Annotated in this window: 54 protein-coding genes (1 of these 54 running past the window's edge); 4 read left to right on the top strand and 50 right to left on the bottom strand. The window is 37.1% G+C overall.

What is annotated here, in order from left to right; genetic code table 11:
- Positions 1–80 precede the first annotated feature (80 nt).
- The 18 genes from G587_RS23820 to G587_RS0120060 form a co-directional block, all read right to left on the bottom strand.
- Positions 81–2,915, bottom strand: coding sequence for an FAD-dependent oxidoreductase (locus tag G587_RS23820; protein WP_081679548.1), 2,835 nt, complete (start codon positions 2,913–2,915; stop codon positions 81–83).
- A 123-nt stretch (positions 2,916–3,038) separates the two neighbouring features.
- Positions 3,039–6,107 (bottom strand): glycoside hydrolase family 2 TIM barrel-domain containing protein, encoded by a 3,069-nt coding sequence (locus G587_RS0120140; protein ID WP_026493712.1) that lies wholly within the window; start codon positions 6,105–6,107, stop codon positions 3,039–3,041.
- A gap of 69 nt (positions 6,108–6,176) precedes the next feature.
- On the bottom strand, positions 6,177–7,007 hold the full coding sequence (locus G587_RS0120135) for a carbohydrate ABC transporter permease (RefSeq protein ID WP_026493711.1): 831 nt from the start codon (positions 7,005–7,007) through the stop codon (positions 6,177–6,179).
- Positions 7,000–7,899, bottom strand: a complete 900-nt coding sequence (locus G587_RS0120130; RefSeq protein WP_026493710.1) for a carbohydrate ABC transporter permease — start codon at positions 7,897–7,899, stop codon at positions 7,000–7,002. The genes G587_RS0120135 and G587_RS0120130 overlap by 8 nt, the downstream gene beginning before the upstream one ends.
- 194 nt (positions 7,900–8,093) lie before the next feature.
- The gene (locus G587_RS0120125) at positions 8,094–9,542 is read right to left on the bottom strand and encodes an ABC transporter substrate-binding protein (protein ID WP_026493709.1); all 1,449 of its coding nucleotides are present in this window, start codon (positions 9,540–9,542) and stop codon (positions 8,094–8,096) included.
- Positions 9,543–9,792: 250 nt separating this feature from the next.
- Positions 9,793–10,734, bottom strand: a complete 942-nt coding sequence (locus tag G587_RS0120120; RefSeq protein WP_026493708.1) for a helix-turn-helix domain-containing protein — start codon at positions 10,732–10,734, stop codon at positions 9,793–9,795.
- Positions 10,706–12,949, bottom strand: coding sequence for a CotH kinase family protein (locus G587_RS0120115; RefSeq protein ID WP_026493707.1), 2,244 nt, complete (start codon positions 12,947–12,949; stop codon positions 10,706–10,708). Before G587_RS0120115 ends, G587_RS0120120 begins: the two co-directional genes overlap by 29 nt.
- A 38-nt stretch (positions 12,950–12,987) precedes the next feature.
- Complete coding sequence (locus G587_RS0120110; protein ID WP_026493706.1) at positions 12,988–13,992, bottom strand: glycosyltransferase family 2 protein; 1,005 nt, start codon at positions 13,990–13,992, stop codon at positions 12,988–12,990.
- A gap of 26 nt (positions 13,993–14,018) precedes the next feature.
- Entirely contained in the window at positions 14,019–14,690 is a 672-nt protein-coding gene (locus G587_RS0120105; RefSeq protein WP_026493705.1) for a DUF4956 domain-containing protein, read from the bottom strand.
- 19 nt (positions 14,691–14,709) lie between these two features.
- A complete protein-coding gene (locus G587_RS0120100; protein ID WP_026493704.1) occupies positions 14,710–15,405 on the bottom strand; it encodes a polyphosphate polymerase domain-containing protein in 696 nt (231 codons plus the stop codon).
- A 19-nt stretch (positions 15,406–15,424) separates the two neighbouring features.
- Positions 15,425–16,852 (bottom strand): sugar transferase, encoded by a 1,428-nt coding sequence (locus G587_RS0120095; protein ID WP_026493703.1) that lies wholly within the window; start codon positions 16,850–16,852, stop codon positions 15,425–15,427.
- 97 nt (positions 16,853–16,949) lie between these two features.
- Positions 16,950–17,393, bottom strand: a complete 444-nt coding sequence (locus tag G587_RS24865) for a glycosyltransferase (protein ID WP_081679546.1) — start codon at positions 17,391–17,393, stop codon at positions 16,950–16,952.
- A gap of 136 nt (positions 17,394–17,529) precedes the next feature.
- Positions 17,530–17,991: a PssD/Cps14F family polysaccharide biosynthesis glycosyltransferase gene (pssD, locus tag G587_RS0120085; RefSeq protein WP_242830119.1), complete on the bottom strand. Its 462-nt coding sequence runs from the start codon at positions 17,989–17,991 to the stop codon at positions 17,530–17,532.
- A gap of 35 nt (positions 17,992–18,026) precedes the next feature.
- Positions 18,027–18,494: a S24/S26 family peptidase gene (locus tag G587_RS23810; RefSeq protein WP_051201195.1), complete on the bottom strand. Its 468-nt coding sequence runs from the start codon at positions 18,492–18,494 to the stop codon at positions 18,027–18,029.
- Complete coding sequence (locus G587_RS0120075) at positions 18,491–18,760, bottom strand: PqqD family protein (protein WP_026493701.1); 270 nt, start codon at positions 18,758–18,760, stop codon at positions 18,491–18,493. Before G587_RS0120075 ends, G587_RS23810 begins: the two co-directional genes overlap by 4 nt.
- A gap of 63 nt (positions 18,761–18,823) precedes the next feature.
- Positions 18,824–19,060, bottom strand: a complete 237-nt coding sequence (locus tag G587_RS0120070) for a hypothetical protein (RefSeq protein ID WP_026493700.1) — start codon at positions 19,058–19,060, stop codon at positions 18,824–18,826.
- A gap of 87 nt (positions 19,061–19,147) precedes the next feature.
- Complete coding sequence (locus G587_RS0120065; RefSeq protein WP_155829638.1) at positions 19,148–19,984, bottom strand: hypothetical protein; 837 nt, start codon at positions 19,982–19,984, stop codon at positions 19,148–19,150.
- A gap of 167 nt (positions 19,985–20,151) precedes the next feature.
- Positions 20,152–21,843 (bottom strand): ABC transporter ATP-binding protein, encoded by a 1,692-nt coding sequence (locus tag G587_RS0120060; RefSeq protein WP_026493698.1) that lies wholly within the window; start codon positions 21,841–21,843, stop codon positions 20,152–20,154.
- 109 nt (positions 21,844–21,952) lie between these two features.
- On the opposite strand from G587_RS0120060, the gene G587_RS0120055 reads away from it, so the two are divergent.
- Together G587_RS0120055 and G587_RS0120050 are read left to right on the top strand one after the other, a co-directional pair.
- Positions 21,953–22,636, top strand: a complete 684-nt coding sequence (locus G587_RS0120055) for a response regulator transcription factor (RefSeq protein WP_026493697.1) — start codon at positions 21,953–21,955, stop codon at positions 22,634–22,636.
- A 14-nt stretch (positions 22,637–22,650) separates the two neighbouring features.
- On the top strand, positions 22,651–23,460 hold the full coding sequence (locus tag G587_RS0120050; protein WP_026493696.1) for a sensor histidine kinase: 810 nt from the start codon (positions 22,651–22,653) through the stop codon (positions 23,458–23,460).
- On the opposite strand, the gene G587_RS0120045 is transcribed toward G587_RS0120050, so the two are convergent.
- Both G587_RS0120045 and G587_RS0120040 read right to left on the bottom strand, forming a co-directional pair.
- Positions 23,457–24,470 (bottom strand): glycosyltransferase family 2 protein, encoded by a 1,014-nt coding sequence (locus G587_RS0120045; protein ID WP_081679545.1) that lies wholly within the window; start codon positions 24,468–24,470, stop codon positions 23,457–23,459. The genes G587_RS0120050 and G587_RS0120045 overlap by 4 nt on opposite strands.
- Before the next feature lie 14 nt (positions 24,471–24,484).
- The gene (locus G587_RS0120040; protein WP_026493694.1) at positions 24,485–25,729 is read right to left on the bottom strand and encodes a nucleotidyltransferase domain-containing protein; all 1,245 of its coding nucleotides are present in this window, start codon (positions 25,727–25,729) and stop codon (positions 24,485–24,487) included.
- Between the two features lie 136 nt (positions 25,730–25,865).
- Between G587_RS0120040 and G587_RS0120035 the strand changes: the two genes are divergently transcribed.
- Entirely contained in the window at positions 25,866–26,138 is a 273-nt protein-coding gene (locus tag G587_RS0120035) for a PqqD family protein (protein WP_026493693.1), read from the top strand.
- Positions 26,139–26,152: 14 nt separating this feature from the next.
- Positions 26,153–27,118, top strand: coding sequence for a glycosyltransferase (locus G587_RS0120030; RefSeq protein ID WP_035787408.1), 966 nt, complete (start codon positions 26,153–26,155; stop codon positions 27,116–27,118).
- Positions 27,119–27,196: 78 nt separating this feature from the next.
- Here G587_RS0120030 and G587_RS0120025 read toward each other — a convergent pair whose 3' ends face one another.
- From G587_RS0120025 to G587_RS23765, 30 genes are all read right to left on the bottom strand, one after another.
- Entirely contained in the window at positions 27,197–27,799 is a 603-nt protein-coding gene (locus G587_RS0120025; RefSeq protein WP_081679543.1) for a sugar-transfer associated ATP-grasp domain-containing protein, read from the bottom strand.
- A gap of 15 nt (positions 27,800–27,814) precedes the next feature.
- Positions 27,815–27,958, bottom strand: coding sequence for a hypothetical protein (locus tag G587_RS25730; RefSeq protein WP_155829637.1), 144 nt, complete (start codon positions 27,956–27,958; stop codon positions 27,815–27,817).
- A 33-nt stretch (positions 27,959–27,991) separates the two neighbouring features.
- Complete coding sequence (locus tag G587_RS26040) at positions 27,992–28,180, bottom strand: hypothetical protein (RefSeq protein WP_207637488.1); 189 nt, start codon at positions 28,178–28,180, stop codon at positions 27,992–27,994.
- A gap of 236 nt (positions 28,181–28,416) precedes the next feature.
- Positions 28,417–29,670, bottom strand: coding sequence for a nucleotidyltransferase domain-containing protein (locus tag G587_RS0120010; protein WP_155829636.1), 1,254 nt, complete (start codon positions 29,668–29,670; stop codon positions 28,417–28,419).
- Positions 29,671–29,787: 117 nt separating this feature from the next.
- Positions 29,788–30,702, bottom strand: a complete 915-nt coding sequence (locus G587_RS0120005; RefSeq protein WP_026493689.1) for a hypothetical protein — start codon at positions 30,700–30,702, stop codon at positions 29,788–29,790.
- 77 nt (positions 30,703–30,779) lie between these two features.
- Complete coding sequence (locus G587_RS25725) at positions 30,780–30,938, bottom strand: hypothetical protein (protein WP_155829635.1); 159 nt, start codon at positions 30,936–30,938, stop codon at positions 30,780–30,782.
- A 73-nt stretch (positions 30,939–31,011) separates the two neighbouring features.
- Entirely contained in the window at positions 31,012–32,970 is a 1,959-nt protein-coding gene (locus tag G587_RS0119995; RefSeq protein WP_026493688.1) for an asparagine synthase-related protein, read from the bottom strand.
- Positions 32,971–33,041: 71 nt separating this feature from the next.
- Positions 33,042–35,402 (bottom strand): transglutaminase domain-containing protein, encoded by a 2,361-nt coding sequence (locus G587_RS24855; protein WP_081679542.1) that lies wholly within the window; start codon positions 35,400–35,402, stop codon positions 33,042–33,044.
- An 89-nt stretch (positions 35,403–35,491) separates the two neighbouring features.
- The gene (locus tag G587_RS0119985) at positions 35,492–35,920 is read right to left on the bottom strand and encodes a lasso peptide biosynthesis B2 protein (protein ID WP_026493687.1); all 429 of its coding nucleotides are present in this window, start codon (positions 35,918–35,920) and stop codon (positions 35,492–35,494) included.
- 28 nt (positions 35,921–35,948) lie between these two features.
- Positions 35,949–37,043: a glycoside hydrolase family 5 protein gene (locus G587_RS0119980; RefSeq protein ID WP_196812635.1), complete on the bottom strand. Its 1,095-nt coding sequence runs from the start codon at positions 37,041–37,043 to the stop codon at positions 35,949–35,951.
- Between the two features lie 39 nt (positions 37,044–37,082).
- Positions 37,083–37,706 carry a hypothetical protein gene (locus tag G587_RS0119975; RefSeq protein ID WP_026493685.1) on the bottom strand — a complete coding sequence of 208 codons (624 nt, stop codon included), beginning with the start codon at positions 37,704–37,706 and terminating at the stop codon, positions 37,083–37,085.
- A 22-nt stretch (positions 37,707–37,728) separates the two neighbouring features.
- Complete coding sequence (locus G587_RS0119970; RefSeq protein ID WP_026493684.1) at positions 37,729–38,709, bottom strand: polysaccharide pyruvyl transferase family protein; 981 nt, start codon at positions 38,707–38,709, stop codon at positions 37,729–37,731.
- A gap of 10 nt (positions 38,710–38,719) precedes the next feature.
- Positions 38,720–39,574 (bottom strand): glycosyltransferase family 8 protein, encoded by an 855-nt coding sequence (locus G587_RS0119965; RefSeq protein WP_026493683.1) that lies wholly within the window; start codon positions 39,572–39,574, stop codon positions 38,720–38,722.
- 13 nt (positions 39,575–39,587) lie between these two features.
- Positions 39,588–41,090 (bottom strand): hypothetical protein, encoded by a 1,503-nt coding sequence (locus G587_RS0119960; protein ID WP_026493682.1) that lies wholly within the window; start codon positions 41,088–41,090, stop codon positions 39,588–39,590.
- Positions 41,087–42,298: a hypothetical protein gene (locus tag G587_RS0119955; RefSeq protein WP_026493681.1), complete on the bottom strand. Its 1,212-nt coding sequence runs from the start codon at positions 42,296–42,298 to the stop codon at positions 41,087–41,089. Before G587_RS0119955 ends, G587_RS0119960 begins: the two co-directional genes overlap by 4 nt.
- An 8-nt stretch (positions 42,299–42,306) precedes the next feature.
- A complete protein-coding gene (locus G587_RS0119950) occupies positions 42,307–43,851 on the bottom strand; it encodes a glycoside hydrolase family 5 protein (protein WP_026493680.1) in 1,545 nt (514 codons plus the stop codon).
- A gap of 23 nt (positions 43,852–43,874) precedes the next feature.
- The gene (locus tag G587_RS24850) at positions 43,875–44,849 is read right to left on the bottom strand and encodes a glycosyltransferase family 2 protein (protein ID WP_051201193.1); all 975 of its coding nucleotides are present in this window, start codon (positions 44,847–44,849) and stop codon (positions 43,875–43,877) included.
- The gene (locus G587_RS0119940) at positions 44,839–45,531 is read right to left on the bottom strand and encodes a YveK family protein (protein WP_026493679.1); all 693 of its coding nucleotides are present in this window, start codon (positions 45,529–45,531) and stop codon (positions 44,839–44,841) included. The genes G587_RS24850 and G587_RS0119940 overlap by 11 nt, the downstream gene beginning before the upstream one ends.
- Positions 45,528–46,727 carry a hypothetical protein gene (locus G587_RS0119935; RefSeq protein WP_026493678.1) on the bottom strand — a complete coding sequence of 400 codons (1,200 nt, stop codon included), beginning with the start codon at positions 46,725–46,727 and terminating at the stop codon, positions 45,528–45,530. Before G587_RS0119935 ends, G587_RS0119940 begins: the two co-directional genes overlap by 4 nt.
- 4 nt (positions 46,728–46,731) lie before the next feature.
- Positions 46,732–47,460 carry a CpsD/CapB family tyrosine-protein kinase gene (locus G587_RS24845; protein WP_051201192.1) on the bottom strand — a complete coding sequence of 243 codons (729 nt, stop codon included), beginning with the start codon at positions 47,458–47,460 and terminating at the stop codon, positions 46,732–46,734.
- A gap of 156 nt (positions 47,461–47,616) precedes the next feature.
- Positions 47,617–48,561, bottom strand: a complete 945-nt coding sequence (locus G587_RS0119925) for a glycosyltransferase family 2 protein (RefSeq protein WP_026493677.1) — start codon at positions 48,559–48,561, stop codon at positions 47,617–47,619.
- 31 nt (positions 48,562–48,592) lie between these two features.
- Entirely contained in the window at positions 48,593–49,603 is a 1,011-nt protein-coding gene (locus tag G587_RS24840; protein WP_051201191.1) for a glycosyltransferase family 2 protein, read from the bottom strand.
- Between the two features lie 8 nt (positions 49,604–49,611).
- Positions 49,612–50,562: a glycosyltransferase family 2 protein gene (locus G587_RS24835; RefSeq protein WP_051201190.1), complete on the bottom strand. Its 951-nt coding sequence runs from the start codon at positions 50,560–50,562 to the stop codon at positions 49,612–49,614.
- Positions 50,563–50,564: 2 nt separating this feature from the next.
- Positions 50,565–51,557, bottom strand: a complete 993-nt coding sequence (locus G587_RS0119910; protein ID WP_026493676.1) for a glycosyltransferase family 2 protein — start codon at positions 51,555–51,557, stop codon at positions 50,565–50,567.
- Positions 51,558–51,576: 19 nt separating this feature from the next.
- Positions 51,577–52,701 carry a Coenzyme F420 hydrogenase/dehydrogenase, beta subunit C-terminal domain gene (locus G587_RS23780; RefSeq protein ID WP_081679540.1) on the bottom strand — a complete coding sequence of 375 codons (1,125 nt, stop codon included), beginning with the start codon at positions 52,699–52,701 and terminating at the stop codon, positions 51,577–51,579.
- A 29-nt stretch (positions 52,702–52,730) separates the two neighbouring features.
- Positions 52,731–53,882, bottom strand: coding sequence for a polysaccharide pyruvyl transferase family protein (locus G587_RS0119900; protein ID WP_026493675.1), 1,152 nt, complete (start codon positions 53,880–53,882; stop codon positions 52,731–52,733).
- A gap of 27 nt (positions 53,883–53,909) precedes the next feature.
- Complete coding sequence (locus G587_RS0119895; RefSeq protein ID WP_026493674.1) at positions 53,910–55,454, bottom strand: lipopolysaccharide biosynthesis protein; 1,545 nt, start codon at positions 55,452–55,454, stop codon at positions 53,910–53,912.
- A gap of 41 nt (positions 55,455–55,495) precedes the next feature.
- Complete coding sequence (locus G587_RS23775; RefSeq protein WP_051201187.1) at positions 55,496–56,464, bottom strand: glycosyltransferase family 2 protein; 969 nt, start codon at positions 56,462–56,464, stop codon at positions 55,496–55,498.
- Between the two features lie 22 nt (positions 56,465–56,486).
- Positions 56,487–57,476, bottom strand: coding sequence for a glycosyltransferase family 2 protein (locus tag G587_RS24830; RefSeq protein WP_026493673.1), 990 nt, complete (start codon positions 57,474–57,476; stop codon positions 56,487–56,489).
- Positions 57,477–57,481: 5 nt separating this feature from the next.
- Positions 57,482–57,671, bottom strand: partial view of a glycosyltransferase family 2 protein gene (locus G587_RS23765; protein WP_196812633.1) — the end only. It continues 809 nt past the right edge of the window; the window shows 190 of its 999 coding nt (coding positions 810–999); its start codon lies off the right edge, out of view; the stop codon is at positions 57,482–57,484.

The following is a 57,671-nucleotide window of genomic DNA, read 5'->3' as shown; positions in this document are numbered from 1 at the left end:
ATATCGTCCTCTGCCCGGTGTTTATAAAACCACCAGTCCAGATTCTGACACACTTTGTCCCATTCATTCAATTAATCAGATTACTTCTTTCCGGATGTCTTCTTACCGGATGCCTTTTTACCGGATTTTTTCTTGTCGGATGACTTCTTTCCCGACACCTTCTTAATCAGTATCTTACCTGCACGCTTTACAGCATAAGGACCTACCTTCTTAAACTTGTCCTCTGCGCGTACCATGACACTCGCTTCAGGAATATCCCTGCTAAGATGGATGGCGTCAAACTCACACTTGGTTGTGCAAAGTCCGCAGCCGATACACTTGTGCTCATCAACGGTTGTTGCACCGCAGCCAAGGCATCTGTTCGCCTCCTTCTTAACCTGCTCCTCAGTAAGTGTAAGTCTTAAGTCCTCAAATGTATCCTTTGCTATGCCTGCCTTTTTGCCAGGAATCTGACGAGGTGCATTGTCAAAGCTCTCAATCCTTATATCATCCTTGTCCAGTTCAATAAACTCTCTTCTGTCTCTTGCAAGATCGAGTCTGTTTCCGGGATGAACATATCTGTTTATTGAAACAGCTGCCTCACGTCCACCGGCAATCGCATCTATAGCGAATCTGGGACCTGTGAAAACATCTCCGCCTGCAAAGATATCGGGCTCTGCAGTCTGAAGTGTAAGAGGATCAGCAATTACGCCTCCGTTAGGACGAAGCTCAACCTTTGTTCCCTTAAGAAGGTCTCCCCAAGCGATCGACTGACCAATTGATAAAAGGACGTTCTCACACTTGATAGTGATGGTATCCTTCTCATCATACTTGGGATTAAATCTGCCATCGGCATCCTTTACTGAGGTACACTTCTTGAATACTATTCCAGTAACCCTGCCATTCTCAGTGAGGATTTCCTTCGGTCCCCATCCGTTTAATACTTCGATGCCTTCTTCCTTTGCTTCTGCAACTTCATCCTTCGCAGCAGGCATCTCCTTTTCGCTCTCAAGACAAAGCATGGTAACCTTGGAGGAGCCGGCTCTTACAGCACTTCTTGCAACGTCGATAGCAACATTTCCGCCGCCGACTACTACTGTATCGCCATTAACCTTCTCATTGCGGTCAAGATTCACCTTTCTAAGGAAGTCCACACCTGTCTGGACTCCTTCAGCATTTTCACCGGGCACACCTGCATAGCGTCCGCCCTGACATCCGATTGCAAGGAAAAATGCTCTGTAGCCCTGCTTTCTGAGTTCTTCTATAGTTACGTCTTTTCCTACTTCAACACCGCACTTAAACTCAACGCCCATCTGCTTCATGACATCGATTTCAGCCTCGATGATATTCTTTTCAAGTCTGTAGCTGGGAATACCATTCATGAGCATTCCGCCAGGGCGATTTTCCTTCTCAAATATTGTTACAGGATAGCCGTCTCTTCTAAGGAAGTATGCAGCAGAAAGTCCTGAAGGACCACCACCTATGATAGCAACCTTATACTTATCGGACCACATTCCTCCATCATGCTTTTCGCAAAGAGGTACGTATCTTTTATCCTTGCTAAGATCAAGAGATGCAATGAATTTCTTGATCTCGTCAATTGCAAGAGGCTCATCAATTGTTCCTCTTGTACATGCATCCTCACAGCGTCTGTTACATACAGCACCACAGATCATGGGAAGTGGATTATCCTGCTTTATGAGCTTTAGAGCATCCTCGTATCTGCCCTCAGCAGCCATTTTAATATAGCCCTGAACTGAAAGGTGTACGGGGCAGGCAGTCTTACAGGGTGCAGTACCTGTTTCGTAGCAGTTTATCTTATTATCATCACGGAAGTTGTAGTTCCACTTATCAGGTCCCCATCTCTTTGCATCGGGAAGCTCAACCTTGGGATACTGAACCTCACTGCCGTCCTTCCTGCAAAGCTTCTGTCCTAGCTTGGCAGCACCTGCAGGACATACCTCAACGCATTTTCCGCAGGCTACGCACTTACTCTTATCTACATGTGCTCTATAGGCTGAAGCTGAAAGGTTAGGTGTGTTATAGAGCTGTGATGTACGAAGCGCATTACATACACCGGGAGCGCAGTTACAGATAGCTACAATTTTACCCTCGCCGTCTATGTTGGTGATCTGGTGAACATAGCCATGACGCTCTGCTCTCTCCAGAATCTCATACACTTCCTCTTTTGTTATGTAATGACCGATTCCGCGGCTGTCCATGTACTCAGCCATATCGCCCATTCCAATGCAGTACTCACCACGGATCTCACCTGAACCCTCGCCTCGCATTGTCTGCTGCTTTCTGCATGAACACTCTGATACGCCAAATTTGTCATACATATCAATCCAACGAGACAGATGCTCAACAGGCACTGACTGATTTTCAATGCTGATAGCCTTCTCAACGGGAATGACATGCATTCCAACTCCTGCTCCTCCGGGAGGAACCATCTGAGTTATTCCGCCAAGCGGAAGCTGTGTCATAAGGTTAAAAAAGGTTGCAAGCTGCGGAAACTCATCCGTAAGCTTATCCTGCATCATCATAAACTCAGCAGAACCGGGCACGTAAATCGGCAGCTCATACTGCTTATGTCTGTCCGGAGTCTTTGCGCGGTTCATCTCAAGAACGCCCATCCATACGAGCTTATCTACAATTACTTTGGCCTCCTCAACGCTCATGTTGTTCATCTTAGCAAGCTCTTCGATGCTGTAGGGCACTCTTGTCTTTTTGAATTTTGTAAGGAATCTTGCCTGCTCCTTTGTAAGGATCATATCAAGCATCCAGTACTCAGGATCTCTGTTATTGATCTTTCTCCTTATCTTCTTTGCGTATCTGTCTGTAATCATCGTCGCAAGCTTAAGTACCAGCTTTTCTTTTTCGGGATCCTCTGCCACATAATTCGGATCCTGCCAATAATCATTTTCATTGATCATCGGATCGCCGATTTTCCAGTCTTTCATGTTCATTCTCATAAAAAATACTCCAAACTTTTCTATTATATTTTTCTGAATTAATAAACATAAACCTCTCTAAAAAGAGGGGTTTATGTCTGCTAATCATATGCCTTTAAACCAGAATGTAAAGCTCAAATTCTTTCCCTCCGGAAGTCTGTATTCCGGATGAGGTCTTGCTCCCCAGCTGTCGTCACCTGCTATACCCATCTGCTGCATAGCCGCTCTTACAACTGTGTAGTGAACATTAGGTAGTTCGTAATCGTGCATCGCATTCTCAACCTCATGAGGTGTGAACGGCAGTGCACTAAAGCAAATATTATCACCGAAGAACTTCATTCCTCGTCCTCTAAGATCAGTAACCTTAGCCCATCTTACATCACATTTATTACCGCATTCCTGAGGAACAAGGTATTTTGCCATATTATCAGCAACCTTATTGGAATAAATTCCAATCTTTCCACCGCGCTTTCTGTCTTCGTAGGTTTCTTCCGCCCCAAGTCCATACCAGGTAAGGTTGTCATAGTCAGCATTAAGCTTAAATAACATACCAAACTCAGGCATATCAGGAAGTCCCTTCACAGCTATATAATTCATATCGGTTCTGATAGTTCCATCACCAAATACTTCGTATGTCACTGTGCATTCTGACTCCGGCGTAGTAGGAAGATAATAAGTATATTTAATCTTTACAGTATCCTTTCCTTCTGTAACCTCAGGGAATACCATGTCATGATCAGGCTTACCCTTGATAGAAGGATACATACTTGCAATCTTCCACTGAGCATATCTCTGCTGCATCATGCTTCCGTTGTCATTATCGTTAGGCGCTCTCCAGAAGTTAGGAGCAGGAGCCTTCTCGATCATTTCTCTTCCGGCATACACGTATGAGCAAAGTCCCGCACCCATAACTGAGAACAGCGCGGAGAACTCATCGCCATAAACACCAATATTATTTTTACCATGTACAACATTTAACTTGCTGCTGCACTTGTAAGCCTTTGATATCTTCTTAAGAACAGTCTGTCCAAAGGCAACCTCGTAGCCGCTCTTTGCCCAGAGAGTGTTCTCCTTTAAGCTGAAGGATACAGTAAGCACAAATTCAAGTGTACCTGATGTGAGATTGTAACCACTCTCATATTCCATCATGGCTTCTGTTATCACCTTAGGAATATTGAAGGACTTATTGGACAGCGGCTTAACCGCGATATCCATCTTTGTCTCACATATTTCTATTCCGTTAGCTAAAAGTGTAACCGTAGCATCAAAGGAATCTGTATTAACAAACAAGTTTTTATTAATAACCTTGAACTTGCTCTTTTCAAATGCAACAGAAATATTCTGGTAATTGAACTTAACCTCCTGCATCTTGGGAGAAGGTGTTCTGTCGCCGTAGGCTATTCCGTTACCACTGAAGTTATAGTCAGTAGGTCTGTCTCCGAAATCTCCGCCATAGGCTTCAAAATACTTACCATATCTGTCCTTCTTCAGGATGCTCTGGTCGATATAATCCCAGATAAATCCGCCCTGATATCTGGGCTCAGTATCCGTAAGATCAGTATAAAGATGCATTCCGCCGCATGAATTACCCATTGCATGTGTGTATTCGCAGCAGATAAAAGGCTTCTTTTTATCCTTCTTAAGGTGCTCCTTTATCATCTCAACTGAAGGATACATCTGGCTTTCCATATCGGAAGTATCATTGTATCTTCTGTCGTGGAAAAGCCCCTCATAGTGAACAAGTCTTGTGCTGTCGTGCTCTTTAAAACGTTTACTCATAGCATAGGGAACAGTTCCGCCAAAGGCCTCATTACCAACTGACCAGATAAGGATTGAAGGATGATTCTTATTTCTGTGGTAGCAGGAATCTATCCTGTCAAGAAGCATGGGCTGCCATTCTTCCTTATCCTTGGGAAGCACGAAGTCCTCGGTCTCAATTCCTCTCTCGAAGGGCTCCCAGGTTCCGTGAGTCTCAAGATTATTCTCAGCAATCATGTATAAACCATATATGTCGCAGAGCTCATAAAGTGTGCTGTCATCGGGATAATGACTTGTTCTGATGGCATTTATATTGTGCCTCTTCATGGTCACAATATCCTGAATAACCTCTTCCCTGCTGGGTACACGGCCGTTTGCATGGCTGAACTCATGACGGTTAACGCCCTTAAATACAATTCTCTTACCATTGAGGTGCATGATGCCGTCTTTCATCTCGAATTTACGAAGTCCCACATACTGGCGGATAACCTCGTAAACAGCGCCTCTGGCATCAGTTATTGTCAGATAAAGCTCGTAAAGATTAGGCTCCTCTGCACTCCAAAGATATATTTTCTCAAAGTTACAGCTTCCTGTTGTCTTGCCGGATGCTGACAGCGGAATCTTGCCCTCTAATACCTTCTCTCCCTTGTACAGGAGCTTTAATTCCATCATACCGCTTCCTGAAGTAACTGCACTGATCTCAAGATGTGCTGACTTGTAGTCATCAATCAGTCCTGTCTCAATCCTGATATCAGATACATGTACCTTTGGCACTGCAAGAAGATATACACTTCTGAAAATTCCGGAGAATCTGAAGAAGTCCTGATCCTCACACCAGCTGCTTGAGGTCCACTTAAACACTCTTACAGCAAGCTTATTCTCACCCTTTACAAGTGCATCTGTGAGGTCAAACTCAGCAGGATCAAAGCTGTCTTCACTGTAGCCTATGTATTTTCCATTGAGCCAGAGCGCAAATCCGCTCTCAACTCCCTGGAAGGATATATAGATTTTCTCCCCCTTAAAATCCTTAGGAAGCGTGAAAAGCTTCACATAATCAGCTACCGGGTTGAATCTCTCCGGAATCTCTCCCGGTCTTAAATCCTCTGATCCATCCCACGGATACTGTATATTTACATACTGCGGCTTATCATAGCCTTCCATCTGAATATGAGCAGGAACATTTATCCTGTCCCAGGTGGAGGTATCATATTCCTTTTCCCAGAAATTCAAAGGAGCAGCATTTACATTTTTCGCATAATGAAAATGCCAGATTCCATCAAGGCTAAGCCTATAGCTTGTCTCCCCCGTCATAAGCTCCGCCATTGACTTAAAAGCCACATGATCAGAATGTGCCGGAAGTCTGTTTTCCATGAAAATCTCAGGGTTCTTTACTATTTCATAGTTAAACTCTTTCATAAAAATATTTCCCTCTTTTTTAAGATAAAAAGCGCAGAAAAGATAACTCTCTTCTGCGCCATAAAGGTTTTACTTAACTGATCCTGTAATACCTTCTGTGAATTGCTTCTGCAGAACAAAGAATACTATCATTGTAGGAAGTGAACAGAACAATACGCCCATCATAAGCATACCGTAATCAATTGTATAACCTCCTGCAAGGTTAGCTATAAGCATAGGCATGGTCTGAGCTCTGTTATCTGTCATTACTACTCTGGGCCACAGATATGCATTCCATGAATTCATGAAGGTAATAACAGCTGCTGCTGCATAAGTTGACTTCATAACCGGCATATACATGCGGAAGAAAATAGCAAACTCTGAAAGGCCGTCAATTCTTGCAGCTTCCATGATATCCACAGGGAAGTTTCTGGAATTCTGTCTGAACATCATGATCATAAACGGTGTGGAGATTGCCGGAAGTGCGAAGCCCCATACTGTATTAAGGAGCTTGAACTTACTCATCATGGTGAACAACGGAATCATTGTAGCAACTCCGGGGATCATCATAGCCATAAGGAGTATTGCAAAGAGAATATCCTTAGCCTTGTCATGATAAAGCTCAAAACCATATCCTGCAAGTGAGCAGATAAAAATACATAAAAGTGTCTGTACTGTTGCATAGAGCATTGAGTTACCAAAGGATTCCCAAAGGTTTGAACTCTTCACCAGGTTGTTGAAGTTAGTAGCGATATAGTTACCGAACCATATCTTACCTCTTGATACCTCAACACTGGGGTTTGTAGCCGCTGTAACCATCCAAAACAGAGGGAACACGGAAAAGATTGATACAATTATCAAAAATATGTATGTAGGAATCAGTCTTCGCTGAATCGCGCTTCTATTCTTTTTCTCAGTCACGTGTATCACCTACTTTCAAATTGATTGCAGCTAAGATAGCAACAAGTATAAGTACGAAGAATGACATTGCGGATGCATAACCGAAGTTAGCAACACCCTGTCCAAATGAGTTATTGTAAATGTAATGAGACATTGTAATTGTGGTATTTGCAGGTCCACCGTTTGTGAGGTTGACTGACTCATCGAAGAGCTGCAATGTACCGTTGATTGACATGATGAATGTCATAATGATTACCGGCTTAAGAAGCGGAACTGTCATGTACCAGAATGTTTTCCATGCATTAGCTCCGTCGATCTTTGCTGCCTCATACACTGAATATTCGATATTTTGTAGTCCGGCAAGATAGAATACCATGTTGTATCCTGTCCAGCGCCATATCAGCGCTATGATGATTACGAATCTCGCCGTATTGGTCTGGCCCAGCCAGTTAATGTTTTCATGAATGATACCAAGGTTTGTAAGAATAATATTTACAAGACCCTGTGTAGCAAATATAGATCTGAAAATAAGTGCGTATGATACAAGAGATACTGCACAAGGAAGGAATACACATGTACGGAAAAGTCCGCGGAACTTAAGATCCTTATTGTTAAGAAGCTGTGCTAAAAGGATCGCAAGTATAAGCATGATCGGTACCTGAATAATCAGATACAGGAATGTGTTTCCTACAGATTTCATGAACATTTTGTCCTGGAACATTCTTATATAGTTGTAGTTCCATGGATCAGCCCATTTAAAGTTCTTACCCGTTCCTGTCTTAAAAGAAGTTATAAGTGCCTGTACCATAGGGTAGAAACTCATCACTATGATCATCGCGGATGCAAGAACAAGGAAGAGCCAACCGGCTGCTCTCTGTTTAGCTAAGAGGCTCATTTTCTTTTTCTTTTCCATTTTTGTTCTCCTCTAAAAAACTTTCGTTTACTTCATTTTTAAGAATACGGGGAACCGGAAGCCGATTCCCCGTATAAAAATCCTTCTCTAATAACCCTAATTTAAAAATCCCAATATCATAAGGTAGTTCTGCTCTCGCTATCGCTCGCCAGAACAACAATTCTAACTAGGCTCGAAAGAACCTCGCCAAGTTATCACTGTCCCATCTCAAACTTAACCTGATCCTCAGCGTTCTGAAGCTCTGTGTCGAGGTCAGATCCGTTGATTACGTTTGTGATAGCTGCCTGGATGTATGTACGAGCGTTGTAGTGATAATCACTCTGCTCTACTACAGGAACGTTAGCACCCATTGCAACGATGTCAGCATAGATTGACTGACCGTTGAAGAAGTCTACGCCTTCCTGATATACATCAGACTTAGAAGCTGAGATGCAAGTTCCGATAACACCACCGTTACGAAGAGCGTCATCATATGTAGCAATAGCGCCGTCTCCACCGCCGAATGTGTAAGCGAGGAAGCTCTTAGCAAGCTCAGGCTTTGTGCAGTTAGCTGTGATGTAAAGTGAAGAACCACCGTTTGCTGCGTAACCCTCTTTACCGGAAAGTGTAGGAATAGTTGTGATCTGCCACTTTCCACTTGCCTCAGCGTTCTGCTCCATTGTAGGAATAATCCAGTTACCGTTGAATACGCCTGCTACCTGATCGCCAATGATTGAAGTATCTGTGTACTCTGACCAGTCATTGCAAAGGTAGATAACGCCGTCCTGTGCGCCTGTGATGATAACCTGAAGGATCTTCTTAAGGTCTTCATTGCCTACGAAGTAAGGCTGTCCATCTTTCCACTGTGAAAGGCCTTCAGCCTGCATCATCATGTAAGGAAGATCGTCTCCGTTGTGGTCCATGGAAAGAAGATACTTACCTGTCTTCTCCTTAACTTCACGGCCGATCTCAAGCCATCTGTCCCATGTGATTCCTGTTACATCGTCAATTGTGTAGCCACACTCTTCAAGGATATCTGTACGATATGCGAAGATTGATGTGCCGTTGTCTACAGGTGCGCCGTAGTGCTTGCCATCGATTGTTGAGTAAGAAATCTTCTCAGCACCGAGGTTGCTCCAGTCAATACCTGCATCCTCAAGATCGATCCATGCATCCGGATAGTTTGTAACGTAGTTCTGAATGTAGTGATCCTGGAAAAGAACGATGTCAGGGAGCTGTGAGTAATCACCAGAGTTAGCTGCAAGTGTTACAGCGTTCTCAACGTCTGATGAAGCTGACTGCTCGATGATGTTGAGCTTGAAGTCAGGATCAACTGTCTGATAAGCCTTCTCAGCAGCCTGAAGTGCAGGGATGTTGAAGTTCTTATCCCAAGCATAAACTGAAAGCTCATGCTCACCCTCAGAAGAAACATCAGCTGTAGGTGCCTCTGTCTCCTCAGCAGCTGCATCTGTAGACTCCTCTGTTGTCTCAGCAGCATCTGTGCTCTCTGTTGTCTCAGCAGCATCTGTGCTCTCTGTTGTCTCTGTAGCTTCTGTTGTCTCGTTTGTTGTAGTAGCTGTATCTGCTCCGCTTCCGCCGCAGCCTGCGATCATTGAAAGTGTCATAGCAGATGCAAGTACCATTGATAATGCTTTTCTTTTCATTATTAATGTCCTCCCTAATGAAAATAAATTATTATTCGTACCTGATTCATTTCTTAAGATTATGTCAGATGAGTTTTAGGCATTTTGACTGAAATAATCTCTTTTCGAATCAAATCTATGTATATTATACCAATGGTCATAAAAAATAATGCACATTTTAAAGACTAAAATGTGCATTATCGACCAATTATGAATAATTTTTGAACAGAATATTAATAAACTTAAATGATTAAGTTGGCTTATTTAAGCCTTACCAGCCCTTTAAGGCGTGAATATTGTAGTCAAGGAGCTTATTGGCATAATTATCCTTATTTTTCTTCCATTGATACGGCGAAGTACCCAGGTATTTTTTAAAATTCCTATTAAAAGTCGACACATTGCCGAAACCACATTCCACCGCAACGATTTCCATAGAATGATCTGTCTTCTTCATAGTGTCGCAGGCCTTCTGAACCCTGACCAGATTGAGGTAATCCATGGGAGCCATATTGATTATCTCAGCGAACGTACGTCTAAAGTGTGTTTCACTCATATTGCAGGCATTGGCAAGATCAAGAGCCCTTATCTCATCGGCGTATTTCTCCTCGATGTACTCAATGGCAGGCTTAATGGTCATCATGTCGCCACTACTCTCCATCTCGGTTATAACAGGCTTTTCTGCGTCCATGGGCTTATGTTTTCTCATCATAAGGAACACCAGGGCCTTTATCAGATTCTGCGTAGTCTCTTTGTAATAAGACCTCTTATCCCTCATTTCCTCCATGATACGCTTTATTAATTCAGCCATCTCCTGATCCTCATCAGCATACAGAAGATCCGCCCTTTTATTTATAATCTGGATGGCTTCACGCTGCTTTGGAGTGTTGTCAGGATAAATCTGCTGAACTACTATTTCCGGATCAAAAAAGAAATACTCCCAGAAATTCTCTTCCTTACTTGTAGTGGTGTGAGGATAATTAGGTGGGATAAGCGAGAACATATTTGTCACATACTGGCAGTTTCTCTCATCCAGAACTATTTCGCCATTGCCATATCTGCAATATCCAACCTCAAAAAGATTATGGAAGTGCAGGGCATTCTCCCCTTCCCCATATATTCTGATCCATTTCTCACCAAGAAGAGCCAGACAGCTCTGTCCCTGAGGAATCTCATAAAATCTAAATTCAATTGTCGGTCTCTTTTTTCTTCCCATGTTGTTCTCTGTACTGCTTTATATATTCCTTAAGCATCTCAGGCCTTTTCCTGGCAAAGGCCTTCATATCTTCAACATTTTTTTCCCAGTTTTCATAAGTGTATGTGTCATTGTAAGAATAGTTATATTTTATCATATTACGTAATTTTGTTAACCATCCATCAGTAATATGCCATCTGGAAAAATGTGCTTCCATTTCAGGTGCATATAACGCCCTCATGGTTTCAATCTGTGATACGACATTTTCAGAGGAAAACGTTGTATCAAGACACGCTTCGAGTCTGTTAAAGAATTTCTCTTCGAAGCTTTTGTTTTTTATAAGGCTGTAGAATAATTCACGATTTTCATCGTGATAATGTGAGATACCATTTAAAATCTCTTCACCATAGTTCTCGTTAAAAACATATTCAATAGAATTAAAGTCTGTATACGAAAAAGCTCTATCTAAGTCGTATAATACAAATCTCCACTTATTATCACCATATTCCGAGTCAGATTGATCCGCTCTCCAAATACGATAATTATTCCCCGGCCAATCATAATTACCAAAATATATCTGACAAATGCAATAATCTATCAGATTATCAATATCTACCTTAGAGCTGACATATTTATAACAATCTTCATCTGCCAGATCATTTTTTATAACATAATCAACCAGATCATAGTATTCATTGATATCCTCTTCTGTTCCTGCTTCTACTCGTTTCTCACCAACAGCACCATTGTTTAGCTCTATCAGCTTTAAATTTTCACTTATTATCCCATAATGCCTGTAAAAATAATTCGCATCACAAACTTCTCTGATATTATGTATCCCCCAATATTCTCCATTGATAAAAAGTACAGAGGGTTGAGAAGCCAAAAACGACGCATTCATCTCTCCAGCAATAATTGATATAGCAAGAGAATCGCAAAACATAGTTTTATTAAAATCAGAACCGCTTGCCCTTAAAGTAACAGCGTCGCATTTATCTGCACCTTTATAAAAATCAGAAATAGGCAATACCTCAAAAATATCTCCCTCAAATCCATCTTCATCGGATATAAGCTTAAGACTTTTTGCAGCATTACTTCTCGAAGCTGCACCTGTTACTTTAACCTTTACATCATCGTCAGCGCAGATATCACCGTCTTTATCAAATATTTGAACATGTCCCTTTATTTTCTTATTGCCATAATAATTTGCGGGAGAAGAAAAGTCACTGGTTACACCTTTATTATACTTTTTCCATAACTGATAAGTATTTCCCGGAACATATATTCCATACTTATCGCCAAACATATCCTCCTGATTTACTGAAAGTGAGACTATATTAAAAGTTGTTTGTGGTGAAATAAAATAAGATTTGGTTACAATTTCATCAGATAGTGCGCCATTTTTCATCGTCCTGGCTCTTACAACGGTGCATTTATAATTATATGTGTTTTCCCACTTATACTTCATTATATAGTCATTTGTAGTAATGACATCGCTCAACTTATTAGGCTCATCACTTCTTTCTTTGATAACAATAGGAGCCTTATATATATATGAATTTTCAGTAGGTTCTGATCCGTCTAACGTATAGAGTATTACTGAATCATAGTCATCTGCATAAAGACTTAGTTCAAATTTATCATTATATATGCCTGATTCATGCGAAAAAGATGGAGCTTCCAGAGAAGCATCCATTTTAGAAATAGAGTAGATTGTTCTTGCCCTGTTAGCAGCTCCTGGTGAACTCTTCGAAAAAACCGCCAATTTCTGCGGGTCTCTTGCAAGTCGCCCAACAGATAACCCAATCGGTACATTAAAGTCAGTATCCCATTCATCAATTAAATTATTACAATCATCATAAAGAGATATTTTATCATTAGCATCTATCAGGAAATTAGAATGCAATTCTCCATTCGATGTAACTTTATCTTTCCCAGATGTCCAAACAATAAGATATTCTCCAGCCCCAAGTTTATAATTCGGAAATTCCCATTTTGTCATTCCATCTTCACCGATGTAAAGACATTTACCATAAAGATTTACGGATTTCTGTCCATAGTTGTATATTTCCATCCATCCACTACTATCGCCATCTGCATCCTTTTGTAACCCCAAATTGGTATACATTATTTCATTAATGAGCAGAGTATCTTCCGTATCATTTCCATCATATTTTTTTACGTTCTTATATTCCGTTTCAATACATAAAATCAAAAAAAAGATTAACAGTATCATAAATGATACTGCTAATATTTTATAAAAAAAATGGTGTTTCAATTGCTCTCCCGATTCTTTTTAAACTTCAATTTTTTCTTTATGTTTCTAGCTGATGCATAAAAATCAAAACTCATTATAAATAATTGTAATCTGAACTTATCTTGATTTTTTGCATACGGTAATAAATATACTGCAAAGTCATGATATATCATATACAACCTTTGAATCTCATTCACACACTCTTCATCAGCCAATACATCATTGCAGCGCATCAATTTGTTTGCTCCATCCCTAAAATTGAACAGAGCCAAATCATAGTACTTTTTTTGCAGTAAATATTTTAAAATCTCAGCATTCCCTTCAGGATGATAAAGAAATCGCCTATCATAACTGCTCCTTGTAATACTATGCTCTGACATTACCTGATTGTAAACCACCTTATCAGTCACATAAATTTTCTCACATCGTTCCATTATTTTAGGAAAAACAAATTGATCTTCACTTTTTATAACTTCATCCGGAAATCTTATTCCATCCCATACATTCTTTTTATATAATTTTGCCCAATTAACGATAATAATATATGTTTCATAAATCAGTTGAAGAAATTCACATGCTTCACGATTAGAGATCATTTTATTACTATATTTCTCAGGAATTTCTATGTTTCGTTTTAAACTGATATCATCATTATATTCCGCATAATTCCCTATTACCAAGTCAGTGTCATGTTTTTGTGCCAAAGACAACAAGGTATAAAGTGCATCTTCGGGAAGAAAGTCATCATCATCTATAAAAAAAATATAGTCCCCTTTTGCATTATCAAGCCCCATATTTCTTGCTATACTGATTCCTTCATTCTTTTTATGAATAACTCTGACATTTTCATTCGTCGCTGCATATCTGTCACATATTTGCGGAGAACTATCACTACTTCCATCATCAATTATGATAAGTTCAAGGTTTACATCTTTTTGTGATAGTACACTATCAATGCATCGACTTAAGCATTTTTCTCTGTTATAAACGGTAAGTATTACCGAAATTAGATTATCCTTCACCAAATCCCCTCAGTTTCAATGACTAATCAGCCTGCTACTTCTCCATTATAAGTAACAATATTTATAGCATTTATTCCACCAATAGCCATAATATCATTTGTAATATTTTTTTCTTTTCCCTTTTTAAAGGATACTTCATATGTTAAGTCAACAGCAGAAGTATTTGTATTTTTCATTTTTAGATTCACTTTGGCACAATGCTTTTCCACAATATCAGAAATCTTTTCTTCATCCGCTTGCGCCAAAGCATGTATTATCACAAGGTAGGTTGTATCATCCATAACTCCCTTGCTCATAAAAAACAGTATGATTGCAATTATAATACTCCCCAGGAAAGCAATAGAATATATCCCAGAACCGCAAGCGATACCAACAGCTATTGACCAGAAAATGAAAGCACTGTCCTTTGCGTCCTTTACTGCAGTCCTGAATCTGATAATTGAAAGCGCACCGACCATACCAAGTGACAGTGCCAGATTACTACCAATAATCATCATTACCATCGTTGTTATAACTGTAACAAGTAATAATGTAACATTGAAATTTTTGCTATACAAAACACCTGTATATGTTTTTCTATACACAAAGTGAATAAAAAAAGCCAAAAATACAGATATACATAGTCCAATGACAATCTCTTCTATCGAAATATTTGTATTATTCTCAAGCAGATAATATAAAAGTTCTCTCTTATTCATAAATTATTTTGTCTCTTTCTCAGCCAACAAGTCCTCTTGCCATACAATATTTGCTTATTGAAGAATTAAGAGCTCTCCCTGTACATATAACATCCCTAATATAATCAGGTAACACCCTATTAAATTTGATTTCCAGAATCATAACCGGATCTCTGAAAACAGGAATGAGCCCAAGTGTTTTATCAAACATATTGTCAGAATATGCACAGCGAATGTTTTTATCAAAGGTCACTCTTACGCCAAGTCCGTTATCGACAAAAGCCTCCCTTTCATAATCTACTATAACTTTTGGCGAATAAAGATGATTAATCATATAGTTTTTTACTCTTATAGCAGGCTTTTCACTATATTTATCTAAAAAAGACGCATCTGTGCCGATCATTTTTAACGCTTCATCTCTACTGATTGTCAGAGATTCCTTACTCATAGATGTATTAAATCGATTTTTGACTTCCAGCTTCACCTTATCGGTATCTAAATCATAAATTCGTAATCTAACTTTTTTTCTATTCTCAATACCAGCCAATTTTGTGTAATAGTCAGTATTATCGACAGAATCAAAATATAGACTTCTTATGTAGTATTCCCCATTTTCTTTGGCATATAAATCAGGTTCCATTATCGTTTGCAATAACTGCTTCAGATAATAGTATTCTGCATAATTGATGTAATACTTATGCTCATGCCTTTTTACTATCTGTATATCATCTTTCATTGGTAATCCCCGGTAACTGTTACTTAGCTCCCTTAGATGCAAATACAGCGCCAATAGTCATTAGCAAAATCTTAAAATCAAGAGCAAGGCTCCAGTTATCAATAGCTTCAAGATCAAGCTTAACAACCTCGTCAAAGTCATCTATATCGCTTCGTCCGCTCACCTGCCACATACCTGTAAGACCGGGAGTCATGCTGATGCGACGCCTGTAGTACTCATTGTACTGTTCAAATTCCTTCTCCGTCGGAGGTCTTGTTCCCACAAGGCTCATATCGCCCTTAAGGATGTTCCAGAACTGAGGGAATTCATCAAGACTTGTCTTTCTGATGAATTTACCCACCTTTGTAACTCTGGGATCATTCTCCATCTTGAACATAAGTCCCTTCATCTCGTTATTAACCTGAAGGTCCTTAAGTCTCTCCTCAGCATCCATATACATGGAACGGAATTTGTAGATTTTAAATCTTCTACCGTTTTTACCGATTCTGACCTGTGAGAAGAACACAGGGCCATGATCCTCAAGCCATATTGCAGGTGCAACTAAAACAGTAATAATTGCTGTCAGAATAAGCCCTACTATTGCACCGCAGATATCAATTGCACGCTTTATGAACATCTTCTTATAGCTGTAATCAGGACCACTGTAGGTAATTACATTATGGTTACAGAACTTACCGGTATTGCCAGATGCGCCAAACTCAGGAATATCAAGACTGTAGTGGGTTGTTACACCCATTTCCTTAAAGCCCTCGACCATAGGCTTAATGTAATCCCTTGGAAGGTTAGGAGCACATATAAATACTTCATCAAAAGTAAGCGTAACCATTTTCTCTGTGAGGTTCTTATATCCTGCAAAAACAGGTACTCCACAGATCATCTCAGGTTCAGCATCCGCATCGATATCCTTAACATCAGCATATGCCGCACCAACGATGTTGTAATCCATACTCCACATCTGACTCTGAAGATTCTCAATAATGCCCTTCATCTGATGTTTCTCCGCAATTATAACAACCTGAGAAGCATAGGTTCCGTTATTATAAATCTTAAGCAGAAACTTTCTATAAGCAATGTGTACTGCATAAGTTAGCAAAAAGCTCATCCATGCAAAGTTAAATATTACTGTTCTGGACAGAATATATGACCACTGCAAAAAGAAAGCAAAGGTCAGCGAAGTCACAAACATTACGGCAATGTACTTAGCTACTGCAAAGAATTCCTTGCGATAGCCTCTCTGCATAAAGTTCCCATTCCAGTCTCTGAAGAAACTGTAGAGAGTACTGACCAATATAAAAATGACGAGTGTAGCATAGTGCAGATGCTTACTTCCCCAGTCATTCCTATTTGAGAAACGCACCCATGTAGCTATCTGATAAGTAACCGATATACAAGCTATATCAAGCAGCCACAGACCGTAGGTCTGTATTCCCTTCTGTTTCTGATTCATAATACTCCTCTTTTTAAACGCTACAACAGCGTCTCAAGATCTATCAGACCATTCCTTAAAACTACAAAGATAGTCATTTATCTTAAAAGACGCTGCGTTAAATTCCTTTATGATTATCAATTTCCTTATCACTTAAGTTCTTAGGACCAAGTGAAAAGAAATTCCTAATTCTCTTTGGCAATGGCCATGTGTGCTTTACCGGAACTGTATCTTCTTCAATACATTCCATTACAAGCTCCTCTACCTTATGCTGAGGCTCAATAAACTTTTGAAAGTGATAATCACTGGCATGACCAATCATGTATTCCAGATATTCGACATTCATACAGATAAGCACACATCTGAAATGCTTAAGTGCCCATGCTGCCTCCATCTGATGATCATCAACATGTTCGTGAAATTCCTTTAACCTTGGAACAACAATAATCGGCTTATTGTGCTTAAGCCCTTGCATTATAGTTCCAACCCCACCATGTAAGATAAGCAGCTCACTCTCATCAATACATTTGGAAAAAGTTCCCTGTCCATGAATTGATGGCATTCACAATTCTTTGGGACAAAAGTTGAATTACCATATTGAACAACAAACTTCTTATCCAGCATTTTGGCAGCAAGAATCTCAACCTGTTTCATAAGTCTGTCCATTTGAAATTTCTGCGTACCAACCGAAACAAAAATCAAAATATACCGCCTCCGACTACTGCCTTGTCATATTCCCTTGACAGCTCTGGCCACTGAACTATAAATCGGTTTACATGATTGTATAATAATCTGCCGGTAAGCGATAACTCATTTACTCTTGCGAATGACTCAATAAATATTACTTTCTTGCCCATCCACTTGGCTATCCTGCAAAAAGGATAAGATATAAGTGCTCCGGTAGAAATAACACAGTCAGGCTTTTCTTTTAAAATGATAATAAAGGCCTTTACAAACAGAATCAAGAGTTTTATCGGAAATAAAAGTTCTCGTCTGTTAATCTGCATTACATAGTAATTAACTTCATGTTCCTTACCATAGGTCTGAAAATCATTCTTTTCAGTTACCCAGCAGCAATCATACTTAGAAATGACTTTCTTTAATCTCGTGAGCTCTTCCATATGTCCCCCGGAAGACGCTACCATCAAAACTTTTTTCAAAATAGCCTCCCCAAAAATCATCCAACTATTTTAATTCATACACCTCTGACAAACCTATAAATTCTTATAAGGCTTATCCTAAAAGGTCGCATCAGCAACCATAACTCGTGAAAAAATCTGTATATTCCCCAATTACAAGAATATTCACGTCCGTTTCTAATGAAACTCTCTGCCACAGCTAGTACTTGCTCTCCCCTGAGCGGTCCCTCTATATCCTGTTGGCTTTCCCCTAGAAAATAAATCCCCGAATCATCAATATGATGAATTGTATGCGTAACATATATTGCATCGTCACGCCTGTAGAGACATATGTCTCCGCGCTTAAGAGGTCTGTCAATCTTTGTAAGAATCAGACTATCGCGATTCCCCACTAACAGAGGATACATACTAAATCCAAAAGGTCCTATCTTGACCTTCTGCCCCATTGCAAGTCGTTCCAGATAAATCGGAATCCATGCATCAGTAGGTATCATCTTCTCGCGATCCCCGGACTGTTCCATCATGACTGAATAACCCCAAGCTTTTCAGCCATTGTTATAAACTCTGTAAGATCGGCCTCAGCAGTTTCTCTGTCAACATCGTATTCATCAAGCATCTTGTCCAGGAGTTCCTCCTTAGTCATCTCTCTCCCCTTGAGAGTATTGATGATAAATAACGCTGTTTCGTTGAGATCTGTCATCTTGTCCACATCCATAACCTTGGACCCCGTAGGGACAAGAAACGACTGCCCGGCAACCTCACAAACTGAAAACTCATTGTTGTACTTCATCGTGTGTTACCTTTAAAAAATGTGGCGAAGGCGTATTACCAACGCCACAAAACTAATCAAAAATTAGCGGCGGCCGCAAAACCAGCCAATAATAAGTTCAATGCTTATAGAAATGCCTTTGTTTCGAGACTGAGGTGTTTCAGAACCATTGTTTGAGCACCTCTTCTCAGGCTGACAAGGTCTAGGATTGCAAGGTTTCCAACCAAAGCCAAAGCAACCTGCCTGACCGTAAGCGTATACTCCCTCCAGAGTTCCCTCCATTGATGAGTTAAGAACCGGTTTAACATAACTTTTTTTCATCATTCCACTCCTAAAAATAAATATTAATTTTTTATAAACTTCAGTAAAAGAATATAGCAAAAATGAAATAAACTTTCAAGGCAATAGTTAATATTCAGAATTTCTTAAGAATTCTTTCAAAATGGCAACTGCACTTTCATCCATGTTGCATGAATATTCAATAATTTTTGCCTTTTTAATTATATTTTCAGTTATTTTAGCTCGCCTGTTTGCCATCTCTTCATCCCAGGTCTCACTAAAGGTTGACGAAAAAACGTAGCCAATTTTTTCTTTTAGCGATGGTATTCTTGCGTTATTTTCCTTTGCCTGCTTCAAGAACACGATAGCGCCAAGTTCAACCTTTTTGTTCACAAACTGGCCCGAACTGCCACACCAGGGTAATCCGTAGACATAGAGCTTATTGTCTATTTCTCGGCACACTGTAACATCGCCATCCAGAACCTCACAACCCAGAACCCTGTTCCACATATTCGCCTGAGTACTTTTCCCTGTTCCGGAGGAGGCCGAGAAAACGACCGCCTTATCCTCATCAATAACACTTGCAGAATGAATTGACATAGCGTTCTCGAACAGAATCATGTTAAAAAATGTCTCTCTGAAAAGATTAAAAATAACTCCCTGCATGCTTTCAACATAAACATCATGTCCGATACTCTTGACGTAAGGGCTATCCATCTTATCGCAGAGGTAATACGTAACCTCATGGAAATCATTTTTTAACTCTACAAGCTTTACACCTTTATGTGTCTGATAGGGAAAAAATTGAATAATTGAATCTTTTTTCTTATACACATGAAAAATTCCAATTTTAGTTCCCTTATTCCATAAATATTCTGGAAAAAATGGACGTTTTTCTTCTATATTAATAATCATGTCTGTTTTTTCAGAATTGTTACACAAAAACAGATCAAAGCTTTCATCCATATAGATAGAATCGCCCCTTAATTCTATTACGAAATCAGCAATCTTATACTTGGTTACTTCCACTGACAGTTTTCTCCTTTTTATTAAAAATCTTTTACAAAAACACAGTGCAAACAATCAGTTTCATATCCTGATTATCTGCACTGACATTAAATTACATCAACTTTTTACAGATCCTGCATAGTCACATATCCGTTATCGATCATAAGCTCCCTGGAGCAATACTTAAGGACACTGGTTCTGTGAGTTATGAGAAGACATGTGGGCTTAGGTGAAAGCTCACCAAGTCTCTGCAGAAGTTCAAACTCCGTCTGCTCATCAAGGGCAGATGTGGCTTCATCAAGAATAACAAAGGGTGATTTTCTGATAAGGGCTCTGGCAAGAGCAATTCTCTGAGCCTGGCCCTCTGAAATACCGACACCCTTTTCTCCGATAACCGTGTCAATTCCATCAGGAAGCTTTTCTATAAACTCGCGGCAAACAGCCATATCCAATGCTTCCCACATTTCTTCCTCGGTGGCGTCAAGCTTACCCATGAGGACATTATCTCTGATACTACCGGAAAACAGAGTATTTCCCTGAGGAACGTAAGATACAAACTCACGAACAGAAGCACTTGCCTTGGTTCTGGTGCCATGCTCATCAAAGTACTCAATATTGCCCTTTCCGGCATTAATAAAGTTCATGAGCACACGGATAAGGGTTGTCTTACCAATACCTGATTTACCGATTATTGCAACAAATTCTCCAGGCTTAATATCAAAGGATACGTCATGAAGTATCTCTTCCTTAGCGTAGGCAAAGGAAACATCAGAAACTTCAACTCCTACAGCCCCCTTCATCTCAACAGACTCCAATCTGTTCTCAAGGGGAATATCCTGAATATCCATGATACGTCCGGCTGCTGAGAAAATAGAAACCACACCTGGAAGCTGCTGTGCAAGAGCTGCCATAGGTGCCTGTACTCTTCCAAAAAGTGTAAGAAACAATGTCATCGTTCCAAACGTGATCTCACCCCTGGAAATCTGACCTGCTGCATAAATGAACGCGATAACATATCCAACCTGAAACGTTCCGCTTAATACAAGATTTGAGCCTACAGAAAGTTTTGTTTTTCTCCAAACCCAGTAAAATCTGTTTTCTCTTAATTCTGCAAGTTTATCAGAAAACATTTCTTCGTTAGAAAAAGCCTTTACAACAAGGATATTAGCAAGACTCTCCTGAATAAATGATCTATATGCAGTCTCTGTTTCCTGAACCTTAATCTGTAATCTTTTCAGTTTTCTACCTATTAGGAACGCCAAAAGAATACCACCAGGAGTAAGAAATAGCGCACAAATAGCAAGGAATGGAGAATTGATATAAAGTGTAATAAATACCGCAACTAATTGAATAAAAAGCACTATAATTTCAGGAACAACATTTACCATTCCGTTTGCAACATTTCCTGCATCTGAAGTCATTCTAGTCATCATATCTCCGGTGTGGAATCGCTGGGTTCCGAGCCACTCAGAATGTAAAAGTTTATCATAAACCTGTTTACGAATGCCAAATGTATATTTTTCATTCAGCATAGCCGTAAACATATCTATTATCACATGCACAACCAGCATCACGACCATCAGAAACACAAATACTACTATAGCCTTTGAAGTAATTTGTCCCCCACCGGCCATATCAATCAGTTTCTGAGAAGCAACTGCATATTGTATAGAAAGATATGTCATAGACACACTTATTAGCATGAGCAGAACTATTTTCCATAAATATGGCTTGGTATAACTGAAAAGCCATTTAAAATAATCCTTTCCCCTGGCCTTATCCTCTTTATATTTTTTGTAGTACTTTTTTAATTTCATGGTCTCCCCTTTTCAAAATACATGTATCTACATCAAACGTTTTTGCGTTATAATCATGTATTAGTATTAAAGCTATTTCTTACCGAATGATTAACCTAAGGAGTTATTTATGGACAGCATAATGCTCATTGACGATGACAAAGATGTAATAAAAATAAACAGTGATTATCTGACCAGCGAAGGTTATCAGGTTGATATATTTTACACCGCTGACGATGCCATCTCAGCACTATCCACACATAAGCCTGACTGTATCCTTCTTGATATCATGATGCCAGGAACTGACGGTCTGACCGCTGTTCCCATATTAAAGAAAATGACTTCTGCACCAATAATCCTTCTGTCAGGTCGTGGTTCTGAGGATGACCGCGTGGACGGTCTGTTATCAGGAGCTGATGACTACATGGTAAAGCCCTATAGTTTAAAAGAGCTCTCCGCCAGAATCAAACTCCAGATAAGAAAAAAAACTCATACTAAAACAGCAAATACAATATCATATCCACCGCTTCAAATCAAGCCGCTGGACCACAAGGTATTTTACAATGATGAGTCAGAGATAGCCCTCTCAAACCGTGAATACGAGCTGCTTTTCATGCTAGTGTCTTCTCCCGGAGAAGTCATCTCATTTGAAAAAATCGGATTGCATATTTGGGGTGTTTATCAGGAAAGCGACCGCCGCTCCATCATGGTCATGGCGAGCCGTTTAAGAAAAAAACTGGAGGGCTACAACGGTCTTGAAAATTGCCTTGAAACCTCCTATGGCAAAGGCTATAAATTCGTAATTCCAAAATAAAGCAGGAAAAGAAAATGTCTGAAAATACACAGAATAAAAAACAAACCTATAACGAACCCTTTTTGTCTGTTGAGGATCTGTCCAAAGCACTATACGAATCCAATAACAAGCTAAGTGGACTCATCACCGAACAAAATGAATTCTTTTCAAACATATCCCATGATCTGAGATCTCCTATCGCTGCTATCAGAAGCGCAATAGAATATCTTCAGAGCTCAGATGATATAGATAACAAAAAACGCTCGGAGCTCTATACCCTTATAAACTCCAAGGCGCTCTCTTTGGAATATATGATAAACGAGATCTTTGTTCTCACCAAGCTAAGCACAAGCGATAATCTGTTAAAACCCTCTGTTGTCCCCTGTGGCAACTATCTTGAGGACTTTTTCTTCATGACGGAATTAAATCCCCGTTATGAAAATATGCAGTTAATACTGGATGTTCCACTGGAATTTGCGTGGAATATAGAAATAGACACAAATTACATGAATCGTGCTTTGGATAATCTTTTTGAAAATGCCTGGAGACACACCTTCGGGAATGGTCGCATAACACTGGGAGCCAAACTTTCTGTTGATGAGAAGCATGTCATCATCTCAGTAAGTGACAACGGCGAAGGCATTGAAAAAGAGGATCTTCCAAGAATCTTCGAAAGAACTTTTATGTCTGACACCTCAAGAAATCCCGGAAGCATGCAGGGTGCCGGCCTTGGGCTTTCCATCTGTAAAATGATAATTGAGCTTTCGGGCGGCTATATTGAATGTACTTCAAAAACAGGAAGCGACCATGGCACTGTCTTTACCATAACGCTTCCCATTTGCTAAGTCCTTATCTTTTTTATAACCTTTTTCATAACATTTTTTGCTGCCTGAACTCCGGCGAAAACAGCATACTCCATTTGCACTTCTTTTCTTGAGTATATGCATAGTGCTGTCTTTATGTTTGAATTCCGGTACATTTCTTTTCTCCACAGGCGCTTGTCTTCTCTGCTCCACTTGTATTCCGTTCTAAGGGAATACCTCTGTCTCACGAGGAATACTACCCAGTAATGGTATATCCTCTTTTTCATCCTGTCATAAAGCCCTGCTTTTTTCATAGCCTCAATATAATTATCAAATATCTTATCGCGGTTATTCATCTCGCATTCACAGTCCTGCAGTGACTTGTGAATTATTCTGGACAAAGTATCATTTTTCTGATAGCAGTAAAAATAGAGTCTGTCCTCTATGATATTAATCTTGCAGGCTTTCTCAAGATAATTAAGTGAAAATACAAAATCCTCTCCGAGAGTAATGTCCTTTTTAAAGGACAGTCCCAAATCGCATATAATATCTCTTTTAAAAATCTTGTTCCAAAGAACACCGAAATAATGGTGTCCGGGATCCTTAAGTGTATTTATCAGATACTCTTCCTTCGTGATAATTCCGGCACCGGTAAGTGATCTTATGGGATATAATCCTCCGTAAACCACTCTCTCGTAGCTGCATACAGCCATATCGCAATCAGGAGCAGTCTCAATTGCTGAAACCATTTGCATAACAAAGCTATCCTTAACATAATCATCCGCATCAGCAAACATTATGTAATCTCCTGATGCATATGTAAGGCCTTCATTTCTAACCTTAGAAACACCGCAATGCTTTACCGAATGAAATTTAATCCTCGAATCCTTTTTTGCTAATGCAAAGCACTTGTCGCCTGTCCCGTCAGTTGATTCATCATCAACTATGATGATCTCTATGTTTTCATAGGTCTGTGCAAGCAAGGAATTAATGCAACGCTCTATAGACAATATGCAATTGTAAGCTGGTACTATGACCGAAACAAGTTTCATGTTACATTCCTTAATTACTTTATTCCTGCATTTTTCATCATCTGAATTCTGTACTCAGACTCCTTAAGCTTACGCCCTGCACCGTAAACCTTACCGCCCTTAGTCAGCTTAAAGAAAATTGTCCTAAAGGCTCTGTGTACCCATGCTATCGGAAGGAGTATCGGATACTTTTTGCAATAAGAATATTTCTTATCGATATCCTGCACTGAGGGAAAAAGCGCCTGTAATGCCCTTCCCTTCCTACTTTCTGCAGATTTCTTACCTCCATTAACATAGGGAGACAGAATTCCCAAAAGACTATAATCTGCATTATCATGAACATCTCTCTTACCAAGAAAAATGATGTCATTCAAAAAGGCCAGCTCATCCTCAGGTAATTGCTGCTTCCTTCCAGCCAAAGCTTTATCAGTCATTCCAAAATGCTTTATACACTCTGTAAAATATATCACACAGAACTCATCAAAATGCATTTTTTCAAAAGCAGTCCAGAATCTGTTGTAATCTATCTCATCCTGATACTTATTTACAAAAAAAGCAATATCGCAAAAATATCTACTCTCTATTCCCTCAAGGATATAATGCTTTACAATGTGGAACATCTGCAGGATGAGATGCTCTGTGATTCCCAGGGTTTTAACCTTTACCCCTTCAGCAACATCCACGTCAATCAGCGTAGCAGGATCATCCATCCTCTCAGCCTTAAGAATCTCGATATTCTCTCCTTCGTAATCCTCCCAAAGGGTATAATGAGCCTCTATCTTAAGGTCATTGTTGTAGTAAATATCAACATTTTCTTTGCTGTCAGCCTCATCCCATACAAATCCAAGGTCTCTTGTGAGAACTTTTCTCACCTTCATCTTATCCTCAGGTTCCAGTTTAATATCAAGATCACTGCTGTATCTCTGAAAAATACTTGGATACAAAGCTGCAAGAACATATCCCTTAAGTATAACCACGTCTATGTTATTCTCATCAAAGGCCGTCATAACACGTTTAAACTCATTAAACATGTTGTAAGCCTCAACAAACTCCTTTTTCGAGTCAGAATTCCACTTATCCAGAGTCTCATCATCTATATGAAATACCTCAGGATTTTTATTGACAACATTATTAAACAGTAGTCCGCACTTGTTTCTCTTGCTAAGCCATATAAGCATGTCCCAATCCGGATTATCAAAAACCGTTTCCTTGGGGCCGCTCCCTGCAGCCATTTCCTGAAGTTCAATAAATTGATAGATTAGTTTTTCTTTTTCGTTCATAATTAATATCTTTTTAGATTTAACAATTTGTGATAAAATACACAGATGTATTATGTCATTATTTTTGAGACAGATTACATAATATATAATTACGGCTGAAAAAACAACAATTACATTTTTAACGGAGTAATATTTTATGGATAAGGGAACTAAAGTAACATTAATCAAACACATTGATGTCACAGATATGGCAGGGGACAAGGTCATGATCGACTTTGAAACAGGAAAATACTTCATGCTTCGTGGTACTGCCGTAGACATTTGGGATAATATACAGACAGAGACAACTGTTGGCGAGATTCTTAATAAGATGCTTGAAATGTATGAGGTCGACGAAGCCACATGTCTTGCCGGCATTGAGAAATTTTTAAAACAACTTGAGGATGCAAAGTTCATCACTCTTTCTTAAACAGGGGATATATTTTGAGTTCAAACAGTCCAAAAATCAGCATAATCGTACCAGTCTATAACGTGGAAAAGTACTTAGTAAAATGTCTCGATACTCTTACCGGCCAGACCCTTAAGAATATCGAGATTCTTGCTGTTAATGATGGTTCTACAGATGGTTCACTATCAATACTTCAGCAATACGCAGAAAAGGACAGCCGCATCGTTATTCTCAACAAAGAAAACGGTGGTCTTTCTGATGCCAGAAATTATGCATTTTCACATATAAAAGGTGAATATGTAGGTTTTATTGACTCTGACGATTACGTTGATGCCGATATGTATGAAGTTATGTATAACGAGGCTATTAAAGAATCTGCCGATATCGTTGAATGTAATCTTCATCATACCTTTGATAATAGCGAAGATACTGAGATTGGTGAGCATATCACAGATAAAAAAGAGATGATAATGAATGGTCGCTCTGTAGTGTGGAATAAGATCTACAAAACAGACTGGTTGCTCTCAACAGGCGTACAGTTCCCCAAGGGACTTATTTATGAGGACGTTAACTTCTACTGCAAGCTTGTGCCCTTTATAAACAAGATCTGCTATGTGGAACAGCCATTTGTTCATTACGTGCAACGCTCAACCTCAATCAACAATCATCAGACACTTAGAACCATGCAGATTCTTCAGATACTTGATGATATTTATTCATTTTATCAGGAGAATGGATTTCTTGAAGAGTACAAAGATACCCTTGAATTCCTCTACACCAGAATTCTTCTGTGTAGTTCGCTTAAGAGAATGGCGCACATTGATGATAAGTATGATAGAAAGAAGGCTATTGCAGCCAATTGGGACAAGCTTGTTACTACTTTCCCAAATTGGAAAAACGGAAAGTACCTCAAAGCTTATAATGGTAAAAATGCGACGTTTATGAAAATGATGAATCCTGTCACTTATAGAATTGCAGGTATGCTTCTGCACTTAGTTTAAACAAACCAATGCAATGAAATAAAAAAACACATTGATGAAACATTATCCGTTACATCAATGTGTTTTTTAGTTACATAATCAAAATTCATCCAGGTATTTTTTTACTTTTTTCCAGGTATTCTGTTTATAATTGATTTCCAATGGAAATCCCGGACCTGCATTTCCCTCTATTACGATTATTTTGTCCGTATTAACGCAAAAATCCCACCCTATTAGATTTGCCCCCTCCGGCGCCATCTGGTGTAGCTTTTTAGCATAATCAACTATCTCTTTCCAGTTTGGAATTACATATCCGGCAACCTTAGTATTGGTAGACGGATGATATTCAATATCGCATATTTTATATGTAAGTCCGGTATATAACTGCCCTTTTGTGATATCTATAGGATAGCTGACTCCACCAGAGTGTAGATTATCAACACGAGCCCCCGCACCACCAACTCTAAAATAGGCAAAGAATATCTGTATGCCTTTTTTGTTTTTTGCAGTAGTTACTCTTATCGTGTTTAGCGAAGATGGATTAACCTCATGGAAAAATCCATCCTGATAGAAATATTCCTCAACGATATATTTCGCATTACTCTCTGTAATATTTTTGTATACTTCTCTAAGAGACTTCTCGTCTGCCTTTGCTTTATAATCTCCTCTTCCGCCAAAGCCGTCGAGCACCTTAACAAATATATCCTTAGTATCAGACTACATCCTGCTGACAAATTCATCTTCAGTCATCTCATGAGGATTGCACCATTTTCTTCCAAGGAAGTCATTATAATACTCATTAAATGCTACTTTGGAATTAAGGAACTTAACTGACTCATCAGTATTCACTTTACTTTTCAAAAAGTTTAATCTTATCCTGCTGACATGATGATTTCAAAAAAAGGGATTCTTATTTTTATAAAACAGGAAGCTGAAATAATCCTCACATTCAGCCCCGTATAACAGATATGAGAGCAAAAAATCAAGTTTTCCCAAAGCAGAATAGCTTGTCTCTTCTGACGCTTCCGCCTTTTCTTTATAGCCTTTTAACTGGCTCTCCATTCCCCACTTTATCTGCTGCAATTTTAAACTTTACATACTTTTTTCGCCATTTCATTTTGATACACACCTATTATTTTATATTGATATCTGCAACCAACTGCAAAGCCCCGAATAATCATCCCGGATTAAAGCAAGACTAATCTTAAACCAGTGTTTTCCCGATAAATGGCTTTGACAGGAAACTTCAATAAGTACCATACCCCCAAATAATATCCCACATAAAAGCGTTTATTTCACTGCTTTGATGTGGGAATAAATCATTTTTCTGTAAGTCCAAGTTCTTCAATGAGGCGAAGTCTTTTTTCACCCACTTCTATCTTTTCAGTAACACTATACATCTCATCCTTTTGTGTTGATTTTCTGATCAAATATTTTATATCTCTATGTATCCATGCAAATGGCAAAAGAATTGGGTATTTTCTTGCGTATTCATAGGTCTTAGGCATTGCTTTTGCAGACGGAAACATCATGCTTAACTGCCTTGAAAGTTTTGATTTAGGAGCATCAGCTTCACCTGTAAAATATGCTTCCATTGCTCCCATAATCTGCCATCCAGCTTCCTTATCATTGATATTACCGACCTTAAGCAAATCGATTTTAAGGTCTTCCACACTATAATCAAATGATGCTTTATGATTATCGAATACCTTATCATTCATCTTAAGCTCTGTAATACAGATTCTAAAGAACGCATCAACAAATTTGGTGTATCCAAGTTCATCCATATGCTTCCAGAACACATCGAAATCAATCTCATTAAAATACTTATTTACAAATAAAGTAATATCAATAAGATACCTGATTCCTATTCCATTAAGACTAAAATGTTTAATAATATGAAAAAGCTGGAACACAAGGTGTTTCTCGTATCCGAGAGTATTTACTTCTATACCGCAGGCTGTAGTCCTTATATTTGTCTCAGGACAACTAAGCTTCATCCTCTTTAGTGACTCAATTCTAGGCCCCTCATAGTCCTCCCAAAGTCTGGTATGAAGTTCCACAGTATGATCATACTTGGAATTTGTATAAACCTGAACCTGCTCCTTTGAATGCTCTTCATCCTTCTCATAACCATAGTCACAAAGAAGCTTCTCAGCTGCGTCCTTCTCCTCATCAGTAACAAGAATGTCACTATCGGAACTTGTACGCTCTGCATACTGCGGATAAAGATCAGCTACTAAAATCCCTTTAAAGAACACAAAGTTGATTCCTCTGTTTTCAGCTTCTTTGCTTATGATACGAATCGCCTGATTCTTCTTAAGTTCCCGAATCATCCCCAGCTGAGTAATACGTCCAAGCGATGCTATATCTTTCTCATCCATAACATGAACAGCATCATTATATTTTTTTAGTGGTTTGTAAAGAAATGCCGATAGAGAATTATCAATTATAATTTCCGGAAGAGTATTCATATCCAAAGGAGGTTCCGTTGAATCAATATTTTGTACTTCGCCCTCATATAAGCGCTCTCTGCAGAGCATAAATAAATCATTAATATCTTTTGTAATCATTTTCTTCTTTCCCAAATAACTCCAACAACCCTAATAGTTTACTATAAAAATTTCAAAAAAAAAATCAGAAAATGTAATAAAAATACATTTCCTGATTTCTTCTTTTTTCAACCAATTTTATAGCTTAGTCCTAATAAGTTCAACCTGTTCTTTCGTAGTCATGCCTTCAAGGGGGCGTGATAATTTATACACCTTAATCTTAGATGCTACATTCATACACTTTTTAAAGACATCAGGTGCCATCCCAAGTAATTTATACACATCTGGCTTATACAGGTTTTCCAAAAACATAGTGAGCTTTTCTGCTCCATTCATCTCTTCCAAAATTGGTTCAGCCACTTGATCTGATGGATTAAGAACAATCAAAGCATCCAGCTTCTTACGGCCTTCAAAAAATCGCTCTCGGTCCCTAACTGCGTATTTGGCAACACCATCATCCTCCGGTAGTAGAACCATCTCGCAACTATTCTTCATTTCATCAGTAATCTGATCAAGGCACAATTTTTGCTGAGGATAAGCAGAATTGGCATAAATATCATCTTCCAAAGTAAGGGCAACCGTATCATCTGCAAGAAACTTTGCTCCGCAGTCAATAAGTGCATTAGTAACTGTCGACTTTCCTGCTCCGCTTCTTCCGGAAACCACAAAACATTTGTCATTTAACACTAAGCCACTACCATGAAGCATAAGTTGTTCGCTCTTTTGAAAAATAGCGATGGGCAAAATAAGACATAAAAAAATCTCATTAACCAAAAGATGATCATATCCATCATAAAGTCGGTATGTAATACGTTCACCTTTTCGGATTATAAACGCTCCCTGTCCAGGATATCTAACCCAACCTCTGTCAGACTCATATCTATACAAATAGCCATCAACTTTTTTATCGTTTTCAGTAATATCATATACAACATCATGCTGGGGATCTTGCATAATAGTTATATCCGGTTTATCTATGTTTAAAACAGAAACAGCCTCTTCCAATTTATAATCTGATTCTATATTAAGACCATATATTTTATAGTAGTACATAATCCCTCACGTAAAAAGAACCAACCTCTATAAAGATTGGTTCCATTTAACATTTGAATTTTAAAGTACAAGCCTCATTATGAAAGTGCTTTGCCTGTACCTAAATCAACCTTCCATGTCTGAGCCTTCTCATCATAGTACTCATCTGAATCAACCATGTGATTGTTAAGCATACCACCAGCTGTAGCTGTGATATCGAGTTCTACTAATGTTGCATCATTCCATACTTTTTTCATTTTTCTACCTCCAAAATGTATTTTTAATTACGTAAGTAATAATATATCTCCAACATTTTTCATTCAAGCATTCTTACAACTTTGTAACATTTTTTTCGACGTTTCCATTTATTATTTTTATCATTTCCAAAGCAACAGCAGAATACTCCAATCTTAATATATCAAAAATCTCTGCTTCACTTCCCAGTTCCCTTATATTTTCAAGTTCTGAAATTGCTTTATCAACATCTATAAAACCAGAATTCATGTTCTGAATATAAACTTGCTTAATCTCATCATAAATTCTGCTTCCTTCTCCAGAAATTCTATCTGCCAAATCAGAGCTTTGTCTTCCATAGTAATGAATATTTTGTGTGTTATCAGGCATCAATTCTTTTAGATATTCTCTAACAAGCCTTCTCGGCGTTCCATCTTTAGCATAGCAACTAGCAGGGAAGCTCATACACAACTCTATAAGGCGCTTATCAGCTGTGGGATCACGATAAAGTGCCCCAGACGCCAACGAGTACCTAGTTCTTATTTCAGTAGCATTATAATAGTTAGCTTCGTTAAACATAAGTTTTTTATATGTTTCTATATCCTTATCATAGTTTATCAAACCTTCTTGTTGTTTATTTAACCTATTTCTTACATCGAATATCTCAATAGCTTTATCAGTTAGAAAAGCTTTAGATAAATCAATTACTCTTGGCTTGCTAACAGCTTTTCTTTCCCTAATAACTTTTCTCATATTCTTTATGTTCACAATAAAAGAAGTATTATATTTTTTGCCTAACGTAAAACACTCTTTAAGAAAACTTATATATTTTTTTCGCTTAAGCAAGTCATAAAGATACATATCTCCAATCCCAAGAGAAACTGTGCAATTACCATAAGACCCCAAAAGTGCAATCCTTGATCCATACTTAAATGATTCTTCCAATCCAGCTTTTATCCAAAGAAGATTCAGCATACTCTTATATGGCATTTCAAGTATCTTTTCCTCATCACCTCTCTCATCCCAGCTATTTATGCCTTCCATAGACATAAATTGCATATCAAATTCAAATCCCTTGGCATTAAAAAATTCTTTAGTTTTTAATACCACTTCTGACTCATCAGAAACAACATTTCCTGCTGTTTCCTTCTTATATTTCGGGTCCGGAATAACAGTATATGTACGAAGTTTAACATTTTTACATTTATTTGAATCTGCAATAAGACTCAGAATAGAAGTAGAATCTAAACCACCGCTTAAAAGCATAGTAAGTTTATCATTCCTTACCAATCGCTCTACTGCCTCTTTATATGTTTTTACAAAAATTTCTTTATATTTCTTATCTGATGATAATTTTAGTGTTGATACTTGTGGATTCCAATAGCGCCTTTTCTTTAAATCTTGAGCAGAAAAACTATAGTATGAAGCCGCCGGCATCCTATTTACCCCTTCATATGGAGTACTATTATAATCAATGCAATATGCTAATGAATCCAAACCTAAAAAATCAGCAAACCATTGCATATTAGCCTTAATCTTTCCCATACTTTTACATATAGGCTTTGTAAGCGTAGAAAAATATAATTTACCATTTTCAAAGAAGTATTGTATTGCTCTTCCACCAATACAATCATTTACCATATGACATATGCCGTTTTTTTTGTCATAATAAACAAAAGTGTACAAGCCAAGTATGTCATTGAGACAACTTTCCCCAAACCTATCAAACATTTCAAAAATAATTCTGGCATCCGGGATTGTTTTGTCGTCAGAATTATACCCAAGTTTTCCCAATAACTCATCTCTATTATCTACTATCGCATCAGCAGTAAAAAAAATACTTCTCTCATCATCAATAATAGGAAGTATTTCCTTTTCAGCTTCTTTTGTAAAATACTGTATGCCACATCCCAAACAAAAAGAATCAGATACGTAGTCATTGAATCTATCAATCACACATGATTTATAGCCATCTCTCATCATATCGTTGATTTTTTTCGTATCCTCTAATGAGCTATTTTCACTAAAATCAATATATCCCCAAATTGCAGACATAATTCCTCCCTATATTTCCTAACAAATAACAAGGCTTACACTATTGTGCAAGCCTAGTTAATTATATCAATTTAGAATGTTATGTAAACTGTTTTTTTAGTAGAAGAATCCACATAATACCAGTTACCATCCTTATACTGAATCTTACCTACAATATCATGTATTTTCCAATTGGAATATTTTGTTGATTTACAAACTCCCTTTACGAAGCCTTTATAAGTCAAATTCATAAACTCTGTTTCATTTCTAAGAAGATATTTATGTGATACCTGTCCGCTTACAGAAGATCTTGTATCATCCCATGTAGGATCAGCATAATACCACTCCCCATTAAGTTTTACCTGTACCCACATATGTGCAAATTCATCTGAAGGAATGACTACGTCAGATTCTACTCCTGTTTCCTGTAAAAGCAGTACCATTGCATATGCATATCCTGCGCAAAGCGCTTTTTTATTTACAAGGGCACCAGCTGCTGTATATATCATATCACCAGTTTTTGTATATGATGCTCTATCTACAATGTAGTCATGTATGTAAACAACCTTCTGTAGGTCTGTCATACCAGATGTTTCCTGCTTAATCTGTGAAACTATCGCTTTCATCTGAGTATATCTGCTAAGGTAACCTGAATCCATCTGGCATACCTGGAATGTTTTTACAATTCCGCCACCGGTTGTTGTTGTGTAGTACATATTGAAGGCACTGTTATATGCAATCTTTTTCTCATTTGCTATAACGCTATTGTAAATCGCACTTACTTCCTTGTATGACTTAAATCCGTAACTTGAAATATCATGAACAGATCCGTCTCCGGTTTCAATTATAGTCATTACTAACTGCTTGAATTTTTCTTCCTTTGTAGAATTTGTATTTGAGGGTGCTTCAGCTTCCTTCTCTACAGGCTTATTCTGTTCTTCCGTCTTAGTCTGTTCTGTAGGCTGATTCTGGCTCAACTGTTCATCTTCCTTACTATTCTGGTTGGTATTCTCATCTTCTTTGTTTGTCTGTTCTGTCTTCTCATCTTCCTTAGAACTGGAGCTATTAGAAGGAGCGGGATTTGCATAACTTACAGTTTGAACTGCTGTGCATTTGTTTGAGCAGTATAAGAAGCTACCACTAATATTGTCGTAAAGGCAGGCAACTCCTTCCTCATCTATTACAGGAATGTAATCTGCAATAAGTTTATCACTTTGATCCCATACTTTAAATGCTTCGATTATACCTTTGAATCCACCAAAGATAAGATTTTTTGTAGCTGCTGCAGTCTGATTTGAAGCTGAGCGCTTCTTTACACCATCTACATAGGCAACGTTCTTTTTCTGTAAATAATCAATCTTAACATCTGCTTCAGGCACACATACTTTTTCATTGTACCATCCATGTCTGTAATATAATCCATTCTTTGACTCAATTCTTAATGCATAGGGAGATGAAGTTACTATATCTTTATATATTCCAAGATTATTTATTGAAAAAATCATCTCATATGAATCATTTTGTTCAAGTTTAATTTTGGTATTGAATGTTCCGTTATCTATCTTCAACGCCTTTACTTTAACGAATTTTTCTTCTGCCTTATCATCATTTGCATTAGCTTCCTGTTCTTTCTCACCTTCGCTATCCTTTATTGCATTATTTTCTTCTTTCTGATCATTTCCCTTTTCAGGCTTTGTCTCTTCAATAATTTCATCCTTCTGTACGGAGTTTTCATTTGAAGTCTCAGTATATCTATAATACTTATTTTCTCCTTCAATCGCCTTTACAGTTCCTTTTCCATATACATACTGTTTATTAACAGTATCATACATGCAAGCCTTTCCGCTATCATCGATAGCAGGATACAGTTCCATAACGGTCTGATAATTCTCATTCTTTACACAGAAGTAATTAACTGTACCTACAAAATTGCCAAATGTTAATGTTGTATTGTTAAGACTCCTCATAACCGGTTTACGTACAGTATCATTATTTACAATAAAAACATTTTCTTTCTGACAAACATAATATTCTAAATCAGCTTCCGGCTTGTAAAATTTCTCATTATACACGCCAAATCTAACAAAAATACCTAATGATGCCTCATTTCTAATAGCCATTTTTCCTGCTTCATAGACATTCACATATTGATTCTGGGGATTTTTTAATGAAAAACTAATTTCAATTGTATAATGCTCATTTGGAATTATTCCGGTATTAAAGGTTGCCCCTTTAACCTGAATGGCCTCAATGATCTTAACATTATTGCTGGCCTTTGACTCAAATGAAATTGAACTAATGATAATTAAAAATGCTAATGTAAAAGAAACAACACGCTTGGAAACAGTTTTAAAGGAAAAAAGAACTCGCATAAAGCAATAACCTCCTTGTTTTGCAAAGAAAAAATGGTTGACGTTGTTACCGTTGCTATCAATCATAATTTCATTGTACAAAAACAAAATTTTATTACAATATGATTCGAGCTCTTTTAACTTTTATTTCATAAGTACTTTATCAAGTTTAGGATTTTTAAATTATTTTTTCAGTTTGAAAATTTTGCTACAACGGTCATTCCTTCTCCATTTCCGCCTGTAGCATAGAGTTGGCCGCATCTAAGCCATGCATGTGCCTTCATTTGTCCATCCACCAGATGAACACCTAAATAAATCGTACAGGGAATCCCTACTTCTCCTAACAATTTCCTTAAGGTCAACGCTCTTACAAAGCATTTTTCCTCCCAGGGAAGCCTCTCTGTAATTCGGTTAACATGAAAAGCATAGAGCTTTGCTGTTCTTAAATGCTCTATGCTTTCTTCTGCTATTGATTCTCCCCCCCTCTTACCAAGCCTTGGTTCGAGCTTTTTCATGGGAATATTCTTTATCATTAACCTGTAATAGAAGGAATAAATATATGCCTTCAGTGTTACCTTTTTCTCTCCATTTTCTAAAATAAAAGACTTAAAATTTATCATTTTTTTATAAACTCTTCAAAAACACTATCTAATCTTCTGCAATTTTATTTGTAATAGCATCCAAAATATCCTGGAAATAAGCCTCTCCTGAGGATCTTTTATAAAGCGCAAAGCTGGTATCCGCCTTTTTTTCCGGATCCTGCCCGTTATCCCACCAGATAGGACAGCAGCCATACTCTTTACACTGCTCAATATATGACTTCACAAAGTCAGCTCTGTCATAATCAGCATTAGCAGTATTACCATATTCCCCTATAATTACAGGATAACCACGTTTCCTAAGGCTATTTATAATGCTAAAACTTTTTTTCAGATTCTTAGGACCTGCGTAATTATGTACACCTACGATTATTCTGTCTTTAGCTGAATCCTTTGGCATATCAAAGAAATAAATATTCTTTGCATTCACAGTGGCTGCATATGTATTTACAAGAAGATATCTGTCACTATTTCCACCACCCGTAGCCCTGACAGTATCAACAAACAGCTGATTCCACTTGTTCATTGCCACAAGTGAAGAAATAGGAGCATTCTCCCAATGACAATCCTCATCTACCATCTCATTAAAGCCTTCAAGAATAAGATGATCATCATAGTCTTTAAACCTATCAGCAATTTGATGAATTAAATTTTCCACCCGATTTTTGTCGTTTGAATAACTTTTACGAGAAGCACGAATCCATCCGTCATTTCCGGTGTCATGATGAATATCAATTACACAGTACATATTATGCTGTATAATCATATCTACTACTTCAGCAACACGATCAAGCCAATTCGCATCAATATTACCGTCGCTATCAATATGGTTCATATATGTAACAGGCACTCGAATTATTCCAAAGCCCTGCTCTTCCAATACTTTAATAAATTCCTCGGATATAGCCGTTGTCCCCCATGAGGTCTCTGTGCTATTTCCATTAGTATTTGTAAACATCTTAGACCAATCGCAGGCATCAAGAGAATTGCCTATGTTATAGCCATTTCCAAGTCCCTTTATGAATAAATCGCTTTCATCCGAGGTCTTGCTATAGGCATGAATTCTAATTAGTCCGGAAGCAAAGCCTGTTATCAGGCTTATAAGCGCAAGTCCGAATATTATAAATGAAATTTTTATCTTCATTATTCTTTTCATCCACTTATGTCCCACTATTTCTACTTATCACTTCTTGTTTCTCTTTCCAATTACACTTCCTATTTTCATCCATATTTCTTTCATTTCTTTGTTCCCTGCATAACGAATGAAATACAGAAGAATTACTATTGTACTACAAAGTACCCCCTTTAGTCCCCATATCCAAAGTTTATCACACGCAATCCTGCCAACAATAAAGCTTGTTATATAGCAAAATATAAGCATTATGCCTGCATCCGTTGTGAGTTTTAAAAGCGATATAAGATAATATTGCCGCAAATGTGGTATTTCCAAATCTGTTTTAATCAAATAATCAAGAAACGGCAGAAGCAACAATCCTATGAAAGCTATGGTCGCTGCGATTGTGTTATAAATTTTACGATACAAAGTAACTAGTGCAGTTATTTTATCATTATCATTCTCTGCCAACGGCTTGTAAAAGCTGTATGCCATAGCAGTGGTCAGCCCTAAATCCGCTAAGGACATCATGATAAAAATATCGCTGAAAACACCATTTATTCCCAGATAATCAATGGGCAATATCTGAAGAAAAATATATCTCCCTATCAGAGATAGAAACATTGTAACTATTTTATTGATTGCACTATATTTTATATTCTTTATGGAATTATTAGTTCTATTGCCACTCATAATATAATTATTTATTCATCTTTCATCGGTCAAATTGCGCTTTCCATTGATTTATTTCATTCAAATGAATATTTACAGCTGTAATATGTTTCTTATTAACGATTTCTTCCAATTTATCCAATTCACTTCTCGCAATACAATTAATCCCAAATGTTGTAGCCATATCAAGTGCTCGATTATCCACACCAAGAATAAATGCTCTTACTTTATGTTGCATAGCAAATATACCTGCATGTAGTCTGGTACCAATATAATCAACATCTCCATTATTAAGCACATCTTTATAGCTAAAAATATCCGGGGATATAACAATTATGTTATCAGTATTCTTCAAAGAACAAAAATATTCATAATCCCCTGATCCCTGAGGCCAAAAATATACTTTCTCATAATTACTATTAAGACCATCTATTAGTTTCTGGTCATATATTTCATCTTGTAAATAGTCTGTAAGAGTAAATACAGCATTTGGCTTCTTCTCTGTATTGATCTTTTCACAAAAGTCCGGCGTCAAATACCACGTGGTAGGACATCCCGTATTTAATGCCTTATATCCCAGCTTTTCAATGATTTTCTTTGTTTTCTCATCTCTGGTACTATGAATGTATTCCTTGGAAAGAATTTTACTTAATACTTTTTTAGTGTCTTTACTAACTTCTAAATCATCTTTTACCCCTGTGTTTCCTACTCCAAGCAATATACTGTTTGCATATTCATTACAATTCCATGAATATGTATTCCAATTAGGAAAGCGTTCTTTCATCTGATAATTGATCATATTAGTTCCACAAATAAACTTATAATCTGCATTAGAAAAGAGATTAAACCTTTTATTTTCTTCCTTTCCCTGAAAAGGATAAAAGCATGGAGTATGAGTGGGCAATGTTATTACAAAATTATTCTTTAATATAGAAGACATATTATCCCTAACTGCCTTCATAATAATATTATCCCCCTGATTTAGCGAACCAACAGATGTATCAAACAAAACAATTCTCTTCATCTTTTAACCTTCATCTTTTAACCTTCCTCTTCATCAAATATGCATAGTGGAAAAAATCAAATTTTATATTGTCAATTATTGACTCATAGGCCCTGGCATATCGTCTATAATACTTCAAAGTGTATCCAATATATTTAAAATGCCAGGGTTTTACATTTCCAATATAATGCAAAACTACAGTGTCATTATCTATTATTGATTTTTCTTGTTTAGAAAAATCACTTTCTGTGAAGTGTTGATAATTATATTTTTTATATCCATGCACAATCTTCTTATTACAAAATATTGCATTAAGAATATCCTGATCCAGCCATGTTATTTTTTCTGCGTTTTCCTGTGCATACTCAAAATATACTCTGGGATCTATTTCATTTCTGATTTTTGTTAAATTAAAAAGGATAATACCTGCGTTAAAATACACTGTATTTTGAGGCAAACAAAGTTTTCTTATCAAACTATCCGGATCCTTATTGATTGATTTGCATACCGCAATATAATTATCATCAAAATCCTGATAATAAAACTCTTTTAAATCTCCTTTTATAATCATATCTGCATCTAACCAAAGTATTCGTTCCAACTCACTCGGAACCATTGTTTGCATCAAAAATCTATAGTATGTTTCAATGCTAAAGTGATGGCTAACCGGTAAATCATTAAACTTATCATCGTCAACATACACAGGATGAACCATGCAGTTATACTTTTTCATAGTAGTTCTAAGATTCTCGATACTATTTTCGTTCAGATCATGATACAACAAATAAACATTATGTTCTTCAAAAGTATTATTAACGCACAATGACGTAAGCATCACCCTTGCAGGCTTAAAATATCCATCATTAACAGCAATTAATATGTTCATTTATTACCTCCTACTAATCTTCCCTTTTCACAAAATAATAGCCTCTTCCGGCTCGATAATATTTCAATTCCGCGTCAAGTTTGTTAGTTATGTTTTCTTCAGCTTCCTTCTCGACACAAGTAAGCAAAAAATAATCTCCATCCATACTATTCAAAACACTTTCAGCATTACTATCATCTACGAAAGTATAACTCTTTACATGTTTCAATTCTTCAAAAAAAATTATTGGTTTCCATTCTTCATCCAAATAAACGACCGTATCATAATTCTTCATAGAATCCATTACATCCATCTGTTCAGGATAATAATAATCATTTGGAACCCTCCACCCATACAAATTATGGTTATACATGTTAATCATGATAAACACAATAAGCACAACAAACTCCATTACTTTCTTATCCGATATTCGGATTAGCAGTTTTCTTAAAATGATATACGCGGACAAAATAAATATCCACGCAATACTCATCACATATCTAACATCCATAAATGGAGCTATGGTTCCAATAACAAATAGATAAAGAAAAGCTGACAGTAATAAAAAAGTATTATATCCAAAGAATGTTTCTCGCTTCTTTTTCTTGATTACTGCTAAAACAATCCCCAAAATAATAAAGATACCCATACCCCCGGCAAATGCTTCATAATTCAAGTCAGACAGCATTATAAGAGGTCCCATTACAATGTTTTTGGGAACAATCGCATGGTAAATGGCCTGTCTTCCACGGTGTCTAAAAAAAAGATGTATCCAAAACTGATGCCATATAATGCTGTAAATAATACCGGTAAAAAGTGTAACCAAGGCTGCTTTTTTTAATTCACCATTTCTTTTTTGTCTATATAAATGTATCGCGAACAATATACATACAAAAAATGTAAAAATAAGGAAATAGTAATGAGTCAGCATCCCCAATATTAAAATAATAGACAGCAAAGCATGAAATTTCTTGTCTAATCTTTTATTCCAATACAGCTTGATCAAATAAGAGATAGCTATTGTAAAAAAAGTAAGCTGTGTATACATCCTGATAAACACAAGAGTATCCATAAATATTACAGAAAAGGCATAAGCTATTGTTATTCCAGTAGAAGCAATAGTGCTTGCAGTTATTTTATTTGAAAGTTTATATAGCAGTGGAATAATCAATATCATCCAAAATATATTAACCGTTATCCCATACCATTTACTATATGTATCAGGAAACAACGAGCACACAACATTTATCAAAATATAGTAAAATGGGGGATGAACATCATCTGATTGATTTTTCCATACATTAGTAATATTAAACCTTGCACCATCCTTAGCTTTTACAAAGCTGTCGAAAGGCCCGTATCCACTGTATTTTATCCCGGTTTCTACCTTAGGATAAATACCTGACAAATTATTTGCAAGACCATATGTCCACACTTCATCTGAATAATACCCTGTTTTGCAAGAACCATAATATATAACAAGCAACAACGAAAAAATTGTAATTGCAAAGACAACAAATATATGTTTAGTCTTCATACAACCGCCTTCTTGCCCTTATCTTTTGGTAGTATTATCGTATGATCCTTCCATACATATCGCATTAACAACAAAAGAGCAAAACAAAATTGAGTATAAATAATATATGATTCCATCATGGTATATAGCGAATATGCGATAATGATAATTATTTCAGCGGTAGTTGCATATTGTGAATATCGCCAAAATAAAAACGCAATTAAGAAAGTAAAGAATAAGCCATACCAAACTGAAAAAAACATATACATATTATCAGCCGGTAGTCCTTCTATCCAAAAACCTTCCCAATATTCTTTTATTTTTGAACTTATGTTAAGATTTCTTCCAATTATAGTGAATCCTTTCTTAGCATAAACATAAGCACCATATTTCAGTCTTCCGGTAAAGAAAGAGTCTATTTCCTTCCATTTTTCCCTAAGATTACCAGTGAGTTGGGGATAGCTCACCATCATTACATTGAAAAATATAGCAAGAATAATAAATAGATACTTGGATAGAAATAATAATACAACATCAAATTTCTCACCAACCAAATCTCGAATAATTAATAGAGCTGAAACAATCGATAAGATAATCATTCCGGAATTTGAGTTTGTAAAAAGGTAGAAAAAGGCATATACTCCCCAGCAAGCAAAAATGCGCTTTTTGTTCATTTTCTCAAAATTCGCATAAATATATCCAAAGATAGTCCACAGCAACAACATTGAAAAAACGTTAGCATGCGAAAAGAGAAACTGATGTCTTATTCTATTATCTTCATTAAATCCTCTGACAGTAATTCCGACTCTGTCTCCAAAGAAATTGTACATAATCGGATAAATCATTACATGTATAGCCAGAATAAACGCTTGAACCTTCCACATAAACTTCATACTTTTCTTAAAGTCTATGCCTTGCGTTGCCGCAATCATCAAAAACGCAGGTATATATACCAAACGATAAATAGCAAAATCAGTATATATACAAGCCAATCCGGTTATAATAAGTGTAATAATTTGTGCAACAGAATATTTTTGTAAAAAGAAAAGTTTATATGTCATTATTGCAAAAAAAGCAACATTAAATACCGCATTAAAGAATCCTTTGTTCGTGATCAGCTCACTAAATGCGAACATTGCCTTTAACACTCCACACAAAAAAGCCAAATTGTAAATTGATTCAGCATAATCTATATTTTTTTGATTTATCTTTTCCCTTAATGAAGACATATATAATCTTACTTTCCAACTAATACATTAACTATGTCCTGATAAGTCCAGCTAAGCGTTTTTCTGTCTAGTAATGCCATTTCCTCAGTATTTCCATTATCCCACCATATAATTGGTATACCAAACTTATCTGCATGCTCACAATATCTTCTAACATTCTCAACTCTGTCATTAGCGCCTTTCCAAAAAGCCCATTCACCAATAACAAAGTGATAGTCAGAAGCATAATCCTGGATTGTTCCAAATCCTGAATCCATATTATCGCCCGTAAAATAACAGTGTATTCCTACAAGTATCCTGTCATTTGCAGTGTCTACAGGAAGCTTAAACGCGCTAAGACACTCTTCTGTGGCAAGAGCAGCATAAGTATTGACAATTAGGATTCTATTAGAATTCTTACCACCTGTTGCTCTTACAGCATTTACAAAAAGCTGGTTCCAGTCGTTCATTATCTCGAGATCTTCCCTGGGAATACCGCCCCACTTATTATCATCATTTACGGTTTCATTTAACCCTTCAAGAATAAGGTGTTCATCCTTATCCTTAAATCTCTCAGCTATCTGAGTAAAAATTGAAGCAATGATAGAACTAGTCATTTCATAGTTTGACTTAGATGCTTTTATCCATCCATCATTTCCCGTATCATGATGAACATCTATGATACAATACATATCATTTTTCAGCACCCAATCAACGACCTCTTCTACTCTGTCCAAAAATTCCTCATCAATATTTCCATCATGATCTAAGTGATTAAAATATGTAACAGGAACTCTTACAGTCTTAAATCCGGCATCCTTAATTGACTTTATCATTTCTTCTGTAGCCCGAGGGTTCCCCCAATACTGCTCAAGTGCTGCAATTTTCCCAGCCACATCACTATAATAGTTGGATATTTCCAAAGATACGCTAATTGTAGCATTCTTAAGATCTGAGGTTTTAATACCATATTTCATAAGATCCAGTGAAATATATCCGGTAACGCCATCATTAACCACAAGATCAACGCTCATTCCATTCTTAGAAACCAGTTCTACTATTGTTCCATCAGGATATGAAAGAGTAGCTGATTTTACTGTACATGTTACTTCTGTTCCCTGATATGCCTCATTATGATTAACAAGCTGAATACCAAAACTACCAGCAAATGCATCTGCTTTAGAAGTAAGTTTTGACAACTCCCAGTTAATCGTAACTTTACCATTACTGTCAAAATAGGGATAAGAAGACGCATCCCATGATGTCCATGGATAGCTGTTGTAAACTACAGATGCCTGAAATCCGGCATCATTGTTTGATCCAAAATAAGTCCAGTCGCATACATCAAGATCATTACCCAAATTAAAGCCTCTGCCAAGCGCTGCATAAACACTTTCCACTTCTTCAACTTCATCTGAAGGGGTGGTAGTATTTTCTTCCATTATCTCGTCTTGCACAGTCTCAATACTTGATAATTCATTATTATCATGCCCCAAAGACACCATATAATCAGACACAACATATGAAACTATTATTACCATCATCATAATTGCTACAATGTATGTCTTTTTCATAAAAATCCCTTCCCCACAAAACTTTATGCTCTTGCCTTTAAATGATAATATAACGCCGATATTTTCTTCATATTTCTCTTCATAAAGAAATACTCATGTTTTCTGTATAATGGCACTAAGCTTCCATTTAGATTTCCAATTACTTCTTCCTTCATTTTCGAAGAATAAATCTTAGCTATTGCGCTGTAATCAGCACAGTCTTTAGAATATTCTCTGCAAAGATTAGTTAGTATTTTAAAGTTATAAAATATATTCTGAAATTTAAGCTCCTCCGGAATAAAGGCCTTTGAAAAACTATATATATCTTCTGTAAGCCTCATTCTATCTTCAATAGAATATTTTCGCATAGCACTTCCGCCATGCTGTCTGTATGCCACTAATGCTGTATTATCAGCATATACTTTTTGACAGTGTGAATAGTACTGCATAACGAACATAAGATCCTCGCCTATCGGTACCCCCACCGGAAATCTAAGACTATGCTCATCTATTATTGTTTTCCGATATAATTTTCCCCAACATTCATTAAACAGCGAATCAGTATACATTATACTGTCTATAACCGCTTTGTCCTCTGATTGCTCTTGGATTTGCGGGAATGCATTGAGCCAGGTTCTGCCATCCGCTTCAAGTATCATTCTTGAAAAAGCAGCAAAATCATAGTTACCGCCTTCTATAATAGTTGTAAGCTTTTCAAAAGCAGGCTTTAAAAGGTAGTCATCTGCATCCAGAAATAATATAAATTCTCCTGATGCTTTTTCAAGTCCTGTATTCCTTGCCCTTGATACCCCTCCATTATCTATGGTAATAAGAACAATTCGAGAATCCCTTTGCCTGCACCTTTCGGCTATCTCTTCAGTCTTATCTGTACTTCCATCGTTTACAACAAGAATCTCAAGATTATCTGCCATAAAGTCTATCATGGAACTAAGGCATTCCTCTATATAGGTTTCAGCATTATATGCCGGAATAATAATCGATAATTTTTTATTTCTCATTTGGTTCTTCTATTTCCGGAATAATTCCAAGAATAATATCATCATCAGTTAATAAGCACTGATCAATGCTGCGAAGCTTATCTGAAAACAGCTCCTTGGTAAAAATGAACACTGCCATAAAAGCAAAACCAAGTACAAAGAGTACGATTCTCCTTTTCCAAAGACTTGTCACACCATTACCTGACATATATGCATCAGCTGCCACATTGAGAACACGTACTGCATCTGAATTTGTCATCATTCGCATTTCTTCTACAAATGCACTTGCAACAGCATTCACAACTTCTACAGCTTCCTTGGAGTTCGTGGATGTTGCTCTAAGCTCAAGATTAATCCCATTGGCAGATGGAGTGTATGTAATCATACTCTGAACATATCTTGCTGATATATTGGTGTTGCCCATAATTGAAACAGCTCGCTCTGCAACTCTATTGCTTTTTATAAGTGATGCGTAGGCACTGAATATCTGAACATTATTGGAAGCTTCAGTCATGTCTCCACTAATTGTGCAATACAGATTAGTTGTTGCTGTATAGGTATTATCTATTCCCTGATTCAATGTAAGAATAATACCAATTGCAAAAAAAGCTAACGCAGCATAAAAGCACTTGGAAATATTTTTCCATACCATAATTAAGCTGACTTTAATATCCTCGAAACCAACTACTTTCGTGTATTTCATTTTACTTTCACCTTTTTATTTACACTCTTACGCTTGTTACCAGTATTCTTCTTATTGAGATATTTCTTGCCATTTACGCCCAGTACCATAAGGCAACCAATAAGAACTATCACTGTAACAACCCTGTTCATAATGTTACGTCTGGCATTATACGCCATCTCAGCCTGCTGATCTGAATCATCATAATCTTCTACGTTCAGCGTGTAACTCATCACATCCGTTTCATATTCCTGACCGCTCTGATCAGTATATGTGAATTTCAGATTAGCATTCTGCTCTCCAACAGTTGCAAATTCAGCATATACATCTGATGTAAGAGAAGAGCCGCTTCCTATAGTTCCAAGATTAACTGTCTGTTCTTCCATATCTGCCGCTTCAAGATGAAGAGTCAGATCATTTATAACAGACAAGCTATTATTGCTGTATGCTACCTTAATACGATTATTACCTCCTACGTGAGGAGATGTCGGCATCTCAACATTATCTATCTTGAGTTTACCGCTTGATGAAACAGGAAGTACGGCTGTAAACTTCTGTGTATTATCTCTCGCATAATTATCTGAATATTTAAGAGTAAGATTTACCACTATCTCATCTTCAGATATATCTTTAGACGCCATAAGCTTTAATTCGCCTTCAGCATAAGACAGAGTCGTAAGATAGCCTAAATATACTGAATTAGTCCCCTTATATGTGGGATATACCAGATTCTCATCCTGAGTAACTACAACACTGATATTACCAAGCTTTGATACTACTGCAGGGTTATACACCATGAACTTAAGTTTAAACTCTTCGCCAGGGGTTATGTATCCATCCCCCTCAACTTCATACTTATATATAACCGGAACTGAATTATCAAGAGGCTCGTTAACATACATCTGCCCAGAAGTAGTCTGTTGCTGAGGAATACCAAACTCCGGTGTCTCCTCCGTCTGCTCAGTTTCTGCATCTACAGCAGTCTCTTCAGGAGTAGTCTCAGGTCCTGCCTGCTCACTCGTGGCAGTCTCATCCTGAGGTACATTAGCGGCAGGATTAGTGTAAGTATTATTTGAATTCCCTGTATTTACATTCTTTTCCTTGAATATATTGGGAACAGTTACTGATTGCATTGCATTTGCATCTAATGGTGTCATAGCAATAATCGAAGCTAAAAGCATCAGCATTGCAACTTTATTTTTTAACAGCTTATTCATATGCTCATTTACCCTTCTTTCTTTCTATGGCATCATTCTGCTTCTTTAATAAATTCTTCTTGGAGAAATAGTCAAAATCCTTAACAGCACCTTTATACTGCATAATGCCAAGCTTATTTGCCACAATTCCTGCAAACTTCTTCTCATAATCTCCAAGCTGAATCCTGGAATCCACAAGCTGCTTCTTAGTTGTTTCATTCATGCATACAACTATCAGATACTTATCAACCAGAGGAATCAATATCTCAGCATCGTTTGTAATACTTACAGGCGGAGTATCTATAATTACAAAATCATAGCTTTTCTTTAATCTGGAAAGCAGTGTTTCCATCTTGGCATTGCATAGAAGTCGTACTGGATTCTCGTTCTTATCTCCTGAAAAAACATAATCCAGATTATCAACACTGGTGTTATAAATTATATTATTATAATCTGAAACCTCACCCGTCAAAAAACCTGTAAGTGATGTTTTTGCTTCTGTTCCGATTCTCTTATATCTCTGATCTTTTCGAAGATCACAATCAAGGAATACTGTTTTCCAACCTGCCTCTGCAAGTGAAATAGCAATATTAAGTGCGACTGTAGTAGTTCCACCATTTGCACCTGCTCCGGTACAAAGAAATGTCTTAGCTCCATTTTTCTTATTAAGACCATGAAGCTTAACTACAATTCTGTCTATCGCATCATTAAGAATTGAATTATTTACCGGGTACAGGTCTAGCCTTTCTTTCATTATTATCTCCTTACTAAAAAAAATATATATGTATGACTCTCTTAATCATTATCCATGATGTAATAACCACAATAGGATTTATACTAACATACATTACATTACAAAAACAAACCGCATTATTAGTTATAAACTTACACTATGTTTCCAAAGCATCACTCAGCCATTCTTGATCATGCAATACACGCCGGGTGCATAACGAAAGAAATGATAAAATTTATCTATTTTTAAAGGCGCAACTTTTTTATACATCTGACAATACCTATTAAATAGGTCTTTCCTTCGTGCCTTATCACTCTTTTTATTAAACAGCTTCCTATATTCATCAAAAAGCCAATACATGTAAGTCTTTGCAGGGTAACATATCATGTCCGGGTGATGTTCTGCAACATACGCAAGCTCTTCATCAAGCGCAACATATACATCCCGGTAGAACCTGTCAGAGAGGCTAAAGGTTGAACTATTCTCATTTCCTCTGTAATATCCGTAAACCACATGATCTATAAGTGCCACTTTTTCAGCTCTGTCATAAAGCTTGTACAGTACAGCCAGATCCTCACATATTCTGCCCTTAGGGAACTCTATGCCTTCAAACAATTCCGCCTTGAAGATTTTTCCCCACATTACTACATATTTTTCTCCGGGAACAGTATGCATTAGCGGGATAATATCTGATCCCTTATACACCTGAGCATTATTATTTATACATTCTGCATCTTCATAGGTGAACTCATCTGTAAAAACCTGAAAATCACCAATGCAAATCTGTGAACCTTCCTTTTCACAATAATGAAGCAAATTAGCAACCATAAACGAAGGCGCCGCATCATCGGCATCCATGAAAACATAATAGTCGCCGGTTGCTTTCTTAATAGCGTTGTTCCTGGCCTCAGACTGTCCCATATTTTCCTGATGAAGGACACTTATTCTTTTGTCCTTTTTTGCGAATAAATCACATATCTCGCCGCTCCTGTCAGGAGAGCCATCATCGACCAGTAGTATCTCGAGGTTCTCATAGGTCTGCCCTATTATTGATCTGATGCAGCGATCTATAAATTTTTCTGCTTTATAAACCGGTACAATAACCGATACTTTTTTATCCATATTTGTCGTCTGCTGAGTCATTTTCCTAATCTTAGTTTTTAAACAAAAGTTTCTTGGCAGTAAATAGCCCACGATAAGAATGCAGCTTCATGAGGAGCACCATCATCTTCTGTCTGGGCTTTAAAAGGTTATCCGGAAGATTGCTGAGGATATCTTTTGAAAGCTCATCACTTAGCATCTCCTTCATCTCAGCTTTAAATGCCCTGTAGTCGTTCTGCTCATATGCATTTCTTAGTGTCACATATATAGCATAGAATCCTGAAGCCCATAATCTTTGCTGTTTCTGTGATGATCTACTGTCTTTAAAAAACTCCAGCACTCTTAAATGTCTGTTCTTTAACATTTTCCACATGTTTTTTCTGTATGCATGTGTAAGTGATGCGGAATTAACTCTGTAATATACAAGCTTATCCGGAATAAATACCGCTTTCTCAATTTGCTTGCTTAAGTACATCTGAAAAATATCATCTTCCGTGTACACTTCTCTTTCGGAAACAAAGCACTGATCTGACAAACATGATCTTTTATATACTCTTCCCCAGATATAACCCGGAAGATTAGTAAAGCCTTCAGAATATATCTTGCCAATAATAGGCATAACATATTCATCCTCAATTAGCTCTTTTTCTATAGTCTTATTCTCAAAGTTAAAGGTATTGGTGATAATTGTTCCGTCTGCATCCTGATAATGTCCACAGGTACAGACATCTGCATCAGACTCTTTTATGGTCACCATTGTCCTTTTAAGAAAATCAGGATGAAGATAATCATCGCTGTCCAAAAAGCACACATAATCTGAAACACAAACGTCAAAGCCTGCTTTTCTTGCACTTGTAAGGCCACCATTAGGCTTATGAATAACTCTGATTCGCTCATCCTTACCTGCATATTCATCACAGATTTGAGGACTTTTGTCCGTTGCACCATCGTCTACCAGGATGCATTCATAATCGCTATAGGTCTGTTCCAGTATACTATCCAGACATTTATTCAAATATTTCTCCTGATTATACACAGGCACAATTATTGATACGCTTGCCATAATGCTCCTTAGCTTATCTTTTTTAAATACACAATGTAATATTGCTTAAGTATGTCCTTCAGCGGGTAGGTATCTGAGGGTTTAATGCACTTCACATACTTTTTCATACGGCTTCTGTACTCGTTTATAATATTGTCATCCTTGATGTCTTTCTCCTTCATACCATTTATGTTGGTCCAGAAGAAATGCATTATGGAATCAAAGGATATTTCAACAAGTCTCTGCTTCCCCTGATTTTTAAAGTACTCAAGCTGCTCCATCTTGGAGTCAACCATATACCACTGCTCCAGCGAATAAGGCTGATGGGTTATTGAGCCATCATTAAGTCTTCTCGCATATAATATGTCATCAAGAAAAGCCACGCTTCCAGCATTATCAAGAAGCTTATACCAGACATACATATCTTCATATATCTTATCTGCGGGGAAATCCACATTTTCCCAGACATTTCTCTCATATATCTTATCCCATACACAGACATATCGCTCTGTATGCTCAAGGTCTGCGATATATTCGTCTATCGCGTTCCTCTTAACTTCAATAGCACCTGATGAAGGATAATCAGAAAGCTGTGGCTCTCTATCCCCATCCTGGAAATTGATATGTCCACAAACAGCAATCTTGGCATCCGTAGTTGTTATCGCTGTGTAAAGGCGCTCCAGATAGTTCTCAAATATATAATCATCGGAATCAACAAAACAGATATACTCGCCCTTAACCTGACTAACACCAAAGCTTCTTACTCTTGCTATTCCCTGATTCTCACGATGGAAAACTCTTATTCTCTCATCTTTTGCAGCAAACTCATCACAGATTTCGCCGCATCTGTCCGGTGAGCCATCATCTATCAAAAGTAGTTCAAAATCCTTAAAAGTCTGATTAAGAATACTTGTTATGCACTTTTCCAAGTATTGTTCCACCTTATATACAGGAACAATAACACTAATCTTCGGATTCATTTTTAGTACCCCTTAACTCTCATTTTAAGGTTTATATAGTGTTGCTGAATATGCGGTGCAAAACGATATACTATATATTTCACCCTCTGTGATGTGGGCAGTGATTTATTTTTCACCGCCTTCATGTAATTTGCTTTATAGTCTTTAAATATCTTCTTATATAATTCTTTATCACCAAAAGAAGAATCAATCTCACGGCAGCATTTCAAAAGTGTGTTGAGATATGCCACATATGCCATATCCAAAAGCGCCTGTTCATTGCGCTCTCCGTAGAATTTTATCTTATCAAGCTCAGTTTCAATACCATCAAATAGTTTCGTGGTGTTCACTTCACTACGGGTGGCAGAATTCTCGGAATAATAGTAGTTGTAAAGCTTTCGCTGAGATATAGCCACTTTATTTGCCTGGTATATAACCTTGAAGGTGGTTCCGCCATCCTCATAATATGAGTACTTAGTATCAAAGCGAATATCCTTCCAAAGGAATCCCTTAAAAAGTTTTCCCCAAACCATCAGATACATAACTCTGAGATCTTCTCTTAGCAAAAGCTCTTTCCCTGTAAGTGAATATACATTGTCAGCATCAGTAAGCGGATCAAACTCCATCTTTACCTTTTCAAAGGTATTGTGAACCCCACACCATGAAAAATCGGCATTGTTCTCTTTAAGAAGTTCATACAAATATGTAAAATATGTTGGATGAAGGTAATCATCTGCATCTACGAATGCCACGAAACCATCATCAAAATTCACTTTTTCAAGTCCCCGGTTTCTTGCATTTGCAGCACCGCCATTTTTATCGAGGGCTACCAATTCTATTCTGTCGTCTTTAGCAACCCACTTTTCACACACCTTGCGGGAATTGTCTTTGGAACAGTCCTCAACAAGAATTATTCTTAAGTTTTTGTATTCCTGGTTCACTATACTCTCCAGACATCTGTCCAGAAAGCTCTCCGCATTATACACAGGAATGATAATGCTAATCAGTTCGTTCATTTCAAAACCTTTTTCTTAATCAACTACGTCCCAATAATTTTCTGACTTTATTCTTTATCCTCTTTCGGGTAATTTCTTTACCTGTTCTTGTACTACAAAGAGCTTTATAAACTCCTTTATCAAGATTATTTAAAAATATCTCTCTATCCTCATGTACCACCATAGGGTGATTCAATTGCTCATTATATTTTAGTGCCTCATCCAACAAACGTTCTTCTACATAGATATGATTGACTGCCATATCCAATAGTTCCTGTCCCTTTGAAGTGTTCACAAGAATAGTAGATATTCTTCCATCATATGGCTTTTGTAGGGTTTTCTTATCCAATCCCCAAAAATCCCCTATAGTAATATCTGAAATTCTGTCTTTCTTTGCATATCTGCATTCATAACAGTTATCCCTATATATTATTCCTCTCAGGAACGAGAGATAGTAATAGTCAAAATCAGAATACCGCCAATATATTAGATTTTCTTCATTATATAAGCTTAAGCAAAAATCCCGCTTTCCTCTAAATGCCACAGAAGTAATTTTCTCCTTAAAACCTAATGAAGCTATATACTCTTGAAAATATTTATATGGTGGCACTCCGTGGCATATAATATCAACTGTATAAAGGTTGCTATACTTTTTCCCAAGAAAATGTTGCAACCCATCTATTTGACATGGTGTTCCAATATACAAAACCATTCGACCATTATTCAAATCCTCTTTTACCTGTTGATAACTAAAGCCTGTTATACTTTGGACATATTTTGAAGACTTAAATTTTTCCAAATCAGAAGTATCTTCATATCCCCTGATAACAGGTTTCAACTCGCTATCATAATCACATCCGTATATAGTTCCATTCTTTTCAAGCACAACCTTATATAAAGCAGTAGCAATTCCTCCTGATGCACAGGTCTGCTGATCCTTCTCGTTTAATGTCCATGCTGCAAGTGTTTTTATAGGCTCATTAAAATCAGAGCTATTTAATACAGGGCAGGTCTTCTCGCACATGCCGCACTCAACACACTGCGTTTCATCTATAGACCAGACTGTCTTGCCTGTATCTGTTTCAGCCATAGCTATAGCCTTCTTCGGGCAGATATTTACACAGGCACCACATCCTGTACATTTTTCTATATCACATAATTTCATATAGTACTCTCAGTTCAATAGAATAATTATCAGTTACTCTCACATACAAAGTGCTTCAAGTATTCCAGAGATTTTCTTTTCTCGTCAGCTATTTTTTCATTTACCGTCTTATAATCAATGGTCGTTAATAGTTTCTCTTCGAGTTCGTCCAGGTTCTTGAGCTCTCTATCCTTTAATGAAAATGTATCAAGCAGATCAGTAAGTTTCTCGCTATTACCATAGCTTCCTTCTGTACCACCTCTGACAATAGATACAAATGGCTTATTGTACTTAATGGAAAAAACAGTGCCGTGGAATGTATCCGTAACTATATAATCTGCATTTTTGAAATACGCCAACACTTCAAACGGATTAAGAGCGACATAGTTCTCCAAATATGGATGATACCCTTCAACACAGATAACTTTTTTATTATGTTTCTTCGCAAATCTCAGTATTGCAGCAGATTCCTTTTGATCAATTCTGAAGCTATAGGAATAAACCACAATGTAACCGGATTCAGGTACATCTATCTTTGTTTCATCCTCATAATCATAGAGAAAAACAGGATCAACATTTTTTTGTACGTCCTGACACCCCATATTCTCTACTAAGCTTAATGAATTCTTATCCCTTACAGATACTCCATCAAGTTTATGAAGCATATCACTTATTTCATTAAAGATGCCATACTTCTCAAGACCTTCCTTCATGGTATTACCAAAGGAAGCCGCATAGCTTATAATCTTCTTTGCTTTACTGTTATAACCAAACAATTCCTTTGAATAACCAACAGCCGAATTGGGCTGAAGACAATTAAACACTTCGTCACTTCCTATAACAAGAAGATCAAGTTCAGGATTGTAATTCTTCTCTTCTGTCACTCCAAGCAATGGAAGCATTTCTTTTTTATATGTGCTGTGAATATTTTTTTCCAGTTCCTTGTTTTTATCAATTACCTCATTGCTTAATCTATGTGGAAATAGCAATCTGTTTCTTAATGCCTGTTCAATCCTGCTTTTGTTTTTTTTCAGTGCACTCTTTTTTATCGGCTTTGGATGAAAAACAAGCGGTTTTTCCACATGATAATCGACCATTTCAACAGAAGCGCCCATCATTTCCAGGTTTTTCTTCAAACTATATGACTGCAAAAAAGAACCATAATTGATTATTCTTTGCATGGACATAATTCCAACTTTCAATTCCTAACTCCTTATTCCCGACGCAGTTTAACTCTTCTTATATTTCTTAAGTCTCTTAGCAATCATGACCTTGACCATATCGCGCTCATCTGCATTAAGTACTATAACGTAGTTTACCGCATATCCAATTGCTCCACAGCAAACAGCTACTACAGCAAGCATCAGCCATGAGTTTACCGGTACAAAATATGCTACTGCTCCAAATATAGTCAAAACAATGGCTGAAGATATTGCACCACGAATAATCGGTATGTAAAACGTCCACCACTTCTGATTAAGAATATATGCTGCATAAATGGGCGCAAAGAAAAATACTCTGGCAGTAAGTAATATTGAACTTACAATCTGAATAGCATATACCCCTAAATCAGTATGAATACATAACAGGATAGATCCAAATATATTACATACACCTATTCCCAAAGACACAAATACCGGAAGCTTAAGTCTTGTAGTAATCTGATTAACTGTATAAAGCGGATAGATATACACGTCAAATACAGTCTGCGCAAGTATCATTATAGAAAGAACCTGTATAGTATATATTTCTCCAGTATTCAGAGTAGGAAGCCATAATGAGAAAAATTTGGTTCCAAATGCAATAAACCCGAGAATCGGAATTGAACAGATAAAACCGCAAACCTTTATAGCGCTCTTAACATAATTTACAAACTTATCCATATCTCCTTCACCATACAGAAGTGTCATCTGCGGTGCAAAGGATGTACACACTATACCAATTATAGACATCAGATAATTGGGAATAGTCTTTGCAAAGCTCATAAGTGTCATTGACGCAGCATTGATATAAATGTTTGTGATAAGTGTGTCACATCCATTTACAAGTATTGATGATACCTGCTGTACAGTATTCCATATACCTGTCTTAACAAGCTTTTTAATTGATTCTATTTTTACAAGATTCTTTTCAAAATAAAGCTTAGGTGTAAGCTTTTTTGTAAAGTAAATATCTGTAGCAATTACATAGAAACCACATATAAATTTAGTGAATCCCACATACCATATTCTTGACGGCAGGAATATAAACATAGTCACGAGAATTACTGCTCTCATTATTGTTGATTCCATTGCCCTCTTTGAAGACAGATCAAGTCTGTTAGCAGCATATGTTGATACCCCATATCCATTTGTAATGAGTCTCGCAAAGAAATCAAAGAAAATAAATGCCCAAAGGAGCTGTACATCAACAAGATTCTGAGCAGGAACATCAAGCCAATGATTTATGAATAGAATTCCTACTGTTACCGGAACAAAACAAATAGCAGTCAATATAGCATTTGCAACCATGGCCGATGAAAAATATGACCTTGCTGATTCATAATCTTTTTTTCCTATATTAACTGTAATGTAACGACCGAGCATCGCATTCAATGCGGTTGTAAAAATACTGATATATCCTGTCATCTGGAAAGCCAGATTAACGAATCCATATACCTCCTTACCTACACTCTTGGTGATAAATGGTGCCAGAAAGAAGTTAATACCTAAACTCAAGATAAATGAGAGGAACTGTGCCACCATGTTTATTGCAATTTTTTTCTTATTTCCCATTTCTAACCTATCTTTCAATCAAAACTCAACAAATACTTTTTTCAAATTCTCTTTCCCAAATACTTCTTGGGAAACATAGCCATAAATAAATATCCCAACTTATGCTTAAAGGAAATAGGATATTTAAAGACATTTTTAAGTGTCGTATCCTTAAAACGTTTCAGCGAACTGTCCAAAACGGAATAATCAAAGTCATCACTCATGTTGACCTTTCTGGCGTCATGAATGAACATCATTCTGTAAATTGAATGAACCTTCTCGGCCCAATCATAGTTACCCTGCTTCATGTAATAATTTATTCTCTGATCCAGGGCCTCAAAGCGGTCAAGACTTTTCTTGCTAAAGCCCTCACCCATTATGCTGCTGCCTCTTTGCACGTAGTAATAAAGAGGAGCTGTTATATATGCCACCTTATCTGCTTTCTCAAGTAGCTTATATGTTGTAAACTCATCCTCATGGATTTTGCCCTTGGGATATCTTACATTCTCAAAATATTCCCTGGGATAGAGCTTATTCCAGGCCACGGTAAATTTTACATAGGTCTCACATAAAAAGTACTGTCTCTTATCAGCAGTACTCTCTATTATTATTGTTTCCGGCTCACTGATCTCATCCATAACAGGTTCATCATCATCTCTGACATTTGTGTATTCACATACACTCATATCAGCCTGTCCCTCCTCAACCGGTTTCACCAGGCACTCTATCATCTGAGTATGAATATAATCATCTGAATCAATAAAGACAAAGTACTTACCCTTTGCGACTTCAATTCCTGCATTTCTGGCATCTGAGAGGCCTCCGTTTACTTTATGAATTACACGGATTCTCTCATCCTCCTTGGCAAATTCATCACACATTTTGCCACAATCATCCTTGGAGCCATCATCCACAAGTATGATCTCCAGATTGTCGTATGTCTGATTTCTTATGCTTTTTACACATTTACCCAAATAATCCTGCACCATGTAAATAGGTACAATAACACTTATAAGTGCATCTTTTTTCATACAAAAAACCTCATTAAAAATACTACATAGCTGTCTTATAAAACATTCCAAGTAGCGTATACTTTATACCTCTACCAATTCCAATTGCCTTTATAATTGCCCTAATACTCCCAGGATTTATTCTTAACATGCGTTTAAAATGGTTTTTATCCTTGATGCACCTGAGTTGTTCTTTAGATTCTTTTAATCCATAATGCATTAGTTCATGGTATGCAAGGAGAATATTTATATATGCATAATTTTTTTTCAGATAATCAAGTGAATCTCTCTGCTCAATAAACTCATAACCTATCTTACTAATCTCGTTATACCTGTTAAGCTGAATATCCCCTTTATTAAGGTCCATAGTAGATCCTTCGTTATGAACATAGTAATAATATCTGTCGTTAGACACATATATTTTCCCAGTACATAAAAAATATAGGAAATTGAAGCATAAATCTTCTCCTACTACCGGTTTAAATATTGGAAATCTTAGATTATTATTTTTGATAATATTTGCATCATAGATTCTATTCCAAACTTCAAACCCACACCTATATGGTAAGAACACCTTTACGAAAAAATTATATCTGTCATTTCCTGTTGTCAGATCATACAATCCCTCCAAGAAATCACGCTCTTTTACAGGCTTTCCATTATCATATATATGATAGTAATTGAATATAGCACTATCAGCTTTATTACTAATTAATTCCGCTAAAGCCTTTTCGATAAAACAAGAATCAACATAATCATCACTATCCATAAAATACAGATAACGCCCACTGGATTCATCAATTCCTCTATTACGAGTAATCGACTGTCCTTCATTTTTCTTCTCTATATACTTTATTCTTGTATCTTTATCAGCATACTTCTTGCATATGTCTGAGCTACTATCCGTTGATCCATCATTTATAAGGATTATTTCCAAATTCTTATATGTTTGAGAAAGTATACTATCTAAACATTTTTCCAAATTCTTTTCAGAATTATATATTGGAATAACTACACTAACTAAATCATTCATTTTAATCACTTCTTAAATCTTTCCCATACGCACAAATACATGCTTGGACATATGAGGAAAAAATTCACTTCAGCCTTTTGAGAAAACTTGAGCTTTCCAGCTTTAGGATAAAGCCTTAGTTCATCACACAATTTTCTCCATTGTGGCTCCCTGACTATCTCAATATCAGCTTTAGCATCAACAAATCGCTTATTC

Origin of the sequence: Butyrivibrio sp. XPD2002 (assembly GCF_000423945.1) — a bacterium.
Classification (GTDB): Bacteria; Bacillota; Clostridia; order Lachnospirales; family Lachnospiraceae; genus Butyrivibrio.
This window is presented reverse-complemented; position numbering and strand designations above follow the sequence as displayed.

Coding starts and splice junctions, on each gene's coding strand:
- G587_RS23820 (WP_081679548.1), bottom strand. CDS start 2,915: ATGATCAATGAAAATGATTATTGGCAGGATCCGAATTATGTGGCAGAG.
- G587_RS0120140 (WP_026493712.1), bottom strand. CDS start 6,107: ATGAAAGAGTTTAACTATGAAATAGTAAAGAACCCTGAGATTTTCATG.
- G587_RS0120130 (WP_026493710.1), bottom strand. CDS start 7,899: ATGGAAAAGAAAAAGAAAATGAGCCTCTTAGCTAAACAGAGAGCAGCC.
- G587_RS0120125 (WP_026493709.1), bottom strand. CDS start 9,542: ATGAAAAGAAAAGCATTATCAATGGTACTTGCATCTGCTATGACACTT.
- G587_RS0120120 (WP_026493708.1), bottom strand. CDS start 10,734: ATGGGAAGAAAAAAGAGACCGACAATTGAATTTAGATTTTATGAGATT.
- G587_RS0120115 (WP_026493707.1), bottom strand. CDS start 12,949: ATGATACTGTTAATCTTTTTTTTGATTTTATGTATTGAAACGGAATAT.
- G587_RS0120105 (WP_026493705.1), bottom strand. CDS start 14,690: ATGAATAAGAGAGAACTTTTATATTATCTGCTTGAGAATAATACAAAT.
- G587_RS0120100 (WP_026493704.1), bottom strand. CDS start 15,405: ATGAAAGATGATATACAGATAGTAAAAAGGCATGAGCATAAGTATTAC.
- G587_RS0120095 (WP_026493703.1), bottom strand. CDS start 16,852: ATGAATCAGAAACAGAAGGGAATACAGACCTACGGTCTGTGGCTGCTT.
- G587_RS24865 (WP_081679546.1), bottom strand. CDS start 17,393: ATGCCATCAATTCATGGACAGGGAACTTTTTCCAAATGTATTGATGAG.
- G587_RS23810 (WP_051201195.1), bottom strand. CDS start 18,494: ATGATGGAACAGTCCGGGGATCGCGAGAAGATGATACCTACTGATGCA.
- G587_RS0120075 (WP_026493701.1), bottom strand. CDS start 18,760: ATGAAGTACAACAATGAGTTTTCAGTTTGTGAGGTTGCCGGGCAGTCG.
- G587_RS0120070 (WP_026493700.1), bottom strand. CDS start 19,060: ATGAAAAAAAGTTATGTTAAACCGGTTCTTAACTCATCAATGGAGGGA.
- G587_RS0120065 (WP_155829638.1), bottom strand. CDS start 19,984: ATGGATGAAAGCTTTGATCTGTTTTTGTGTAACAATTCTGAAAAAACA.
- G587_RS0120060 (WP_026493698.1), bottom strand. CDS start 21,843: ATGAAATTAAAAAAGTACTACAAAAAATATAAAGAGGATAAGGCCAGG.
- G587_RS0120055 (WP_026493697.1), top strand. CDS start 21,953: ATGGACAGCATAATGCTCATTGACGATGACAAAGATGTAATAAAAATA.
- G587_RS0120050 (WP_026493696.1), top strand. CDS start 22,651: ATGTCTGAAAATACACAGAATAAAAAACAAACCTATAACGAACCCTTT.
- G587_RS0120045 (WP_081679545.1), bottom strand. CDS start 24,470: ATGAAACTTGTTTCGGTCATAGTACCAGCTTACAATTGCATATTGTCT.
- G587_RS0120040 (WP_026493694.1), bottom strand. CDS start 25,729: ATGAACGAAAAAGAAAAACTAATCTATCAATTTATTGAACTTCAGGAA.
- G587_RS0120035 (WP_026493693.1), top strand. CDS start 25,866: ATGGATAAGGGAACTAAAGTAACATTAATCAAACACATTGATGTCACA.
- G587_RS0120010 (WP_155829636.1), bottom strand. CDS start 29,670: ATGATTACAAAAGATATTAATGATTTATTTATGCTCTGCAGAGAGCGC.
- G587_RS0120005 (WP_026493689.1), bottom strand. CDS start 30,702: ATGTACTACTATAAAATATATGGTCTTAATATAGAATCAGATTATAAA.
- G587_RS25725 (WP_155829635.1), bottom strand. CDS start 30,938: ATGAAAAAAGTATGGAATGATGCAACATTAGTAGAACTCGATATCACA.
- G587_RS0119995 (WP_026493688.1), bottom strand. CDS start 32,970: ATGTCTGCAATTTGGGGATATATTGATTTTAGTGAAAATAGCTCATTA.
- G587_RS0119985 (WP_026493687.1), bottom strand. CDS start 35,920: ATGATAAATTTTAAGTCTTTTATTTTAGAAAATGGAGAGAAAAAGGTA.
- G587_RS0119980 (WP_196812635.1), bottom strand. CDS start 37,043: ATGAAGATAAAAATTTCATTTATAATATTCGGACTTGCGCTTATAAGC.
- G587_RS0119975 (WP_026493685.1), bottom strand. CDS start 37,706: ATGAGTGGCAATAGAACTAATAATTCCATAAAGAATATAAAATATAGT.
- G587_RS0119970 (WP_026493684.1), bottom strand. CDS start 38,709: ATGAAGAGAATTGTTTTGTTTGATACATCTGTTGGTTCGCTAAATCAG.
- G587_RS0119965 (WP_026493683.1), bottom strand. CDS start 39,574: ATGAACATATTAATTGCTGTTAATGATGGATATTTTAAGCCTGCAAGG.
- G587_RS0119960 (WP_026493682.1), bottom strand. CDS start 41,090: ATGAAGACTAAACATATATTTGTTGTCTTTGCAATTACAATTTTTTCG.
- G587_RS0119955 (WP_026493681.1), bottom strand. CDS start 42,298: ATGTCTTCATTAAGGGAAAAGATAAATCAAAAAAATATAGATTATGCT.
- G587_RS0119950 (WP_026493680.1), bottom strand. CDS start 43,851: ATGAAAAAGACATACATTGTAGCAATTATGATGATGGTAATAATAGTT.
- G587_RS24850 (WP_051201193.1), bottom strand. CDS start 44,849: ATGAGAAATAAAAAATTATCGATTATTATTCCGGCATATAATGCTGAA.
- G587_RS0119940 (WP_026493679.1), bottom strand. CDS start 45,531: ATGAAATACACGAAAGTAGTTGGTTTCGAGGATATTAAAGTCAGCTTA.
- G587_RS0119935 (WP_026493678.1), bottom strand. CDS start 46,727: ATGAATAAGCTGTTAAAAAATAAAGTTGCAATGCTGATGCTTTTAGCT.
- G587_RS24845 (WP_051201192.1), bottom strand. CDS start 47,460: ATGAAAGAAAGGCTAGACCTGTACCCGGTAAATAATTCAATTCTTAAT.
- G587_RS0119925 (WP_026493677.1), bottom strand. CDS start 48,561: ATGGATAAAAAAGTATCGGTTATTGTACCGGTTTATAAAGCAGAAAAA.
- G587_RS24840 (WP_051201191.1), bottom strand. CDS start 49,603: ATGGCAAGCGTATCAATAATTGTGCCTGTGTATAATCAGGAGAAATAT.
- G587_RS24835 (WP_051201190.1), bottom strand. CDS start 50,562: ATGAATCCGAAGATTAGTGTTATTGTTCCTGTATATAAGGTGGAACAA.
- G587_RS0119910 (WP_026493676.1), bottom strand. CDS start 51,557: ATGAACGAACTGATTAGCATTATCATTCCTGTGTATAATGCGGAGAGC.
- G587_RS23780 (WP_081679540.1), bottom strand. CDS start 52,701: ATGAAATTATGTGATATAGAAAAATGTACAGGATGTGGTGCCTGTGTA.
- G587_RS0119895 (WP_026493674.1), bottom strand. CDS start 55,454: ATGGGAAATAAGAAAAAAATTGCAATAAACATGGTGGCACAGTTCCTC.
- G587_RS23775 (WP_051201187.1), bottom strand. CDS start 56,464: ATGAAAAAAGATGCACTTATAAGTGTTATTGTACCTATTTACATGGTG.
- G587_RS24830 (WP_026493673.1), bottom strand. CDS start 57,476: ATGAATGATTTAGTTAGTGTAGTTATTCCAATATATAATTCTGAAAAG.